Consider the following 56,427-nt stretch of genomic DNA (forward strand, 5'->3'; position numbering starts at 1 on the left):
GGCCAGCGCGGGAGTGCGCGTCGATCGCCTCATCGAACCGATCCACCTTGCGCAGCGCCAGGCCGAGGTTGTTCTGCGCCATCGCTTCGCCATGGGCGTCTCCGGTTTGGTGGAAGGCCCGGCCAGCGCGGGAGTGCGCGTCGATCGCCTCATCGAACCGATCCACCTTGCGCAGCGCCAGGCCGAGGTTGTTCTGCGCCATCGCTTCGCCATGGGTGTCACCGGTTTGGTGGAAGGCCCGGCCAGCGCGGGAGTGCGCGTCGATCGCCTCTTCCAACCGACGTGCCTCTTGTAGCGCTACACCGAGGTTGTTCCACGCCTTCGCTTCGCCCTGGATATCACCGGTCCGCTGATGGAGTTCCCGTGCACAGGTGTGGGCGTCGATCGCCTCACCGAACCGATCCACGTCGCGCAGCGCGAGGCCGAGGTTGTTCCATGCCATTGCTTCGCCGTGGGCGTCTCCGGTTTGGTGGAAGGCCCGGCGGGCGCGGGTGTGGGCGTCGATCGCCTCATCGAACCGACGCACCTGACGCAGTGCGGTGCCGAGGTTGTTCCATGCCATCGCTGCCCCTTGAGTGTCTCCGACCTGATGCGCGCTCTGTCGGGCCAAAGTGTGGGTGTCGATGGCGTCGTCGAAGCGGCGCCGCAGCCGCAGGTAGATACTCAGGTACTGGGGCAAGCGGATGGCGGCCCGCGCGCAGTGGGTGTGGTGTGCGGTGCGCACGCACGCCAGGAGGTTGTCGATCTCGGCGTCCAACCACCCCAACGCCTCCTCACGGCCTGGAAACAGTTCGGATGGGGTGTCGCCTTTCAGGGCCCGCAGGTGGTCATCGGCCGCATTGGTCCTAGCCGTATAGAAATCCAGGATCCGGTCCAAAGCCTGGTCGCGGGCGTCAACCACTTCGCCGGTGCTGCCTTGGCCGCCCTCCCCTGTGGGGCGCTCGGTGTTGGTGGTGGGTGGGATCAGGGCACGAGCGTGTTCGGCCACCAGGTCGTGCATCGCCCACCGGTCCTCCGCGGGTGTGGTGATCAGGTGTGCGGCCGCCAACTCCTCCAGTACCTCCTCCACATCCTCCACTTCCAGACCGACCAGGGCCGCAGCTGCGGTGGTGTGGATGTCGTTTCCGGGATTGGAGCCCAGCAGAGCGAATACCCGTACCTCCTCGGGGGAGCGGTGGGCCAGGGAGGCATCGAAAACCGCTTTGAGATCGTGGCGGCCGTCAGTGAACTTGGCCAACTCCCCCAATCGCACCGCCAACCGGTGCGGGGCCAGACGGATCTTGCGGGCCAGCAGAGCAGCGGCGATCTTGAGCGCCAACGGCAGGTACCCGCACCGCTTCGCCAGTTCCCCCAAACCTTCCTTTTGCTCTCGGCGGGGGTCAGTGGAGGGCAAGCCGGCTGTGAGCACTTCCACCGCCTGGTCAGGGGACAGAGTGTCCAGGGTCAAGGCCTGGCGGGAGCCCAGGGGTAGTGCTTCGCGGCTGGTGACCAGTAAACGGTGCCCGCCCGCCCCCGGGAGCAGAGGTTCGACCTGGTCCACGTGGTGAGCGTTGTCGGCCAGCACCAACACCGGACGGTGTCGCTCATCGGCCCTGGCCAGGTCGGCCAAGGCCGAGCGGTAGAACACCGTACGCTCGGCCACCCCGAGCGGCATCTTCTCCAAGTCCGCACCGGTTTGACGCAGCAATGCATCCAGCGCGGCCTCACCGGTCAGGGCTGGTGTGTGGGGGGTGTAGCCGTGCAGGTCCACGAACAGGTAGCCGCTGAACCATCCCTGCTCCCATGCCCGGTGCGCGGCCCGCGCGGCCAGTGCGGTCTTGCCGACCCCGCCCATGCCGGCCACCGCACAGACCACCACCGCACCCGACCCATCATCACCGCGGTCGGAGCCACCTGTGGGGTCCAGAAAATCCAGCAGCTCCTGCATCTGCTCGTCGCGGCCCACGAACCCACCCACCACCATGGGAAGGCCCTGCAACGCCTTCGGCAGCGTCTGCTCCTGCTGCACGACCGTGTGGTTGGTGATGGTCGTGGTGGTGTTGGTGTTGCCGACGCCGCCCTCGACACGGTTGGCCTGCACTGCAGTGCCCGACACATCATCGGTGATCGTGTTGGCCGTACCGTCAAGCGTCCGCTTCCATCCCATCCACTGATTCTTGCGTCCCTGCAGGCGTTCTGGGCAAGTTTTCGCGGACAAGAAGTCCGGTCGCGACGCCGACTGCCCCGAACTGAAAACGTGCCTGGCCTACCTGCGATCCGACGACACCCTGGTGGCGGCCTGCCCAGACCGGTTCTCCCGCTCCCTGACCGACCTCATCACCCTGGTCGACGGCCTGCTCCGTGCAGGGGTGGGGTTTCGGTCCCTGCACGAAGCGTTGGCCACCACCATCCCGGGCGGGCGGCTGGTGTTCCACGTGTTCGCCGCGCCGGCGGAGTTCATCCGCGAGCTCATCGTGGAGGGCACCCGCGAGGGTTCGGAGGTGGCCCGCGCGTCCGGTGAACACCTGGGCCGCGCGCCTGCTCGGAGTGATCAGGTCGATCCTGTACAAGCACCTACCGGAACTAGGCAGTGTTTTTGGACGGGTCAGGTCGCGGAGCCAGATCCGGATCGAGGCCACCAACACGATCCCGTCAAAGGTCTCGACCCGCTTGTCGTAGCAGGACGCGACCGCCCGGTTCTGCTCGAGCAGATCGCTACACCGCTCCACGGCATTGCAGCCCCGGCAGGCGTCTCGGTCGAAGACCGGGGCCTGCCGCCCGCCGATCCCTTACAGCGGCGGTTCTCACGCCGGTCCTTGGGGTGCGCGATGGTCGCCTTGATCTTGCCCGCCCAGGCGGCCGACCGCCGCCGGGCCGTGCACACCTCCGCTTCCGCACGGCGCGAACACCTGCTCCCACTGCGGCGTTCCGCCCCGCCCGGGTGCGCCCCCGCCCGGAACCCCCGACCGCCCGCTCCAACCCCGCCTGTCAGGCACCCTCCGGCTGGTCGGCCAGGTGGGCGTTGATCCGGCCCAGCAGCGCGAACAGCCGCGCACGCTCCTCACCGTCGAGCGGCGCCATGACGTGCTCGTTCACCCCGTCGAGGACGCGGTCGAGTTCGGCGAGGCGGCGTTCGCCCGCGCCGGTGATGGTGATGACGTTGCGCCGCTTGTCCGCCGGGTCGGGGGCGCGGCGGACCCACCCGCCCTTCACGAGGTCGTTGAGGACCGAGACGAGGTCGCTGGTGTAGATCCGGGTGCGGCCGGAGAGGTCCGCCTGGCTGGCGTCGCCGAACTCCGCGAGTGCGGCCAGCACCATGAAGTGGTTCTTGTGGGCACCCACCGCGGCGAGCGCGTCGCTCGCGACGCGGCCCGTCTGGACGGCGGTCATCCCGAGGAGGCGCGAGAGCTGGCCCCTGAGCCGGGCCGGGGTCTCGTCGCCGTGGTCGAAGCGCAGCTCGTCTCCGGTCTCCATGCCGACAGGCTACCGGCTTGCGTTAGTGCCACTAACGATCTAAATTCATTAGTGCCACTAACGTTAGTTCCACTAACAAACCGGAGGACCTCCCATGACAGGCACCGACACCCTCGTCCGCGAACTCGCCGACCGCGCCGAGCTGGCCGACCTGGTCGCCCGCCACAGCCTGTGGATCGACGAGGGCCGCTACGACGAGAGCGACCGGCTCTTCACCGAGGACGTCGTCGTCACGTCCCTCCGCGGACGGGCCCGCGGCATCAGGGCGCTCGTCGAACTCGTCCGCTCGCGCCACGACGACTACGCCCGCACCCTGCACAACAAGTCCAACCTCGTCATCGAGATCGACGGCGACACCGCCGCCGTCCGCGCCCACGACATCGCCGTGTTCGTCATGGACGACGAGTCCGAGGCCATCGCGGCCGCGGTCCACCGCTACGGGGCGCGCCGCACCGGCGACGGCTGGCGCTTCGACCGCCTGGAGATCACCCCGGTCGCGCTGACCGCGGCCCTCGATCGGGCCCTCTAGGGCACGGGCACCGCGACCGGCGCGGGGGCCGCGAACCCGCCCCTGTTCCGCTCCTCCCCTCCCCCGCCCGCCCCGCTCCCGCCCGACAGGGCCGCGCCCACGACACCAGCACGGGGAAACCCGGTGGCGTCCGGAGCGCGGATCGGCGAAGCTGGGCCGCATGGTCTCGGTAGTGCAGAATGTGGCGATCGACTGTGCGGATGCCTATGAGCTGGCCCGGTTCTGGAGCGGGGTGACCGGCCGCCCGCTGCATCCGGAGGACGAGCCGGGAGAACCGGAGACTCAGGTGATGCTGGCGGAGGGCCCGGTCCTGCACTTCAACCAGGTGCCCGAGCCCAAGACGATCAAGAACCGGATCCACCTGTGCCTGCGGCCCGAGACCTCACGCGACCAGGAGGTGGAACGGCTCCTGGGCCTGGGCGCCGCCTTCGTCGCCGACCACCGGAACCCCGACGGTTCGGGCTGGGTGATTCTCGCCGACCCCGAGGGCAACGAGTTCTGCGTTCTGCGCAGTGAGTCCGACCGGGCCGCCGCGCACCCCTGACGGGCTCCGGCGACGGGGGCACGAAACCGGGACCGGCGCACTCGGTCCCGGAGGCGGGCCGCGCCGGCCCGGCGGGTTCCACGGCGTTCGCGACGCCGCCGTCGGGCCGGACGGGCCCTCGGGGGTCCCGCGTGCGGGACCGGTCTTTAGCTGCGGATGTTGATGTCCACGCAGGCGTAGAAGGCGTTGGCCGTGTCGGCGATGTTCCACCGGGCCAGCAGCTTCTGCCGCCCGCTGTACCCCGACAGGTCCACGGTGTGGCTGAACGACCACGGCGGACGGGCGCCGTTGTCGTTGAACACGGCCACCCGCTGGTTGCCGATGAAGTACTCCCAGGTGGACGTGGAGTGCGCCGCCGTGATGGTCCAGTTGAAGGTCTGGACCCGGCTGACGTCGGTGACCCGCCAGCCGTGGTTGTCGTTGTTCAGTTCGGAGAAGCGGCCGACACCGCCGTCGCACCGCATGAGCCCCTTGGGGCCCTCGACGCTCTGCGGCTCCCACTGGATGCCGCCGCACTGGACGATGCCCGCGGCGCACTGGGCCTGGCGGCTCATCGGGTTGGAGATGTAGCCGTGGGCACTGGCCGTGCCCGTGGGCATGAGGCCGAGGAAGAGGGTGGTCGCGGCGGCCACTGCCGCCGCCGCGCGGAAACGGTGCTTCTTACGGGAGGTGTCGGACGTGAGGGTCGGCATGGTGCGGGTCCTTCGGTCGTGGATCGCGTCCCGGCACCGCGGAGGCCGGGAGGTAGCGGGAATCCATTGGGGGGGGAGTCCCGGGCCGGTACCGGCCCGGGGCGAAGGCGAGCGCTCGGAACTGCGGAGGTGTCGGAGGGGCCACGGGCTCCGAGCCGCGGGGAGCGGGCGCCCGGGATCCCTCTGCCTCAGGGGTTTCCCGCCCGCGGGGGCCGGTAAGCGGCCCGTGACGAAGCGTCGGATCCGCTGGTGGGCGGCGGGACCGGACCGCCCACAGGACCAGTGGGCGCCCTGCGCACGGCGGTACGGGCGGGTCCGCCGGGCACCGGCGAACCGGAACAGGAAGGATTCCGTCCCATTGCGTGGGTGGTTCGCACCGACGGGCAGTGGACCAATCCGGCCCGGGCCGGTCGGCCCCGGTAGACCTCACCGGAAGGCCACATTTTGCTTCCCCGGCCCGGTGTCCGCCCCGGAGCGGCGGCCGGGGCCGGAGGCCGCGCGGGAGCCCGGCCGGAACTCCGGCCGGGGCCGCGCACGGGAGCCCCGCGGAGAACGCACGCGGGCCCCGGCACCGCGTCGAACGCGGTGCCGGGGCCCGGCGGCGTGCGGACCCGTCAGGCCGCGGGCTCGGTCTCCACGACCGCGTCCGGGCAGGACTGCGCGAAGCCGAGCAGAGCCTCCCGCTCGGCGGTGTCGACCGACAGGCCCCACCGCGTCTTCACGGTGGTCCACTCGGTGACGTACCGGCAGTGCGCCTCCGCGGAGGCGGGCATCCACTCGGCCGGGTCCTGGTCGGCCTTGCTGCGGTTCTGGCGGGCGGTGACGGCGACCAGGGCCACCGGTTCGCCCAGGTCGTTGGCGTAGTCGCGGCGCCGGGCGGTCGTCCACTGCGAGGCGCCGGAGTCCCAGGCCTCGGCGAGCGGCACCATGTGGTCGATGTCCAGCGCCCGGGCCTCGGTGACGGTCTCCCCGTCGTAGTAGGAGGACCACTCCCCGCCGGAGATCCGGCACCGGTCCCCGACCTCCGGCGCGACCACGGCCTCCTCCAGCAGGACCTCGGACCGGGTGTTGCACCCGTTGCGGTCGGCGTCCACCCAGTGGGGGAAGAGCGAGCGGTCGTAGCCCTCCCGGGCCTCGTCGGCGACGGGCAGGGCGGCCACCGCCGCGGCCAGGGGCAGGGGGACGGACACGGCGGTCTCGTGGGCGTGGGCGGGGGCGTTGGCCGGGAGTGCCACGACCGCCGCCAGAACGGCCGGGGCGAGGGCGGAGAAGCGTGCGAGCAGGGACACGGAAGAGCCTTTCGAGGTCGATCACTTTCTGTGACGGCAGGGTGATTCTCCGGTAAGGAGTCGGGCGGGGGCGGGCGACGCGCGAGGGGCGGCCGTATCCTCCCGGAATGACCGGGGCCCTCTCCCACCCCGGAAAGGGAGGTTCCGGGCATGGCCCGGGGCCGGGCGGGTAGTCGGCACCCATGGCGGACGGTTCCCGACTCTTCGCCGCCGGAGGCGAGCCGACGGTGGTCTCCGACCTGAGCGGCCTGGCGGACCTCGTCCGCGACCCGCGCCCGCTGTACCTGCGGTACTCCGAGGGCCCTGAGCGGGACGCCTGCATCACCAGCAAGGACTACGAGAGCGGACTGGACCTGCCCGGGCTGTCGGCGACCCCGCTGACGCCGGAGCCGTGGTGGACCCGCCCGCTGGAGGACTGGCTCGCCCGCCAGGTGCGCAAGTACGCCTCGCTGGCCGAGGAGGACTCCGACCGGCACGGGTGGGCCCTGCGCGGGCGGGTGGTCGCCCGCGGCCCGGACCACGAGCCGCTCCTGGACCGGGTCGAACCGGTCGCCCGCCTCGCGGAAACGGTCATGGAGGAGGCGCTGGAGAGGTACCGGCTGCGGTTCTCGGCGGGCCGGGGGCCCAACGACGAATGAGCCGGCGGGGCGCGGCACGTGCGCCCCGCCGGTCCCGCGGGCACTGCTCCCCGGCCCGCCTTCCGCCCCTCCCCCGCGCCGCCCTCCTCCGGTGCGACCCGTACTCCGACGCGTCTCCCCTTCGGTGTGCGCCCGCTCCGGCACGTCTCCGCTCCGGCGCGCGCCCGCCCCGGTGCGGTCCCGCCTCAGCGCGTCCGGTGTGCCCGCGCCCCGCGCTCCCACGCCCGGGGTGTTCCCGCGCCCCGCGCTTCAGCGCGCCTCATGGCTCAGTGCGCCCCGTGCTTCAGCGCTCCCCGTGGCTCAGTGCGCCTCGTGCCAGCGGCGGGGCAGCGACCCGTGGTCGACCCCGATCTCGATCCGGTCCTCCCGCACCGCGATGACGTCCTCCCACTTCACGTAGCGTTCGTGGCGCCGCAGCCAGCCCAGCAGGTGCTTCCACGGCGTGGACGGCTCCAGCGAGTCCCCGTACCCGAAGCGCCCGGCGAGCGCGGAGCGGCCCAGGACCAGCCCCAGGACCGTGTAGACCCCCTCCTCGTGGCGCACGACGATGTCCTGGACCGAGCCGGCCTCACGCCCGTCCCGGTCCACCACCCGCACCCCGAGCAGCTCGCCCGCGCGCAGCCGCCTCACCGCCGGCCCCCGGGTATCCGGCAGATGATGTGCTCCGCCACCCAGGTCTCCATGGGACGCATGCCCGGCGGCGCCGCTATGGACAGGACCGTGGAGGGATCGAACTGCTCCACGTCCTCCAAACGGATGAGCGTGGGCTCCTCGTCGGGCGGCCGCAGCCTCCCCAGGAGCACCTCCCAGGACCGGCCCAGGCGCCCGGCGATCCTCGGGCCGAGGGCCGCGGTATCGCTGACCAGGGCCGTCATCGTGGGCGGCTCCCCCTCACGCCACTCGAACTCCACGTCGTCGACCTTGCCCACGTTGTCGCCTTCGGCGTCGACGATCTGGCGGTCCAGGACGGTGAACCCGATCCGGAAGACGGAACCGCCCCCTCCGTCGGACATCTCATTGACCCGCTTTCGTGTAGACCATCAGGGGGATGGCGGCCAGGGAGACCGCGGACAGGAGCACCAGGTAGACCGACCCGAGGACGTTGGTGAAGCGCGAGTTGACGCGGTCCCCGAGATAGGAGCGGTCGTTGGCGACGACGAAGATCGGCAGGTAGGTGAGGGGCAGGGCGGCGGCCGACAGCACCAGGCTGTACTCGGTGACGGTGATCGGATCGACGCCAGTGAGGACGAAGAGCGTCCCCGCCAGCAGGCCGCCCAGGATCACGAGCTGGAAGTAGGCGGCCCTGCGGGGCGGCAGCTCCTTGCCCCACTGCCACCCGAAGTACTGGGCCACCGCGTACCCGGCGGCCAGGCCCGACTCCAGCGAGGCGCCGAAGGTGGCGGCGAAGAACCCGAGGATCGCGATGACCACCCCGATCTTGCCCAGCGAGGAGACGACCGGGAGGGCCACCTGGCCCAGGTCCGACACCTGGATCCCGGCGGGCAGGAGCGCGACCGCGGCGCAGCCCATGATCGCCAGGGCGAGCAGGCCCCCGAGGGGGAGGCCGAAGAAGATGTTGACGCGCGCCGTGGCCAGGTCCTTGGGGGTCCACTTCTCCTCCACGCCGCTGGAGGAGAAGAAGAGGACGGTGTAGGGGGTCATCGCGGACCCGAACAGGGCGATGGCGTAGTACCACCAGACCGCCGTGCCCTCGTCCGCGGGCGGGGCGAACGCGAGCGCGTCCTCCAGCAGCACCCCCCAGTCCGGCCCCAGCCGCCACAGCGCGACGCCGAACACCACCAGTGCCAGGCCCATGAAGCCGTAGATCTTCTCCATCCGGTCGAACGGCACGCGCCAGAGCACGATCCAGACGAGGGCGGCGGCCACCGGCACCCACAGCAGGTAGTGGATGCCGCTGGCCAGTTCCAGGGCCAGGGCGATGCCGCCGAGCTGGGCGGCGAAGGTGAGGAGGGTGATGAGGTAGGAGGCCAGCAGGTTGGCGAGGCCGACCCGGGGGCCCAGGCGTTCGCGGACCAGGTCGAAGGTGCCCCGGCCGGTGGTGGAGGTGACGCGGGCCGACATCTCGGTGAACAGCATCAGGCCGACCAGCCCGAGGGGGATCACCCAGGCCAGGGTCATGCCGAAGCGGGAGCCGACGATCGAGTTGGCGACGAGGTCGCCGATGTCGAGGAAGCCGCCGACGGCGGTGAGCAGGCCCAGGGTGAAGGCCGTCAGCCACCTCATGAGAGCTCCCCCTCGAGGCGTTCCAGGGCGTCGGCCGTCTCCGTGAGCAGGCGCGCGGCCTCGGCGACCCCCGCGGAGTCGTCCCTGCGCAGGGCGATGCGCAGGTCGGCGAGGGCGTTGACCGCGTCGTCGCACAGGGGGACCAGGCGGGCGCGCAGGAGGTCGGACTCGGCCGAGGGGGGCTGGATGATCCCGTAGGTGTCGGCGATCGAGCGGGCCGCGGACTCGGCGTCCCAGGCGACCGTCTCCAGGTAGGGGGAGAAGGCCTTCCCGTCCCGGTGCGCCGCGGCGACCAGGACGCCGGAGTTGACGGCGGAGAGGAGGTCGGTGACGGTCTGCCCGGCGGAGGCCCGGTGGGCGTCGGTGGTGGGGGTGGGGGCAACGCAGCCGGTGAGCGCGAGCACGAGGAGGGCCAGCGCGGCGAGGAGTCCGCGGACCGCCGGCGTCGGGGGCCACCCGCCTGAGGTGCGCACACGGGGCGCGAGGGTTTCCAGCACCCTTCGACCATAGCTCTGAGTAACGGTTTTATCGCTTATCGCAACCGGGGGTTCGGGGAAGTCGCGGCCGGGCTGTCCGGACCTCATAGGGGGCGGCCCCTGCACCGTCCACAGCGCGGCTCGGATGCGTCCCTTTCCTCCTTTGCGCCTTTGAAGGGGGTTCCCGCCGTGAGGGCGCACCGGCAGGACCTCCCACACGCGGTCCGGTCGCCGTAGCGTGGAGCGCGTGGACGACAGGACCGGGGTACGGGGCGGGCGTTCCCGGTGTGTCGCCGGGCGGAACGCAGGCCCGGGCCGGCGGCGGGTACCGAGGCTGCGGTCCGCACGCCTCCCGGCGAGGAGCACCGGCGCGGGTCGGCCCCGGGCCGGTTCACGGAGCACTCCGCCCTGCCGGAGAACGGCGGCGCCCCCGCGACGGCCGCGGCCCGGCCCGATCACGTCGCCGACGACGACCACACCCGCACCCGCACCCGCACTCACGACACGACCACGGAGGACTGAGCATGCACACCAGAACACTCGGCCGGGGCCTGGAGGTCTCCGCGGTCGGGCTCGGCGCGATGGGCATGTCCCAGAGCTACGGGCCCAACCCCGGCGACCGCGACGAGATGATCGCGGTCCTGCGGTCCGCCGTCGACCACGGGGTCACCTTCTACGACACCGCCGAGGTCTACGGGCCCTACGACAACGAGGAGCTCGTCGGCGAGGCGCTGGAGCCGCTGCGCGACCGGGTGGTGATCGCCACCAAGTTCGGCTGGGACATCCGGGACGGCCGGATGGTCGGGCTGGACAGCCGCCCCGAGCAGATCCGCCGGGTGGCCGAGGCGTCCCTGAAGCGGCTGCGCACCGACGTGATCGACCTGTTCTACCAGCATCGTGTCGACCCCGCCGTGCCGATCGAGGACGTCGCGGGGACCGTCGGCGAGCTGGTCGCCGAGGGCAAGGTGCGCCACTTCGGCCTCTCCGAGGCGTCGGCCGCCACGATCCGGGCCGCGCACGCCGTCCACCCGGTCACCGCGGTGCAGAGCGAGTACTCGCTGTGGACCCGCGACCCGGAGGCGGAGGTGCTGCCGGCCCTGGCGGAACTCGGCATCGGCTTCGTGCCGTTCAGCCCGCTCGGCAGGGGGTTCCTCACCGGTGCCGTCGACACGTCCACCGCCTTCGCCGAGGGCGACATCCGCCGCGGGGTCCCGCGCTTCGAGCCGGAGAACCTCGCGGCGAACCAGGCCCTCGTGGACCAGGTGAAGGCCCTCGCGGCCGCGAAGGAGGTGACACCGGGGCAGATCGCCCTGGCCTGGCTGCTGTCCCGGCAGCCGTGGATCGTGCCGATCCCCGGCACCCGCCGGACCTCCCGCGTCCGGGAGAACGCCGAGGCCACCGGGGTCGCCCTCTCGGCCGACGAGCTGGCGGACCTGGACTCCCTGACCCGGCGGGTCGGCGTCCACGGCGACCGTTACAACGAGCTGCACATGGGCTATGTGAACCGCTGACCCGGGCGGCCCCCGACCCCGGCTCGCGAGAGGGCCCCGCCCTCCGGGGGTACCGGAGAGCGGGGCCCGATGGTGCATCCGGCCGGCCCGCTTCCGCGGGTCCGCCCGGGTGCGCGGTAGGCAGGCCGTCACTCCTCCCCGACACGCCCCCGGTCCCGAGCCCGGTCTCAGGGCAGCTGGTCCAGGAACCAGGTGGCGAGCTCCTCGCTGACCAGGGCGTGCATCTCGTTCCGCGAGGCGAGCTTGACGGCGTCGAAGGGCGTCTTCTCCAGCTCCTCCTCGCTGAGCGGGGTGTACAGGTCCTCGTGGGTGGCCGGCTCGCGCGCGGCGACGGCGCTGACGGCCGGGACGAAGCAGTGCTCGCGGACCGGGACGTCGACCTTGAAGTCCAGCAAGGCCGGGAGCGCGTTCAACGCGTCGGCGAGGATCCCGAAGCCGGGCAGGGTTCCGCCGGGCGCACCGTCGGCGTCGGGCAGTCCGCTGGTGCGGATCTGGCGGGTGGGCAGGGTGACCACCCGGAGCTTGGCGGCCGACTGGTCGTCACCCTCGGCCTGGGTGCGCAGCTCGGTCCCGGTGACGGCCAACCCCTTGCCGACCACGGCCTCGGCATCGGGGCCCACCCCGTTGCCGGCACCGGTGGCCGGGCCGTTCGCCAGGGCGATCAGCCGGGGCTCCTGGGGCCAGTTGCCGACCTCCTCCAGCGCGCGCAGGAACGCCCGGCGCTTCTCACTGGCGGTGGGCTTGTCCTTCCAGCTCGCGATGTGCCTGGTCAGCAGTTCCTGGGAGGCCGGGCTGTTGATCTGGTCCGAGAAGCGGCCGTCGAGCTTCTTGATGTAGTGCGCGAACGCCTGCAGGGGGACCGGGATCCAGGCACCGGTGTGCGGACTGTCCCAGGAGAAGTAGAGCCGTGCCTGGTGGTCGGTGCCCGTCGTCTCCATCTTGGCGAGGGCGTACCGCGTGACCAGGCCGCCCATGCTGAAGCCGCCGACGACCGGCGGGTGGTCGCCCACCCGGCGGTCGTTCGCCTCGGTGACGGCCGCGATCACCGTCTCGGCGTTCTGGAGGATCGGGGCGCTGCGCTCGTGGTAGCCGACCAGGACCACGTCGCGGCCCCGGCGGCGGAGCTCGCTCAGCAGCGGGAACGGTCCGTGCTCCAGGAGCTCCCAGGTGAGGGCGAGGTCGCTGGGGCCGGAGCTGAAGCCGTCCGCGATCAGGACCGGGCGGGTGAGCCCGCTGTTGCCCTCACCGTGGTAGACCCAGGCGGTGCCGTAGGGCAGGTCCCAGATGTCGTCGGGCTCGGGCGGGGTGTGATCGGTGGTGCGGGGGCCGGGCGCCAGGATGATCGGAGGAGCGGCCTGCAAGGCCTCGGCGGCCTGCTCTTCGGTGGTGCTCACGAGCGTCCCTTCCTTTGTTCCGGGCGGGCGCCGACCGCCCGCCGCGTCCCGGTCATCGTCACTCTCCGTTCACGGATTCGCGGGAGGACAGACCGTCGACGTCCGATCAGTAGGTCAAGGCGGGCGCTTGGCAACGGTATGGGCGGCTACAGCAGCCGCATCCGCAGGGGATCCGGCCGACCGTAGGCCCCCCTTGCGGTCCGACCGAGTCCAGGGTGGAGGTCGGCCTCGCCGGCGGCGGCGCATCCTTCGGGGCGCATATGCCGCGCCGCGCCCTCGGTACCGGCCGCGGCGTGGCGGCCGCCATGGTCCCGGTACGGCCTCAGCCGTCCGCCGGGCCCCGGCCGCGAATGGCGGCCTCGATGCGAAGGCCCACCGCCAGCAGGGCGAGCACCGGCACCGCCAGCGTGGTCCAGTGCGTCGGGGCGACGATGTGCAGCACGAACATCACGGCGCACAGGCCCAGGAGGCCGTTCGCCGCCGCCTCGACACCGGTCGCTGGAACGCGGGTATCCCCCGCACGCTTTGTCATGCGGCCATTGTGGCCGTGCCCGGGGCGGTCTCAGCCGGCGGGTTTGCGTTCGGTGCCCGGCTTCTCCCCGTCCTGGTCCGCCTCCGGCTCCGGGGCCGAGGGGCACCCCGACCTGTACGCCCCGGTACGGGCGGAGGTAGTGTCACACCAAACCGACTGTCCGGTATGTTACTGGAGCCCCCCATGGAAACGGCACTTCGGATCTGCCCGCTGTGCGAAGCCACCTGCGGCCTCACCCTCACCATCGACACCGGCCGGGTGACGGCCGCCCGCGGCGACCGCCGGGACGTGTTCAGCGCGGGGTTCGTCTGCCCCAAGGGCGCGACCCTGCCCGCCCTCGACAACGACCCCGACCGCCTGCGCCGCCCCATGGTGCGCGAGGGCGGGCACTGGCGCGAGGTCGACTGGCCCGAGGCGTTCGCCGCCGTCGACGCCGGGCTCTCCGGGGTCCTGCGCCGCCACGGCCGCGACGCGACCGCCGTCTACCTGGGCAACCCCAACGTTCACACCCTGGCCGGACAGCTGTACTCGGGCCTGCTCGCGCGCACCCTGGGCAGCACCAACGTCTACAGCGCCAGCACCGTCGACCAGATGCCCAAGCACGTCTCCTGCGGGCTGATGTTCGGCGACCCGCTGGCCATCCCCGTTCCGGACCTGGACCGCACCGACCACCTGCTCATGCTCGGCGCCAATCCGGTGGAGTCCAACGGCAGCCTGTGCACCGCGCCCGACTTCCCCGGCCGGCTCAAGGCGCTGCGCGCCCGCGGCGGCCGCCTGGTCGTGGTCGACCCCCGGCGCACGCGCACCGCCGACCTGGCCGACGAACACGTCCCCGTCCGGCCCGGGACCGACGCCTACCTGCTCTTCGCCATGGTGCGGACCCTCTTCGCCGAGGGGCTCGCGGACCCGGGGGCGCTGGCCGGACACGTCGAGGGCCTGGCGGAGGTCCGCGCCCTGTCCGAGGAGTTCACCCCCGAGGCCGTCGCATCCGTCTGCGGCGTGGACGCCGACCGCATCCACGCCATGGCCCGCGACCTGGCAGCCGCGCCCACCGCCGCCGTCTACGCCCGCGTGGGCACCACCACCGCCGAGTTCGGCACCCTCACCAGCTGGCTCGTGGACGTGCTCAACCTGATCACCGGCAACCTCGACCGCCCCGGCGGCGCCCTCTTCCCCCGCCCCGCCCACCGCCCGGCCGGAGCCGGCCGCAGCCGCCCCTTCCGGCTCGGGCGCTGGCGCAGCCGCGTGCGCGGCCTGCCCGAGGCCAAGGGCGAACTGCCCGCCGTGACCCTCGCCGACGAGATCGCCACCCCCGGCACCGGGCAGGTGCGGGCCCTGGTCACCGTGGCCGGGAACCCGGTGCTGTCCACCCCCGGCGGCGACCGCCTGGACCGGGAGCTGGCGGGCCTGGAGTTCATGGTGAGCGTGGACCCCTACCTCAACGAGACCACGCGGCACGCGCACGTCATCCTCCCGCCCGCACCGCCGAGCCGCACCCCCCACTTCGACCTCGCCTTCGCCGAACTGGCGGTGCGCAACACCGTCCGCTACTCCCCCGCGCCCCTGCCCCTGGGCGAGGGGGAGGCCGACGAGTCGCTCATCCTGCGCCGGCTCGTGCAGATCGCCGCCGGCCAGGGGCCTGACGCCGACCCCGACGCGGTGGACGAGGCCGAGGCCGCCCGGCTCCTGTCCCGCGCGGTCGCCGACCCCGACTCGTCCGTGTACGGACGCGACCCCGCCGAACTGACCGCCGCGCTGTACCCGGGCACCTGGTCCGAACGCCGGATCGACCTGCTCCTGCGCCTGGGTTCCCACGGCGACGCCTTCGGCGCCCGCCCCGGCGGCCTCACCTTCCAGAGCCTGCTGGACGCGCCGCACGGTGTGGACCTGGGACCGCTGGACCCCCGCGTCCCCGAGATCCTGTCCACCGCCTCCGGCCGCATCGAGGCCTGCCCCGCACCCGTGGCCGCGGACGTGGCCCGCCTCCGCGAGGGCCTGGCCGCGCGCCGCGACTCCCTGGTGCTCGTGGGCCGCCGCCACCTGCGCTCGAACAACAGCTGGTCGCACAACGTCCCCCGGCTCACCGGCGGCAGCAATACCTGCACCCTGCACGTCCACCCGCAGGACGCCGCCCGCCTGGGCCTGGCCGAGGGCGCCGAGGCCACCGTGCGCAGCGCCTACGGGGAGGTGAACGCCCCCGTGGAGCTCACCGACACCGTCTCCCCCGGTGTGGTGAGCCTGCCGCACGGCTGGGGGCACGGCCTGCCCGGCACCCGTATGGCGGTCGCCGCACAGAACCCGGGGGTCAACGTCAACGCCGTCACCGATCCCTCGGTGGTGGATCCGCTCTCGGGCAACGCGGTCCTCAACGGCGTCCCCGTCGCGGTGCTCCCCCTCGGCTGACCGGCACGGCAGGCGGGGCGGGGCGACCGGTCCGGTACGGGCGGCGTGCCCGCGGTGGCGCCGGGACCGCTCCTCGTCGGACGCGGGCCGTCGGAGGGCCGTCCACCGGTCCGCTCCGCCCGGGCGGGCAGCGGCCCGGCAGGACCGCAGCCCCGGGGCCGGGCAAAGGTCCGGCGGGGATCGGTCGCCCGGTGGCGGGGGCGCGGCCCCGGGCCGTCAGCCGGGTGGCCGGTCGGACTCCCCGAGCCGATCGCGCACCAGGTCCAGGACCTCGCGCAGGAGGCGGGAGACGTGCATCTGGGAACAGCCCAGGTGCTCGGCGATCTGGGCCTGGGTGAGATCGTCGAAGAAGCGCAGGCGCAACAGGGCGCGGCCCCGGTCGTCCAGGCCGGCCAGCACCGGCTTGAGGGACTCGCGTTCCAGGACCAGCTCGTAGCCCGTCTCCTCATCGCCCAGGCGGTCCTCCAGACGGGTCCCGGCCTCCTCGCCCTCATCGTCGGGCTCGGTCCGGTCCAGGGACAGGCACTGGTAGGCCTCGGACGCCTGCAGCAGCCGCCGCACCTCCTCATCGGACAACCCCAGCAGCCCGGCCAGTTCGGCCGTGGTGGGCCGGCGCCCGTGTTCCTGCTCGAAGTCCTCCGACACCCGGCGCAGCCTGATCCGGTTCTCCTGGTGGCAGCGGGCGACCCGCACTGCCCAGGTGTGGTCGCGGAAGTGCCGCTTGATCTCGCCGGTCACGGTGGGCCGCAGGTAGGCCAGGAAGGGCGTGCCGCGACCGGGATCGAACCCGCGCACGGCCTTGACCAGCCCCACCATGGCGGCCTGGGTGACGTCTTCCAGGGGCTCGCCCCTGCCCCGGTAGTCGCGGGCGATCCGGGAGACCAGGGGCACGAACTCCTCCAGGAGCCGCTCCCACAGCTCCCGGGCCTGGGGCGCGTCGGGCGCCAGGGCGTGCAGCCGGGCCAGGATGTCCTCGGCCGAGCCCTCCTCGAAGCCGTGGGAGTCGACGGGGCGGCGTGGCCGCGGTACCTGGACCGGTGCCGTCGCGGTCGGAGTCGGAGTCGGAGTCGGGGTGGCGTGTGCTGCGGGCGGGACCAAGAAAACCCCCGGTGCTGTGTCCTGCGTGGAACTCGTCCCTGCGGGTGGACAGGGCCGGCCGGTATCTCCCCGGCCGCACCCACCACCCGTGTGACACATGAGGCCCAAGGGGGGATCCGGTGAGCCTGACCCTGCCCGGAAAAATCCCCCCGAAGCGCCATAGAGACGGTTTTCTCCCCTGAGCACCTCAGGCCCGTCACGTGTCGCGGCCGGCGCCCCGGGCCCGGAACCGCCCCTTGGATCCGGGGCCGGGGCGCTCACCGTGCGGGTCATCCCCGGAACACGCGCGGGCCGCACGGCCGTCCCGCCCGGACCGGGCACGCATCCGTTCAACGGCGCCCGGACCGGTCGAGGCCCGCCCACGGTAAGCACTCGGCGGCGCCGGGTCCCGGACCGCGGGCGGCGTGTTCGAAATCGGCCGTCCGAGCAGGACGGCGGGCCGACGTGACCGCCCTGCGCGACACCCGCCCGCGGCGCCCCGCGCAAGGGGCCGGCGGCGGAAGCAGCAGAGCCGGAAAGCCTTCGGTCGGCTGGGGTCGTGCGGGGCCTTGCCCGGATCGGCCGGCGGACTCGCGTCGGCGCCGGGGCTCTCCTTCCCGCTCCGGTTCCGGGGCGGATCGGAACGGCCCCGGCCACCGCCGGATGGGCCGTATCCCCGTCGGTGCCCGGTCGACCCGTCCCGGGGCCGGCGCCGCCGTGGTCACGGTGGGGCCGTGGGGGTGTCCGCGCCGCCGAACACGGCCCTGTCCGGCGGCGACCGGCACATCCGGGTTCAGGCGGGTGCGACGACCTCTGCCTGGCAGGCGAAGCACATCAGCGTGTACTCCACCACGCGCCCCTGATCGAACCGCTGGCCCGCATGGACGGTGTACTCGTCGCACTCGGGGCACGACCAGGGGCCGGACTCGTCCTGCTTCGCCGAAAGGATGATGCGGTTCCACTCGTCATCGTTCATCCCGGGAGCCTACTGCTCTCCCAGGACATCGGCCGGGGCCGGGACACCGGCTCCCCCGAGCTCCGGATCCGCGACGATTGCGTGCACGTCGGCCCGGAGTGCGGCCCCGAAGAGGGCACGCGTGGAACGCGCGAAAGCGCGGAACCGGGTCAGCCCGGCTTGCGCTCGGTGCCGGGCCTGTCCGCCTCCGGCTCCGACTCGGGCTCGGGGACCGGGTCGATCGGGTTCCAGGGCACCCGACCGCCGACACTCGGTCCGCCACCCTTGGATCTGCGCATGAGAGGCCTCCTTCCCGGGGGTCCGGTCCGCCCGCTCGGGAACGGCCTACCCCGCGCCGACGGCGGTCAGGCCCACCTGGCCGGGACAGGCCATGGCCCCTTCCCGGTTCACCTCGGCAGCCTCCCCGCAGGGCCCTCTCCCCCGCGGCGCACGTTCAATCACCGCCCCCTCCGTCTCCGCCGTCACCGCTGACGCCGCCGTAGCCGTCGTAGCCGGACGCATCTCCGGAGCCGCCGCCGTAGCCGGAGCCGGAGTCACCGCGGCCCCGGTACCGCTCGCGGTACCGCCGCAGCATCCGCTGCTGCCGGTTCCACACCTGCCTGCTCATCCCCGGAGGGCGCCGGGGGGTGTCCGGTTCGTCCCAGCTCAGGAGGATCATGAACCCGAGCACCACGATGAACGTCACGACGATGACCACCAGGGTCAGCAGGCCCTCGAAGACCGCGCCGACCGTGTCGACCACGTCGCCGAGCGCCTCCCGGGCGCCGGGATGGGAGACGACCCCGACCGAGGCCAGGAACACGGACCCGACGGCGGCCCCCAGCGCGACCGTCAGGAGTTCACGGATGCGGCCCCGGTGGCGGGCCCGGTCCAGGCCGTCGGTCGCCCAGATGCACCCCGCGCTGACGAGCGCCTCCGCGACCAGTAGCACCAGGAGGACCTTCGCGCCGGTGCTCTCCGGCCGCGCGAGCACGAGCACGAACAGGCTCGCGCACACGTTGCCGCCGGCGGCGACGGCCGCCACCTGGGTGAGCACGTCGTTGCGTTTCTCGAGGCGCTCCTCCTCGTGGGAACCGGTCTTCTTCTTGTGGAAGCCGACCACGTCCCACAGCGCCCAGGCGCACGCGAGGGCGCATCCGGCCGCGACCAGCAGCATCGGCGACGTGGACATGGCGGACCTCCCCGGCGTGGCGGTGGTCGGTTCCTACCCGGCCCCGCCCCGCCGACGGCCGGCGGCGGTGGCCGGATCAGGACGGGAGGGCGGGCGCCGGGTGCCTCCGGGGCCCGGGCCCTGGCACGGGAGGAGACCCACGCCCCTCGGTGCCGGCGACGGCCCGGCCTTCACACCTCCGCCTGCCGGGCGCGGCGGGCGCGGAGCTTGTGCCGGTTCCCGCAGCGCTCCATCGCGCACCAGCGGCGCGCGCCGGGGCGGGAGGAGTCCACGAACACCAGCGGGCAGTTGTCGCCCGCGCACTCGCGGATGCGGTGGGCGAGCGGCCCGGACAGCAGGTCGATCATCTCCCGGGCCATGCTCGACAGCGCCTGGCCCGCCCGCACCGGCCGGGCCCAGCCCACGGTGGTGCCGTCGGCGGCGAGTTCGGGGGTCAGCGGCGCCTGCGCGGCCGCCGCGTTGATCGCGGCCACCGCGGCGGCGTCGGGCGCGCGGTCCGCCGCCCGGTCGTGCGCAGCAATCCAGATCGCCTGGCGCAGGGTCTTGGCGGCGGCCAGCTCCTCGTCCGTGACGGGCTGCGTCACCACCACGCCCAGCGCCGGATGGGCCAGCCATTCGGCCAGGTCGGAAGGGTCGTGCAGGGTCTCGAAAACCGCGTAGCGGCCCTCGCCGCCCGTGTGGGCGAAGTCCAGGCACAGGGCGCCGGCGTCGAAGCGGAACGACCCGCCCTTGGGGTCGTTCAGGACGCGTCCGGTTGTGCTCGCTCGCATGAAACCAGTATAACTGGTGTCACTTGGACACCGGTTATAGCGGTGTCCCGATCGGAAGGGGCGACACATGCCCGTACGTCACATCAACCCCGAGGGCCTCCACCGCAGCCCCGCGTTCAGCCAGGCCGTGGTCGTCGAGCAGCCCGCGAAGACCATCTACATCGGCGGACAGAACGGCGTCGACGCCGACGGCAAGGTCGTCGGCCCCACCGTCGGGGAGCAGGCCCACCAGGTGTTCCGCAACCTCGCCGCCATCCTCGAGAGCGAGGGGGCGGGCCTGGGGAACATCGTGCACTGGACCATCGCCGTGGTCCAGGGCCACTCCTTCGACGAAGGGGTGGCCGCGTTCCAGCAGGTGTGGAACCAGGCCGACCCGCCGCCGGCCATCACGGTCCACGTGGTGGCCGGCCTGAACCCCGGGTGCCTCGTCGAGATCGACGCCGTCGCCGTCGTGTGACACCGGCACCCCGCCCTTGACCGCGCCCGGCGTCCCCTCCGGCGTTCCCCTCCACCGACGAAGAACCAGGAACATGACGAACAACGTCGAGGGGCCGCCCGCCGGGCGCGTCCCCGTGCACCCGCCCGGCGCCGTATGGCCGGTCATCGCGCTGGTCTGCCTGGCGCAGTTCATGATGGTCCTCGACGCGGCGATCGTGAACGTCGCCCTGCCGGCCATGGAATCCGACCTCGGCCTGGGCACCGCGGGGTTGCAGTGGGCGGTCAACGCCTACCTCCTCACCTTCGCCGGGTTCCTCCTGGTCGGCGGCCGGATGGCGGACCTCTGGGGACGCAGGCGCACCTTCATCGCCGGACTGGTCGTGTTCACGATCGCGAGCCTGGTCGGCGGGTTCGCCACCACGCCGGGAACGCTGATCGCCGCGCGCGCCGCCCAGGGGCTCGGCGCCGCCGCGGTCTCCCCGGCCACGCTGACGATCCTGACCACCGCGATCCCCGCCGGTCCGGCGCGGGCCCGGGCCATCGCCACCTGGGGAGCGGTCGGCGCCATCGGCGGAACCGCGGGGTCACTCGCGGGCGGGCTGCTCACCGACTACCTGTCGTGGCGCTGGACCCTGCTGATCAACGTGCCGATCGGGGCGGTCGCGATCCTCGCCGCGTTGTGGCTGCTCACCGAGAGGCGGGCTCCGGGGTCCCGCGGCCTCGACCTGGCCGGCGCGGTCGCGGTGACGCTGGGACTGTCGGCACTGGAACTCGGGCTGCTCCAGACCCCCCAGCACGGCTGGGGATCGGCCCGCGCCCTGGTCCCGCTGGTGCTGGGCATGGCGGCCCTGGCCGTGTTCGTGCTGGTGCAGGCCCGGTTCGCGCGGGCCCCGCTGCTGCCGCTGCGGATCCTGCGGTCGCGCTCCGTCTCCGGCGCGCTCCTGGTGCAGTTCTTCCTGGGGGCCGCGGGTTTCGCGGTCTGGTACTTCCTCTCGCTCCACATGCAGCAGGTACTGGGCTACAGCGCGCTACAGGCCGGCCTGGCGTTCCTGCCCCACACCGTGGCCGTCATCATCGCCTCCAAGGCCACACCGCGGCTGGTCGAGAGGTTCGGCCTGCGTCCGCTGCTGGTCGCCGGGGCGCTGATCTCGGCGGCCGGTTTCGCCTGGCAGGCGACGATCACGCCGGACAGCGGCCTGCTCGCTGGCATCGTGCTGCCCGGCGTGCTCATCACCGGAGGTCTGGGGCTCACCTCGGCGCCGATCGCCATGGCCGCCACGGCCGGGGCCCGTCGCGGCGAGGAGGGAGCGGTCTCCGGCGTCCTCAACTCCTCCCGCCAGGTCGGCGGATCGCTCGGGCTGGCGGCGCTGACCACTCTCGCCGCCTCCCAGGCGGGCGCGCCCGCCTCGGGATACGCGCCGGCGTTCGCGGCCTGCGCCGGCCTGGTGGCGGCCGGTGCGCTGTCCGTGCTCGCGCTGCCCGGACCGTCGGCGGGAGGAGGCGAGCGGGCCGAACCCGCCCGGTGACCGATAGAGTGTGCGGGAGGCCTCCGTCCGGATCGATCCGGGTGGAGGTTTTTTCGTATGAGCGAACTGAGCATTCGACCGGTGGGCCCCGGGGACCGTTCCGCCCTGGAACGGCTGTGGCCCCTCTTCCAGCACGACCTGTCCGAATTCACCGGTGCGCTGCCCGACGCGCGGGGCCGCTTCCGCCGGGAGCGGCTGGACCTGGCGCTGGACGACCCCGGCTGGTGCGCCTACCTGTTCCGGCTGGGAGAGGTCCCCGCCGGGTTCGCCCTGGTGCGGGCGCTCGACGAGGAGGAGCGGGTGCTGTCCTCGTTCTTCCTGCTCCGGCCGGTGCGCGGGCGCGGGCACGGACTCGCCGCGGCGGCCCGGGTGCTGCGGGCGCACCCCGGCCGGTGGGCGGTGTACTACCAGGAGGCGAACCGGGCGGCCGCCGCGTTCTGGCCGCGGGTGGCCGCCGAGGTGGGCGCCCCCGGGTGGGAGGCCGACGAGCGGCCGGTCCCCGGCCGCCCCGACCTTCCACCGGACCGCGTCGTCCGCCTCCGGGTCGGCGGATGACCCCGGCCCGCGGCCCGTCCCCGCGCGGGGTTCACTGCGTCTACCTGGAGACCAGCGGCAACGCCGTCGGTCCATCCCCGCCTGCGCGGAGCTGACGCGCCGTCGAAGTACGCCAGACGCGCCGGTAGGGCCCATCCCCACGGGCGTGGAGCTGGCAGATAATGGCCTGGGGCGACGCGAGGCGTCGGCTCCGCGTTATGGGGTCGGCGGGTGCCGACGGCCGCCCTGAACACCGTCGCACATGGGGCTTCAGCAGCCCAAGAGGCGGGGCGCCGACGACCCGGAACACGACTACACGCCCAAGGTCGGGTGGTCGAAGTAGCCGCGGCCGTCCGGGTCACCGGGGGACACCGCAATGGAAGCCGCCGTACCCAGGTCGGCCACGTCCACCTCATCACCCCGACCTCCGGGATACACCGCATGGAACGTGCCCGCTACCGCCAGGTGTACGGGCAGCGGCCGGCCGACACAGGCGTGTAGCGGATCACCGCCGATCTGCGATCCCTCGCGAAGGATCGCCAGGAGCCGCTGGTGCTGCTGTGCTTCGACCGCCTGGCGAAAAGGGAGGGCCGGTGCCATCGCACCGTGTTCTCCCGTTGGTGGCACAGAGCCACCGGCCAGGAGGTACCCGAGCTGGGCGCGGTCGCTCCGCCCCTCCGTTGATGCTGTTCTGACCTGTCGGAAGACCGGCAGGGCAGGGAGCGTCCCCTGCCCCGTTTTGCTCACACTCTGGATATCCGTTCCCCTCGACAGGTCGCCGGGCGTGGGCGGACAGCGAACTGATCGGTCTTCCCAGGCTCTTCTGACCACCGACCGATCCGGTCTGTCCCTGTCCATGGCAATCTCCAGGGCCGATACCCACGATGGCCAGGCCCTCCCACCCCTGGCCCAAGGGATTCCTCCCCTCTATTCTCGACGTGGGCCAGACGATGTCGCATGGCCAAGCTGCACGGCGACAAGGGCTACGGCCACGACCGCCGGCTCCGGCAACAAGGGATCGTCCATCGTTCGGCTCGCACGGGTGTGGAGTCCTCGAAACGGTCGGAGCTCCACCGGTGGCGCGTCGTACGCACCCTGGCGCAGCCGGACGGATGCCGCCGTCTGCACCGCCGCCACCGGCCGACCACTTCCCCTCCTTCACCGGCATCGCCAGCACCCTCATGTGGTACCGCGGACTCACCAAATGAGATGAGATTTTAGGGCGACCCACCAATCCGAACACGTGCCGCCTGGAAATTCATCCCCTAGTGACCCTGCGCAAGACCCCAGCCGCTTCGTGTCTGCTTTGTGACCTATGAGCCACAGGCAAACGCAGCCCACCGAGAAATAGAGGCTGGTTTTCCAGCGCACACCCTTCTCGTGAATAGAATTTTTATTCCGGGCGAACTGGACTTCTCACATGGAGTATCGGCTCCAATCAGGCCCGCTTGGTCCCGTGTTCTCCTTCATTGTGCTTCTGCACCATTCGACTTCCCACTCCGAATCACGCTACCGTCACAAGGGCTCGAGTTCCCGCGGCGCGGGAGCGACATGCCCACCCGTTCAAGCCCTCGGAATCGGTGAATCGGGACACCGGTCGCGATCTGATCTTCTGCCACGAAAGGGACGCCATCCACGAAGTCGGCGACCCCGGACCGTAGTTCGAGTGGAAGGCGGGCGACAGAAAATGAACATCGACGCTGGGAACACGGATGAATCCTTCACAGGCCACCAGTATTGTGGAAGACGACCCGATCCGAGCCGACCTGGAACGGCTTTCACGGACAAGCCCACAGTGCTCCTTCATCGACTTCCGACCCAAGGCGCCTGAGGCGACGAGCACCCTCTACATCCGGCGGTTCTCCACCCAGAGCGTGAAGGACGGCCCTAAGGACCACACTGTCACGGGCGTGCACATCGTGCTCGCCAAGGGTCACGAGAACAAGCTCTGGGAGGCGTTCCACGTCGACCGGAGCACGCAGACGATCGACCCCAAGAACCCCAAGGTCGCCGTCGGCTCCCTGCGCATCTACTGCGACACCCTCGAAGTGCACGGGGCCTTCTCATTGCCGGAGGCGGATGTGGACATCTTCGCCCGCCGCCTCATCTGGGCCGACCAGGACGCCAGCATCGACACCTCCCCACTCCCCTGGACATTGAAGCCCAGGGACGCCGTCCGAGGCATCAAGAATGAAACAGAAGACATCCCGGCCGAGGACGGCGCCCACGGGAGGACCGCCGGATCGATCCGGATCTTCGCTCAGAACGTGGAACCATCCGACCCCACGAAGATCCGCTTGATCGCCCGCGGGGGAGACGGCCAGGACGGGGGCCGCGGCGAGCACATGCACCTGGTCGAAAAAATAGAAATCTGGCACGGGGAACTGCCGAACGGAAAGGGAATAGTTGATTTTTTCGACAGTGCACAAAAAAAGCCCCGAGCCTCCCACTACCAAACGTTTTCCACAAGGAAAGGTGGAGGATTTGACACCTACCCTGAGTGGATCTGGGGAAATAAACACCACCTCCCCCCGGGAAAACCCGGAGACGGAGGAAACGGTGGATCCCTGACTACAAACTTCCGCGGCAACCTTGAAAATCTGACCAACCGCGGCGGGAGCGCCGGAATACAGCATGACCCCACCGGCCAAACAAAAGGTCCCCATTGGTCCGTGGCTTACGGGCATTACAGGATCGACCTGCGCATTTACATGACCCCCCAATATCCCAATCAAAGGTACGCCGAGCCTTACCTCCTCACTCAACTGACAGACTCCGCTGTCATTCACTCTTCACCGGGGAAGGATGGCAGCAGCCCGGACCCGGTGTTCCGTGACATCCCCAACGCCTGGGTGCACCCACACGGAATGCAGACGGTGCTGGAGTACGTCCGTGACATGTTCTTGGCGGGAGCCCAAGGCCAGTTGCGGAACATGTTGTCGATCTACAGGCAGGCTCTCTCCCAGTCCCGCCCGGACACCGGCGCCTGGGACGGGGTCGAATCGGAATGGGAGGCCGCACGTACGGAGATCGCCACCCTGCTACTGCGGGATCAGGCCCATCTCGACTACTTCGGCAACCCGGCCGGGTACAGTCCCCTGCTCTCGCTGGCCGGTTCGATCCAGCTGTACAAGGACGAAGCCGGGCGGGCACTGCGGATGATGCTGATCAGTAAGCGGATCAGGGCCGCGGACCGCAGCGCGCGCGAAGCGTCGGACATCCTGGAAGACACGATCGGCGCCGTGAATGCCGACACCGAAGCGGCGGCGGCCCAGGTCAACACCGGTCGGCAGAAGATCGAACAGACCACCCGCTCGCTCAAGGAGCTGGAAAGCGAACTGGAAGGTTTGGCAGCCGAGCTGATCGGGGTGCGCAACAAACTGCTGGCCCAGGCCCAGGCAGACCTGAAGAGGAAGGCCCGGATCAAGTCCTTCTTCAAGCTAGCGGGCGCACTGTGCCAGGTCATCCCCGTGGGCCAGCCGGTCCTGGGCTCCCTGGGGTCACTCGCCGCAGTCGCGTCGGACTTCGCCGGGGACGACTGGGAGACCGCCCCCGCCACGATCGGAAAGATCGGCCCTGTCCTCAAAAAGGGCGGCAATGCCCTGGCCGAGGCGCAAAAGGTGGCCGATAAAGCGGGTGAGGAAACATCGAAAACGCCGCGGAACTGGAGCAGGATCGGTGAGTCCTTGGAATCTGCCTTCTCCTTGGGCTCGGAGAGTCTCAAGGCGCTTCAGGTGCCCAAGACCGAGGTAGAGGCGGCGCTGGCCAAACTCCAGGCCGAGAGCCCGGAGTGGAAGAACTTGTGCGAGAAGATCGAGGTGGCAAACAAGAAGAAGGTGGCCCTGTTCGCCGACCTCCAAGAGGTGATGCACTTGGTGGGTGAGGGCTACAGCCGTTTGGCGGCCAACGCGGGTACGGTCGTGCGTCTTGAGAAGCAGCGGAACCAGAAGATGGCCTCGCTCGACGCGGAGGCGGTGGCAGCCGTGCAGCACATGGAACAGCGCTCCCGGCGCTCCCTCCAGGAATACCTGTATCTCGTGGTCAAGTCCTATGAGGCGTCCCGACTCACACAGCCCACCGTCGATTGGCGGCTACCGGCCGTGACGAACAAGATCGACGACCTGGTGAGCCCGGCCGAGGAATGGGACGCGGCCAAGCTGAACGCCAACGCCGAAGCACTCGATACCGTCTTCCAAAACACCCTGGCAGACATCCGCAAGCAGTTGTTGAAGGGCTACCAAGCTACGGCTGTGAGCAAGAGGCCGTTCACACTTCTGGCGGACCAGACCCCCCGGGAGATCGAGGCACTGAACTCGAAGACGCGCCGAGTCGTAATCGACCCTCTGGAGGCCGGTCTGATCGACCCCGACCAACAGTTCGCTCGGCTGCGCAGCGTCACATTGGACGGTATCGTCCTGGATCGAAAGTGGTCGGAGGCACCCAAGGGCTTCCAAATGCGACTCGAGCTCGTTCCCGCCCGGAAGGGCATCATGCGCCGGGGCAGCGAACTGTACGCCATCAGCTCCGAGTCCCCCAGCCGCTGGGGATGGACCTGCTCCAGGCAGGCCGGAGAAGACCCCCGGATCGAAGCGGACACCAGGAGCCCGGCTAACGACGACATCCTCGACATCATCGTCGGCCCGGGGGGCGAAAAGATCAGGGAGAAGCTCTCGCTCGTGCCGGCGTGGTCGGACCTGACCCTGTCGGTGAAGTTCCCACCGAACCTGCGGGCCTCGCAGCGCCCGAAGATCACCGAGCTGCTTTTCACCATCGAGATCGACAGCGGACCCGCCCCGACCAACCAGAAGGTCCTGACCGTTCGCCCGGAGGGCGGTGTGGGCGACGAGGTGATCACCTGCTCTCCCGAAGACGGGGCTGGTCGAGTGGACGGGCACGGCCCGATGGTGCGGATCTACACCGAGGGTGCGAAGGTCAAGCTCCAGGCTCAGACCGGGTCCGGGAAGGCGGAGTTCGACAGGTGGGAAACCACCGAGGAAGAGATGGACCCCGGAGCGTCTTCCCTTCAGATCGAGCTGGAGAACCATGTGATGGCATGGCCTCGCTGGACCACGCCCGCCCCGGAGAAGCCGGCCCGGGTGCCGGCACAGGCCCGCCCCGGCCAGGCCGGGGCGCCGCAGGCGATCCGGGTGGAGCCGGACACCGCAAGCGCTGTCATCGGGCTGGTCCCCCGCTGGGGAGAGGCCACCGTACTCGAACACGGCACGGGTTGGGACCTGGTGAACTACCGGGGCGTCACCGGGTGGATCGCCACCACCTGAGGACGGCAGCGTGATCGTGTCGGGCGGGGACGCCGTACCTACGGGTTCCCGCCCGGCGCGTATCGCCGCCCGCGGCTGCTCCGAGCCGTCCCGTTTCCGCCGCCGCCTCGCGGCAGGTGCGACCCTGGGCGTCGGCGCCAAGGGGGTCCACAGGCGCACACCTCGGTTCGGTATTCGCCCTATCGGCCGGTTGTCGGGAAGCCGTCCCCACAGGGCGGACGGTGTGTCCGGGGCGATCCGGGCCACCGCGACGGTTCATCCCCGCGTGCGCGGGGCGGACGCCGGCGCGGCCGGTCCGTTCGTCATCATGGACGGTTCATCCCCGCGTGGGCGGGGCTGACAGTTGATGACCTGGGGCGACGCGGGGCGTCGGCTCCGCGTCGCGGGGGTCCGGCGGGTGCCGACCGCCCCCTGACACCATCGCACGTGGGGCTTCGGGGGCTCAAGGGGTGGGGGCGCCAGTGGCCCAGGACCTACGCCCCCAAGGGCGGGTAGTCGAGGTAGCCGCGGTCGTCGCCGCCGTAGAAGGTGGCGCGGTCGGGCCGGTTGTACGGTCCCCCGGCGGCGAGGCGGGCCGGGAGGTCCGGGTTGGCCAGGAAGGCCGAGGCGAAGGAGACCAGGTCGGCGCCCGCGTCCGCCAGGGCGTCGGCCCCCGCCTCGTGCGGCGGCAGCGGCTCCTTGTCCCGGTGGGGGTTGAGGACCAGGGTGTGCGGCCACGCCGCGCGCAGCGCGCGGGTCAGGTCGCGGCGGCCCGGGGCCTCGACCACGTGCAGGTAGGCCAGCGGGACCTCGCGCAGCTCCTCCAGCAGGGCCGTGTACAGGGCGAGGGGGTCGCCCTCCTCGATCCCCTGGGAGGTGCTCGCCGGGGACACGCGCAGCGCCGCCCGGCCGGGTCCGAGGGCGTCGGCCAGGGCGCGCACGAGTTCGACGGCGAACCTGATGCGCCCGCGCACCGACCCGCCCCACTCGTCCGTGCGCAGGTTGGCGCTGGTCGAGAGGAACTGCTGGGTCAGGTAGCCGTTCGCGCCGTGCACCTCGACGCCGTCGAAGCCCGCCGCGAGGGCGTTGCGGGCCGCGTCGACGTGCTCCCGGATCACCCCGCGGATCTCCCCGGCGGTGAGCTCGCGCGGCACCACGGGGTCCTTGCGGCCGGTGGGGGTGTAGATCTGTCCCGGCGCCGCCACGGCGGACGGGCCGACCGGCCGCAGGCCGCGGACGTCCGGGTGGCCGACGCGGCCGGCGTGCATGAGCTGCGCGAAGAACAGCGCGCCGTCGGCCCGGGCCGCCTTGACGACCGGCTTCCAGCTCTCGGCCTGCTCGGCGGTGTGCAGGCCGGGCGTGTCCGGGTAGCCCTGGCCGGTGAGGCTGGGCTGGACACCTTCGGTGACGATCAGGCCCGCCGTCGACCGCTGGCCGTAGTACCGGGCCATGGAGTCGGTCGCGTGCCCCTCGGGGGTGGCCCGGCTGCGGGTCATGGGCGCCATGGCGATCCGGTTCGTCGTCCGGGCCGACCCGATGGTCGACGCCTCGAAGAGTGTCGGCATGTTCTCTCTGTCTCCTGGGGGGCTGTACGTCTCGGCCGGGGCCGTTCCCGTCGGCCGGTCCGGAGCGCCCCGGACCGGCCGTTCGGAGGGTACGGGGAGCGTCCGGACGCGTCACCGCCGGGGTGGCGGTCCGGCCCTCCCCGGCCCTCCCCGGCCCGGGCCGGTGACGTCCCGGCGGTGGGGTGGTGGACACGGGCGGGCCGGTGGACGAGGGTGGCGGTACCGCGAGCGCGCTCGCGGACGCTCACCGTTCGGAAGGGGACGATCTCCGTGTCGCAACGAGTCCGGGGCGTGGTGGCCCGCGCCGTGGGGCAGCCCGTCGAGCTGACGACCATCGTGGTACCCGATCCGGGTCCCGGGGAGGCCGTGGTCGCCGTCCGCACCTGCGGGGTCTGCCATACCGACCTGCACTACCGGGAGGGCGGCATCAACGACGACTTCCCGTTCCTGCTCGGGCACGAGGCCGCCGGGGTGGTGGAGGCGGTCGGAGAGGGCGTGACCGACCTGCGGGCCGGGGACTTCGTGGTCCTCAACTGGCGGGCGGTGTGCGGCCGGTGCCGTGCCTGTCTGCGCGGCCGCCCCCAGTACTGCTTCGACACCCACAACGCAAAGCAGAGAATGACCCTGGAGGACGGCACCGAGCTGTCCCCCGCCCTGGGCATCGGGGCGTTCGCCGACAAGACCCTGGTGGCGGCCGGGCAGTGCACCAAGGTGGACCCGCAGGCCTCCCCCGCGGCGGTGGGGCTGCTGGGCTGCGGTGTCATGGCCGGGATCGGCGCGGCCGTCAACACCGGGGGCGTCACCCGCGGCGACTCGGTGGCGGTGATCGGCTGCGGCGGCGTGGGCAACGCCGCGATCGCCGGGGCGAGCCTGGTCGGGGCGCACCGGATCATCGCCGTGGACGTGGAGGAGCGCAAGCTGCGGTGGGCGCGGGGCTTCGGCGCGCACCACACGGTGAACGCCGCCGAGACCGATCCGGTGCAGGCGATCCGCGACCTCACCGGCGGGTTCGGGGCGGACGTGGTGATCGACGCCGTGGGCACGCCGCGGACCTACGAGCAGGCGTTCCACGCCCGCGACCTGGCCGGGACGGTGGTGCTGGTGGGGGTGCCCACCCCCGACATGCGGCTGGACCTGCCGCTGCTGGACGTGTTCGGCCGGGGCGGCGCCCTGAAGTCGTCGTGGTACGGCGACTGCCTGCCCTCGCGGGACTTCCCGGTGCTGGTGGACTTGTACCTGCAGGGGAGACTGGACCTGGACGGGTTCGTGAGCGAGCGGATCGCGCTGGACGAGGTGGAGGAGGCGTTCGCCCGGATGGAACGCGGTGAGGTGCTGAGGTCGGTGGTGGTGCTGTGAGCGGCGCGCGGGTGGAGCACCTGGTCACCTCCGGGGTGTTCGCCCTGGACGGCGGCGAGTGGCAGGTGGACAACAACGTCTGGCTGGTCGGAGACGACTCCGAGGTGCTGGTGGTGGACGCCCCGCACGACGCCGACGCGATCGCGGCGGCGGTGAGCGGGCGCCGGGTGGTGGCGATCGTGTGCACGCACGCCCACAACGACCACGTGGACGCGGCGCCCGCGCTGGCGGACGCGGTGGGGGCGCCGGTGCTGCTGCACCCGGACGACCGGGTGCTGTGGGACATGGTCCACCCCGACCGGGAGCCCGACGGGGCGCTGGCCGACGGGCGGGAGATCACGGTGGCGGGGACCGTGCTGCGGGTGCTGCACACCCCGGGGCACACGCCGGGCGCGGTGTGCCTGTACGCGCCCGGGCTGGGCACGGTGTTCAGCGGGGACACGCTGTTCCGGGGCGGTCCCGGGGCCACCGGACGGTCGTTCTCGGACTTCCCGACGATCATCGAATCGATCCGGGACCGGCTGCTGGGGCTGCCGCCGCACACGGTGGTGCGCACCGGGCACGGCGACCCCACGACGATCGGCGAGGAGGCCCCGCACCTGAAGGAGTGGATCGAGCGCGGGCACTGACCGGGCGCGGGCGCCGACAGGCGGTGGGCGCCCGCGGCCGCTCTTCGCCCGGGGCGGGGCCGGGTCCGGCCCCGCCTCAGCCTGAGGCGGTGTCCACCATGGCCCAGGCGCCCGGGTCGGCCGGGTCGGAGGTGAAGGCGTAGCGGACCGTGTCCCGGTCCATCGCCAGCAGGGTCACCGACCCGGTCGCCCACACCTTCCCGCCGCCCAGGTCGGCGTGGGCGATGAGGCCGCCGGGGTCGCCGCTGTCGTCCAGGCCCGCCGAACGCGGCGCGGCCTTGGCCGCCTCGGTGATCAGCCGCGGCCACTCCCCCCAGACCTCCTCAAGCGTGCGGGCCGCCGCCAGGCGCGGGTCCGGGCGGGTGCGCGCGAACTCGGGCGTGTGCCGGGCCGCCCGCGGGTCGGCCGGGTCCAGGCCGGTGTTGACGATGACGCTCACCCCGGCCGGGATCCGCCGGGTGTCCAGGCAGCGCCCGTCCCAGCTGTACAGGTCGGCGTGGTGGGCGTCCGCGTCCAGCAGGTGGAACGGCGCGTACAGGGTCGGGTCCTCGCCCTGGAGCGGGTCGCGGACGGGATGGGTCAGGGCGCGCAGCGGCAGTTCGCCGCGGCTGGCCGGGTAGGTGCCCTCCCAGGGCATCTTCCCGTCCCAGGGCCACCCGTTGAGCAGCGCGGCGGTGCGGGGCCGGCCCGGGTCCACCGCCAGCCAGGTGCCGCCGGCCAGGCGGTCGCGTCCGCCGACGAACCCCGGCCGCTCCGGCCAGTGGCGCCCGGGCCCGTCCCAGGGGCGGTCGCGCATCTCGTCCCGGATGGCGGCGATGACCAGGGGTGTGTCGGCGTCGGGGTCGAAACCGACGATGACGGTGCACATGTGGACCTCTACCTACCCGTCTCTCCGGGTCCCCGCGGTGGGACCTCGAAGGCTGGGAACACGGTACCCGGACTCACCCGGGCCGTACACCGCGGCTCCCGGACCGGACCCGTACCCCGCTCCCCGGGCGCCCACACCCGGCCGCCCGCACCCGGGCGTCCGCCCGGGCATCCGCGCTCCCCGGCAGCCGCACCCCGCACCCCCGGCATCCCGCGCCCCACCTCCGGCCCCCGGTGCCTCCGCTCCCGGCGTCCTCCCCCGGCCTCTCCGCCGCCCGCGCCGCGGGCCCGGCCGTCCCACCCTCCCCGCCCGCCTCCCGCGCGCCCCGCGGGCGTTCCCCGCGCACCGGCGTCCGGGCACCCGCTCCGGGCGTGGTGCCGCCCCCACCCGCGTCCGGGAGCGGGCACGACTGCGTCCTGCGTCACCGATCTTCTAGTCTTGTGTCCCTCCCCCACTCCCGAGGTCCCTCCTCGGGGCGTCCCGGGACCGCCGACCGGCCCGGGCGCGCACCGTCCATGTCATCCGCAGGAGCACGTGTGCCCGACAACCACGACCGCCCCGGCGGCGCGGAGGCCGCCCCGGAGCGGCCGTCCCCGCTCTCGACCGGCCCCTCCCGGCCGCCGGAGGAACCCGGACTGTCCCTGTCCCAGGTCTCCGAGCGGGTCGCCGCGGGCCGGACCAACGACGTCCCCGTCCGGGCCAGCCGCACCGTCGCCCAGATCATCCGCGGCAACGTGTTCACCCGCATCAACGCGATGATCGCGGTGCTCTTCGCGATCATCGCCGTGATCGGCCCCGTCCAGGACGGGCTGTTCGCGATGGTCATCCTCATCAACACGCTGATCGGCATCGTCCAGGAGCTGCGCGCCAAGCGGACCCTGGACAAGCTCGCCATCGTCAACGCGGCCCGCCCCCGGGTGGTGCGCGAGGGCGCGGTGGTGCGGGTGTCCGCCCAGGAGATCGTCCTGGACGAGGTCCTGGAGGTGGGCGTCGGCGACCAGATCGTGGTCGACGGCGCCGTCACCTGGTCGGGCGGCCTGGAGGTCGACGAGTCGCTGCTGACCGGCGAGGCCGACCCCGTGGTCAAGAAGCCGGGCGACACGGTGATGTCGGGCAGCTTCGTGGTGGCGGGCACCGGTCGGTTCCGCGCCACCAAGGTGGGCCGGCACGCGTACGCGGCGCGGCTGGCCGAGGAGGCGAGCCGGTTCTCCCTGGTGCACTCGGAGCTGCGTTCGGGCATCAACCGGATCCTCACCTGGATCACCTACGCCCTGTTCCCCATCGGCGGCCTGCTGATCTACAGCCAGCTGTTCATGGGCGGCCACGTCACCCTGGACGAGGGCACCGCGGGCGGGCAGATCTCCGGCCCGCTGGCCGACGCGCTGCGCGGCATGGTGGCGGCCCTGGTGTCGATGATCCCCGAGGGGCTGATCCTGCTCACCAGCATCGCGTTCGCGGTGGGGGTGATCCGGCTGGGCCGCTACCAGTGCCTGGTGCAGGAGCTGCCCGCGATCGAGGGCCTGGCCCGGGTCGACGTGGTGTGCACGGACAAGACCGGGACGCTGACCGAGGTCGGCATGAAGATGGCGGAGATCCGCGACCTGGGCGGCGGCACGGCGGGCGGGCCCGCGCCCACCGAGGTGCTGGCGGCGCTGGCCGCCCACGACCACGACCCCAACGCGAGCATGGCGGCGATCGCCCAGGGGGTGCGGGCCGGCGGGCACCGGGCCCCGGACTGGGAGCCCACGGCGCAGGCGGCGTTCTCGTCGGCGCGCAAGTGGAGCGGCATGGGGTTCCGCACCCCCGAGGGCGACGTGAACTGGGTGCTGGGCGCGGCGGACGTGCTCGCCCCGGGGCACGCGGCCTCCTCCGAGGCGGCCCGGCTGGGCGCCCAGGGGCTGCGGGTGCTGCTGCTGGGCCGCACCCCGCTGCGGGTGGACGACCCGGCGGCACCCGGCGAGGTGGAGCCGGTGGCGCTGGTGGTGCTGGACCAGAAGGTGCGCGCGGACGCCGGGCCCACCCTGGACTACTTCGCCGAGCAGGGGGTGGACGTCAAGATCGTGTCCGGCGACCACGCCGCCTCGGTGGGCGCCGTGGGCCGGGAGCTGGGGCTGCCCGGCGCGGACCGGCCGGTGGACGCCCGGGAGCTGCCCGAGGACCCGGCGGAGCTGGGGCTGCGGGTGGACGACCACTCGGCGTTCGGCCGGGTCACCCCCGAGCGCAAGCGCGACATGGTCAAGGGGCTGCGCGACCGGGGGCACACGGTCGCGATGACCGGTGACGGGGTCAACGACGTGCTGGCGCTGAAGGAGGCCGACATCGGCGTGGCGATGGGCTCGGGCAGCCCGGCGTCGCGGTCGGTGGCGCAGCTGGTGCTGCTGGACGACCGGTTCGCGGTGCTGCCGCGGGTGGTGGCCGAGGGGCGCCGGGTGATCGGCAACATCGAGCGGGTGGCGAGCCTGTTCCTCACCAAGACCGTGTACACGATGGTGATGGCGACGATCGTGGGGCTGCTGGCGGTGGCGTACCCGTTCTTCCCGCGGCACGCGACGCTGATCAACGCGGTGACGTTCGGCATCCCGTCGTTCTTCCTGGCGCTGGCGCCCAACACCGACATCGCCCGGCCGGGGTTCGTGGCGCGGACGCTGCGGCTGGCGGTGCCCTCGGGCATGGTGGCGGGGCTGGCGGCGGTGACCACCTACCTGCTGGTGCTGGGCGGGCGGACGGTGCCCGACCCGGCGGACCGGACGGCGGTGGTGATCACGCTGTGCACGACGACGCTGTGGGTGCTGCTGCTGGTGGCCAAGCCGTACGTGTGGTGGAAGGTGGTGCTGGTGGGGTCCATGGTGGGGCTGCTGACCCTGGCGATGGCGACCCCGCTGGGCCGGTGGTTCTTCGACCTGGACGTGAGCCAGCCCGGCAAGCTGCTGACCGGCCTGGCGGTGGCGGGCGTGGCGATCGCGGTGATCACGGTGATCCGGGTGGTGGACGACCGGGCGATGGCCCGCTCCGAGGCCCGGGCCGCCGAGGAGGCCGAACGCGAGCCGACCCCGGTCTGACGGACGCGGACGGCCGTGTCGCCCCGGGGGGCGGCACGGCCGTCGCCGTGTGTACGGTCGGGGGGAACAGGAGGAGGAACCCATGGACGAGACCGACCTGCGGCACCTGCGCCGGGCGGTGGAGCTGGCCGGGGAGGCCCTGGACGCCGGAGACGAGCCGTTCGGCTCGGTGCTGGTGGCGGCCGACGGGACGGTGCTGTTCGAGGGCCACAACGAGGTCTCCGGCGGCGACGGCACCCGCCACCCGGAGCTGGCCATCGCGCAGTGGGCGGCGTCCCGGATGCCGGTGGAGGAGCGGGCGGCGGCGACGGTGTACACCTCGGGCGAGCACTGCCCCATGTGCGCAGCGGCGCACGCCTGGGCGGGGCTGGGCCGGATCGTGTACGCGAGCTCGTCGGAGCAGCTGACCGCGTGGCGGGAGTCCTGGGGGCTGCCGCCCGGCCCGGTGCGGCCGCTGCCGGTCACCGAGGTCGCCCCGGACGTGCCCGTGGAGGGCCCGGTCCCCGAGCTGGCCGAGGCCGTCCGCGCCCTCCACGCCCGCTTCGCGGACCGCTCCTGACGGGTCAGACGACGGGTGGGCGGTCGGCGGCGAGGATGTCGACGCCCTCGGCCTCCAGGAGCTCCTCGAAGGCCTCCGGGCCCTCGGCGAGGACCAGCTCGGCCTCGGCGGCGTGGACGGGCAGCAGCCACAGGTACCGGACGCCGCCGGGGGCCTGCTCCAGCAGCGGCCCGTAGGGGTAGGGCGGGCTGACCAGCAGGTGCTCCATGCGGGAGCCTCCCGTCCAGGGGCGGCCGAGGTGCAGGACCGAGCCGGCGTCGACCCGGTACTCCTCGAACGAGTTGAAGTGGGCGACCGCGGCGAGCGTCTCGGCGTGGTCGTCGGTCCCGGAGGGAGCCATGAGCACGAATTCCAGGCCGCCCAGGGCGGAGGCGCCGACCGTGGCGTAGTTCCACCCGCTCCCCTGGGCCACGCGGTAGGCGGCGAAGTCCGGGAGCCGTTCCAGGACCGGGCCGTCCTCCCGGGCGACCGGCTCCAGCTCCCGCCCCGGCCAGAACCCGCGCAGGTGCTCCTCCAGCTCCGCCGTCCCCGCCCCTGCGCCCACCGCTGCTCCCGCCGTCGTGCTCCACCGGACCGGTGCCGTTCTACCGTGCCCGCCGCCCGGTTGTCACACCGGCCGCCCCGCACGGCGGCGCGGGACGGCCGGTGCGCTCACCCCTCGCGGATGGTCATGCGGGTGATGGTGTCGCCGTCGACGGCGAAGGTGAACTCGCTCGGCCCGTTGGCGTGGTTGGACCGCCAGTCCCCCACGACCCGGACCCCGTCCGGGGTGTCCTCGACCGATTCCACGGCCAGGACCCCCTTGGAGCCGATGAACTCCTTGGCGCTCCAGGCCGCGATCTCCTCCCGGCCCAGGAACTCGCGCCCCCAGTCGTCCACCACGGCGTCGTCGGCGAAGGCGTCCAGGGCGGCCTCGTCGTGGGCGTTCACCCGGTCGAAGAACGTCGCCACCGGCTCGGGGATCTGCGTGCTCACATCGTCTCCTTCGTGTTCGGGCCCGGATGCGGCTCCGGGCACGGCCTCGTTCCCCCGCGACCGCGTTCAGGCCGGGGCCATGACCGCCTCGACCGTGATGGGCAGGTCGCGGAACCTGCGCCCGGTGGCGTGGAAGACCGCGTTGGCGATGGCCGCGGCCATCCCCACCTGGCCGATCTCCCCGACCCCCTTGACGCCGAGCGGGTTGACCGCGCGGTCCTCGACCTCGATCATCTCCACCCGCACGTCCGGGGCGTCGGCGTTGACCGGGACCAGGTAGCCGTCCAGGCCCGCGTTGAGCCAGCGCCCCCGGTTCGGCTCCATGTGCGTGGCCTCCAGCAGCGCCTGGCCCAGCCCCCAGAGCATGCCGCCCATCAGCTGGCTGCGGGCGGTCCTGTAGTTGAGGACCCGGCCCGGGGCGAACACCCCGAGCATCCGGCGCACCCGGACCAGCCCCAGGTCGGGGTCGACGGCGACCTCGGCGAACTGGGCGCCGAAGGTGGCCGTCCCGTACTCCCCCTGTTCCGGCGGCGCCCATTCGCCCAGGGCCTCGGCGTCGAAGGTCATGTGGCGGCCGAGCATCTCCCCGTAGGTCTCCCCCGCCCCGGTGTCGGGCCGGACCATGCGGCCTCCGGACACCCGGACGGCGGCCGGGTCGGCGCCGTGCAGGGGCGAGCCGGGGTCGGCGACGGCCTGGGCGACGAGCCGCTCGCGCAGGGCGGTGGCGGCGGTGTGGGCGGCGGCGCTGATCGCCCCGGCCCCCGCGGAGCCGACGGCGGCGACGGTGGTGGGCAGGTCGGTGTCGCCGTAGTGGGCGGTCACGGCCTCGGCCTCCAGGCCCAGGGCGTCGGCGGCGACCTGCCGCAGCACGGTGCCGGCGCCGGTGCCGAAGTCGGAGCAGCCGGTCTCGATGACGGCGCGCCCGTCGGCGTACACGCGGGCGCGGGCCCTCTGCGGGTTGAAGACCCCGACCACCGGGTAGATGGCGCCGGCCATGCCGGTGCCCAGCACCCAGTGGCCGTCGCGGGCGGCGCCGGTGACCGGTGCCGGGTCGCGGTCGGCCCAGCCGAAGAGCTCGGCGCCCAGCGTGTAACACTCCCGCAGACCCTTGCTGGACCAGGGCCTCCCGCTCTCGGGGTCGAGGTCGGCGTGGTTGCGCAGCCGCAGCTCGATGGGGTCCATGCCCAGTTCGTGGGCGAGCTCGTCCATCGCGGTCTCGATGACGAACGCGCCGGTGGCCTCGCCGGGCGCCCGCATGAACGTCGGCGTCATGGTGGCGGCCTCGAACAGGTGGTGCGCGCCCTCGAAGGCGGGGCACGCGTACATGCGGTTCACCGCCCCCATGGACGGTTCGGCCCAGTCGTCGAAGGGCGAGGTGGGCGACGTCTTGGAGTACCGGATGGCGGTGAGCCGCCCGTCGCGGGTCGCCCCCAGGGTGATCGTCTGCTCCTGCTCCTCGCGGTGCCCGGTGTTGGTGAACGTCTGGGCGCGGTTCAGCGCCAGGGTGACCGGCGCCCGCACGTGCCGGGCGGCCATCGCCGCCAGGGTGGGGTGCGCCCAGACCATGGCCTTGGAGCCGAAGCTGCCACCGACGAACCCACTGATCACCCGCACGTCCGAGGGCGGGATGCCGAGCAGCTGCGCGACGGTGAGCCGGGTGGCGGTGGGCCCCTGGGTGGAGTCGTACAGCGTGAGCCCGGAGCCCTCCCACACGGCGGTGGTCGCGGACGGCTCGATCGGGTTGTGGTGGTTGGCCGCGAAGTGGTGGGTGTTCTCGATCCGCACGTCGGCGCGGGCCAGGCCCGCCTCGACGTCGCCGCGCTCGATCCGGCCGGGGGCGAACCCGCCGAAGATCCGTTCGGGCTCGTAGGCGTCCCCGCGCCCCTGGGCGAGGGTGGCGACCCAGGGCTCCTCCTCGTAGGAGACGTCGACCAGCCCGGCGGCGTACTCGGCGCGCTCCAGGGTGTCGGCGACCACGAGGGCGACGGGCTGGCCCGCGTAGTGGACCCGGTCGTCCTGCATCGGGAAGAAGCTCTGCCCGTGCGCGGTGGTGCCCGCCAGCGACGGGATGAGGTGCGGGGCCTCGGCCACCCGGGGCAGGTCCAGGTGGCTCAGGACGGCGGCGACCCCTTCGGCGGCCCGGGCGGCGGACGTGTCGATCGCGGTGATCCGGCCCCGGGGGATCCGCGCGCCCACCAGGACCGCGCGCAGGGTGCCGGGCGGCCCGTGCTCGGCGGAGTAGCGGGCGGCGCCGGTGACCTTGGCGCGGGCGTCGACCCGGTCCATGCCCCGGCCGATCTGCGGTGGAATGGTCATGCCGCCCCTCCTGCGATACGGGACGCGACGGTGGTCAGCGCCCGGACCATGGTCCTCTCGGCCAGTGCGATCTTGAAGCCGTTCATGGAGCGCGGGACCGCGTCGGCCATCTCGGCCGCTGCGGCGCGGGCGAACGCCTCGGCGGTGGCCGGGGCGCCGATCAGGATGTCCTCGGCGCGGCGGGCCCGCCAGGGCTTGGTGGCGACCCCGCCCAGGCCGATGCGGGCCTCGGCGACGGCGTCGCCGTCCATGCGCAGGGCCGCGGCGCAGGAGGTGAGCGCGAACTCGTAGGACTCCCGGTCGCGCACCTTGAGGTAGTGGGAGGCGCGGGCCATCGGCAGGTCGGGCAGGTCGATGCCGGTGATGAGCTCGCCGTGTCCGATGGGGTGCTCGCGGTCCGGGGTGTCCCCCGGGAGCAGGAAGAAGTCGTCGAACGCGACGGAGCGCTCCCCGGCCGGCCCGCGCAGCCGCACCACCGCGTCCAGGGCGGTGAGGGCCACGGCCGCGTCGGAGGGGTGGGTGGCGATGCAGTGATCGCTGGTCCCCAGCACGGCGTGGTCGCGGTTGACGCCCGGGATCGCGGCGCAGCCGCTGCCGGGCGCGCGCTTGTTGCAGGCGCGGTCGCCGTCGCGGAAGTAGGCGCAGCGGACCCGCTGCATGAGGTTGCCGCCCATGGTGGCCATGTTGCGCAGCTGGGGCGAGGCGCCCTTCTCCAGGGCCTCCGCCACCATGGGGTAGCGCTCGCGGACCGCCGGGTGGGCGGCCACGTCGCTCATCCGGGCCAGTCCGCCCAGGCGCAGCCCGCCGCCGGGCGGCTCCTCGACGGCGGCGATGGGCAGGTCGTTGATGTCGACGACGCGGCGCGGCCGGGCCACCCCGATGCGGAGCATGTCGACCTGGGTGGTGCCGCCGGCCAGGTACTCGCTGCCGGGGTCCCGGGCGACCTCGGCGATGGCGGCGTCGACGTCGGTCGCGCGGGTGTAGGCGAAGGGCCGCATCACCGGTCCCCTTCCGCTCCGGCGCCGTCGCGGACGCTGCGCACGGCCCGCCGGATGTTGGGATAGGCGGCGCAGCGGCAGAGGTTGCCGCTCATCCACTCGGCGATCTCGGCGTCGTCGCCGGTGTGGCCCTCCTCCAGCAGGGCGACCGCGGACATCAGCTGCCCGGGGGTGCAGTACCCGCACTGGAAGGCGTCCTCCTCGACGAAGGCGCGCTGCACGGGGTGCAGTTCGTCGCCGTCGGCCAGGCCCTCGGCCGTGGTGATCTCCCGGCCCGCGCAGGCCACGGCCAGGGTCAGGCAGGAGAGCACGCGGCGGCCGTCGACGTGGACGGTGCAGGCGCCGCAGGCCCCCTGGTCGCAGCCCTTCTTGGGGCTGGTCACGCCCAGGCGCTCGCGCAGGGCGTCCAGCAGGCTGACCCGGGGTTCGACGGCGACCCCGCGACGGGTGCCGTTGACGGTGAGCAGGACGTCGACCGGTCCGGGTCCCAGGTCGCCGCGTTCCTCGGCGCGGGCGGCCTGGCGGGGGACGGTGGGGACGGCGGTGCCCGTGCGGCCGGGCTCGCGGGGCGTCATGACGCCCTCCCGGCGGCGGATCGGGCGGATCGGACGGCGGACATGGGGCTCCCCCTCGGGCGCGGACGTGCACGCGGCGGCCGCCGCCCGTCACGGGCGGGTGACGGCCGCCGTGTTCTCGATCTCTGTGGATGCTCGCACCGTTCGGTCCGCCGCCGCGTCCACGGGGCGCCAAGGTCGGGTAAAACACCGGCCCCCGGGCCCCGGGGGCCGGTCGCGGTCAGGCCGGCCGTTCGCTGTCCAGGAACGCCATCTGGGCGGCCATGTAGCGGTCGCCCGCCGCCGCCCCGGCCGGGACGGCGGCCTCGATGGCGGCCAGGTCCGAGGCGGAGAGCTTCACGTCCTGCGCGCCCAGGGCCTCGGACAGGCGGTCGCGGCGCCGGGCGCCCACCAGCGGGACGATGTCCTCGCCGCGGGAGGCGACCCAGGCGATGGCGACCTGGGCCACGGTGGCGCCGAGCCCGTCGGCGACGGCGCGCAGCCCCTCGACCAGGCGCAGGTTGGCGGCGAGCTCCTCCCCCTGGAACCGGGGGCTGTGGCCGCGGAAGTCACCGGCGGCCAGGGCCCGCTCGGGGCTCCAGTGGCCGGAGAGCAGGCCGCGGGAGAGCACCCCGTAGGCGGTGACGCCGATCCCGAGCTCGCGGGCGGTGGGCAGGATGTCGGCCTCGATGCCCCGGGAGAACAGGGAGTACTCGATCTGGAGGTCGGCGATGGGGTGGACGGCGGCGGCCCGGCGCAGGGTCTGCGCCCCCACCTCGGACAGGCCGATGTGGCGCACGTACCCGGCCCGCACCATCTCGGCGATGGCGCCGACGGTGTCCTCGATGGGGACACCCGGGTCCAGGCGGGCGGGCCGGTAGATGTCGACGTGGTCGGTGCCCAGGCGGCGCAGCGTGTAGGCGAGCCGGTCCTTCACCCCGGCCGGGGTGGTGTCGTAGGGCGCGTGCTGGAACGCCCCGCCGGGCTGCTTGCGGGCGCCGAACTTGACGCTGATGACGGCGTCGTCGCGGGAGCGGGTGCGCAGGGCGTCGCGGATGAGGAGTTCGTTGTGGCCCTCGCCGTAGAAGTCGCCGGTGTCGATCAGGGTGATCCCGGCGTCCAGGGCGGCGTGGACGGTGGCGATGCCCTCGGCCTCGTCGGCCGGGCCGTACAGGTCGGACATGCCCATGGTGCCCAGGCCCAGGGCGGAGACGGTGGGGCCGGTGGTGCCGAGCGTGCGCTGGTTCATGCGCTTCCCTTCGCCGACGGGTCGCGGACGGACCCGTTGGTATCGCTGATAACAAGTGAACGATATCAGAGATACAAACCAAGGGAAACAGTTTTCTGTTATCAGCGATACCAAGCGGGGGTCCGGACACGGGACGGGGCCCGCCGAGGGACGGACGCTCGGCGGGCCCCGTCGCTCCCGGCGGACCGGGAGGGAGGGTGGTCTGGTCAGTCCTTCGTGTCGTCCTCCGGCTCGAAGCGGCCCTGGATGACCCGGCCGCGCGAGGTCGCGGGGCGCTCCTCCCCTCGGGCGGCACCGGCCCCGGCGCCGCCGGAGGGGCTCTGCCCGAAGGGACTCTGCCCGAAGGGGCCCTGGCCCGGCACCCGCACGCCCTGGGCCAGCAGCTCCTCCTCCATGCGGTCCTGCATGCGGCGCATCCGCCGCTGGGCCCAGCCGGCGAACGCCCAGCGCAACAGGGGGCGGGTGAACGGCAGCACCAGCAGCAGGCCCACCGCCGCGGTGAGGAAGCCCGGGATCACCAGCAGGACGCCGCCGGCCATGAGCATGAGCGGGTCGAGCAGCCCGCCGCGCGGCTGCCGCCCCGAGCGCAGCGCCTCGTCGGCGTCGCGGAAGGCCCGGGTCCCGGCCCGGCGCAGCACCGCCACGCCCAGCACCATGAGGGCGACCAGCGCGGCCAGCGTCCATGGGACGCCGATCCAACCGCCGACGACGATCATGAGCCACACCTCGACGAAGGGCAGCGCCATGAGTGCGAGCACTGTCAGGATCGGCATACGGAACCATCCTCGGGGTCGTACGGGCCGGTGAGGTCCTCCCTCACCGGGAAGAACGCCCCGCCGGCCCGCATGGTTCCCCGGCCGCCGCCGTCCGCCTCCGGGCGCGGGTCACTCCGGGCGGGCCCCGCGGGCCCTGCGGGAGGCGACCACCGCGACGGCGACGGCCGCCAGGCCCACGGCGGCCAGCAGCGCCTCGGGGGCCGCGCCCAGCCGGGTGGCGAGGGTGGGGCCGTCGGCGGCGGTGAGCTCGGCGATGTGGATGTCGGCCTCGGCCTCGGGCGATCGGTAGGCGACCGTGCCGTCGGGGTTCACGACCGCGCTGATGCCGCTGGTGGACACCACCACGGCGGGGCGGCCGTGCTCGACCGCGCGCAGCCGGGTGATGGCGAGCTGCTGGTCGGACTGGCCGGTGAAGTTGTAGTTGGCGTTGTTGGTGGGGATGACGATGATCCCGCCGCCCGCGGCCACGGACTCGCGCACCGGCGCGTCGAAGGCCACGTCGAAGCAGATGCCCACGGCCAGGGTGGTGCCGCCGATCTCCACGGCGCCGGGCTCGGTGCCGGGGATCGCGTCGGAGCTGACCTGCTCCAGGCGCTGCACGAACCGGGTGAAGAAGTCGCGGTAGGGGATGTACTCGCCGAAGGGCACCAGGAAGCGCTTGTCGTAGATCTCCCCCGGCCCGGTCTCGGGGTCCCACACCACGCTGGACACGTACCGGGTGCCGTCGTCGTTGAAGCGGCTCATCCCCCACAGCAGGGGCACCCCGGCGTCGGCCGCGGCGGCGTCGATGATCTCGCGGGCGGCCGGGTCGCGGAAGGGGTCGATGTCGCTGGCGTTCTCCGGCAGCAGGACGAGGTCCAGTCCGGTGCCCTCGGCGCGGGCGGCCCCGGCCAGCTCGTGCACGCCGTCGGCGTGGTTGCGCAGGACCTGCATGCGCTCGCCCGCGATGGACATCTCCCCGACGTTGGGCACGTTGCCCTGCACCATGCCCACGGTGACGGTCTCCCCCGCCGGGGGGCGGCCGACGGCCGGGGCGACGGTGCCGCAGAGCACGACCGCTGCGGCGGCGGCCAGGGCGAGGGCCGCGGCGGGCAGGCCGGCCCGCGGGCCGCGCGCGACGACCCGCAGCAGGGCCCACAGCAGCAGGCCGCCGGTGAGGGCGACGGCGAAGGTCACCAGCGCGGAGGAGCCCAGGGCGGCGTATCCGGAGAAGGGCGTGTCGGGCTGGGCGAAGGCGAGCTTGCCCCAGGGGAAGCCGCCCAGCGGCCAGCGGGCGCGCACGGCCTCCTGGGCGACCCACAGGGCGGCGGTCCACACCGGCCAGCCCGGCAGCCGGGCGGCCAGGGCGATGCCCATGGCCATGGGCAGGTAGTAGACGGTCTCGGCGGCGGCGATGAGCAGCCACACGTCGGTGCCGAACACGTCCTGCCACCGCACCAGCGGGACCATGAGGGCGGCCCCGGACAGGACTCCCAGCCAGGCTGCGCGGCGCATCCGGGCCCCGGCGACGGCGAAGAGGAGCAGTGCGGCGCTCAGCGGCCCCAGCCACCACAGACCGTAGGGGGGCAGGGCGAGCAGTTGGGCCAGGCCCGAGCCCGCGGCGGCGAGGACGCGCCACAGGAGGTCGTACCGTCCCCAGCGGTGACCGAGGGGGAGGACGCCGGCCACTGGGCCTCTCACCGGCGCCGTGGGCGCCTGGGGGCCGGCGGCGGGGGCCCCGCCCCGCTCCGTGTGTTCGGTGACCACGTGGGGTCTCGCTTTCCGCAGGTGTGGTGAGGGTGTGCGGTCAGCATATTGGGGGGACGCGGAAAAGGCCCGAGCCACCCTTCGGACCGGCTCCGTCCCGTCGGCGGCGAGCTCGGAAGACCGTTGTCTACTGGATGTTCGGGCCTTTTCCGGGTCCAACCCCCCGCCCGGTCGCGCTACTTCCGCCCCTCACCCGATCCCGGCTGCACCTGGCGCGTGATGCAGCGTCCGATCGGACGAGTGGGGGCCGCACAACCGGTCCGTCCAGTGCTGGACTGGTCGTTAGGTTACCCAGACTCCCCAACCGGATGCCTCAACCCGGCCGCCGTGTCGTGGCGGCCCCGCAGAGTGTCCGTCGGGGAGGAAGTGGTGAACCGTCGGACAGGCTAACGCACCTGGGGCCGCCATGCCAGTTGAGCACTCCGGGTTTCAGTCTGACCGCAATCAGATCGACTCCGATCCGACTATGGACTTTTCGATCAGAATCCTGTCTGATGTGATCAGCAAAGCAGTCCGGTTCGATCAACCCGAACACGAACCGGTCCGGGTGACCCGGGTCGACGGCCACGAGACCCCTGTCACCCCCGACCCGATGCAGCGGAGCACAGACATGGCGGAGATCGTCCTCGAGGGCGTCGACAAGATCTACGGCGGCGGCGTCAAAGCCGTCGACGACCTGAACCTGCGGATCGAGGACGGCGAGTTCATGGTGCTCGTCGGCCCGTCCGGCTGCGGCAAGTCCACCGCGCTGCGCATGATCGCGGGCCTGGAGGAGATCTCCGCCGGCACCCTGGTCATCGGCGACGAGATCGTCAACGACCGCCCGCCCAAGGACCGCGACATCGCGATGGTCTTCCAGAACTACGCGCTCTACCCGCACATGACCGTCGAGCAGAACCTCGCCTTCGGCCTGAAGCTGCGCAAGGTCCCCAAGCCCGAGATCGCCCGCCGCGTGCAGGAGGCGGCCGAGATGCTGGGCCTGGAGCCCTACCTCAAGCGCAAGCCCGGCGCCCTCTCCGGCGGCCAGCGCCAGCGTGTGGCCATGGGCCGCGCCATCGTCCGCGAGCCGCAGGCCTTCCTCATGGACGAGCCGCTGTCCAACCTGGACGCCAAGCTCCGCGTCCAGATGCGCGCCTCCCTCAACCAGCTGCACGAGCGCCTGGGCGTCACCACCGTCTACGTCACCCACGACCAGATCGAGGCCATGACCCTGGGCGACCGGGTCGCGGTGCTGCGCGACGGCCGCCTCCAGCAGGTGGACACCCCCAAGCGCCTGTTCGACGCCCCGGTCAACCTGTTCGTCGCCGGGTTCATCGGCTCCCCCGCCATGAACTTCGTGGACGCCTCGCTGACCTCCGAGGGCGGCGGCGCGGTGCTGAAGTTCGCCGAGCACACCCTGCCGGTCCCCGCCTCCGTCCTGGACTCCCGCCCGAACCTGCGCGAGTACCTGGGCCGCGACATCATCCTGGGCATCCGCCCGTCGGACTTCAGCGACGCCGAGCTCGACGGCAACGGCGACCCGCGCATCCAGGTCACCGCGGACGTCACCGAGGAGCTGGGCACCGAGATCAACGTGATCTTCACGGTGGACGCCCCGCCGGTCCGCCACGAGGACGCCGCCGCCCTGGCCAAGGACGCCGCGGGCGACGACTCCGACGGCGACGCCGCGCTGCCGCTGGGCGCGAACCGCTCGTTCTTCACCGCCCGCGTGAGCCCGCGCAGCCAGGTGCGCCCGGGCAGCACGATCACGCTCGCGGTCGACGTCAGCCAGCTGCACTTCTTCGACCAGGAGACCGGCCTGGCCATCGGCCACCCGGACAACGTCTGACGCGGACTCGGACGGGGTGTCGACTCCCGAGGTGGCCGGGCGGTCCTCTCGCCACTGACGCCCGGCACCTGACACCCCTGCCCTGCGGCGCCCCGCTCCGAGCGGGGCGCCGCCCTTTCACGTGCGCCGCCCTCCTCCCGCTTCCGTCCGCACCGGTACCCCGTTCCGCGCGGATAGGGTCGGTCCGAATCCCGGGGGGCGCGGTCCGCCACCGTCCCGGCCTGCGGACCTCACCTTCTGGCAAGGCCCGTGTCACCTCCGGGTGAGCCGGTTCTTTCTTGACCGTCCGACACGGCGAGCCGAACGATGTGAGGGTGCGCAACCGAGCCCCCGGAGTCGCCCTCGTCCGCGAACCCTCGTCCGTCGTGGACACCCTGCACGGCCGCCCCGTGCCGGACCCCTACCGATGGCTGGAGTCCGCCGACGACCCGCGGACGCTGCGGTGGCTGGAGGAGCGGGCCCGCGACCACGCCCGCGAGGCCGCCGGGTGGCCGCTGCGCGACCGGCTCGCCGAGCGCATCCGCTTCCACCTGGACGCCGACCTGTGGTCGGCGCCGGTGCACCGCCCCGGGCTCGTCATGGCCACCGTGCGCCCGTCCGGGGCCGAGCACCCGCGCCTGGTCGCCTTCGACGTCCCCGCCGGCCTCCCCGCCGGGACCGCCGCGGCCGCCGCCGCGGTGCGCGCCGACCGGGCCCGGGTGGTCTACGACCCGGCGGCGGCCGACCCCAGCGGACGCACCACCCTGGACGCCTGGGAGCCGGACCCCACCGGGCGCCTGGTCGCGGTGCAGACCTCCACCGGCGGGGTCGAGCGCGGCGTCCTCCAGGTGCTGCGCACCGCCGACGGCATCCCGATCGGCCCGCCGGTGCGCGGGGTCCGCTACTCGCACGTGGCCTGGACGCCGCAGGGCCCGCCCGCGTTCTACTACGTGCGGCGCGACGACGAGGGCGGCACCCGCGGGGTGTGGCTGCGCCGGGCCGCCGACGGCACCGAGGCGTTCGTGCGGGCCTGCTCGGGGCCGGGGACCGTGCCCGGCGTGCGGGTCCTGGGCGGGCGGCTGCTGCTGTTCACCGAGAGCCACGGCACCGGGCACCGCACCGACCTGTGGCTGGCCGACCTGGAGGCCGGGCCGCCGCAGGCGCCGGACTTCCGGCCGGTCCAGGTGGGGGTGGAGGCCGAGACCGAGGCCGACCTGGGCCCGGACGGGCTGCTGTACCTGCGCACCACCCTGGACGCCCCCTGGCGGCGGATCTGCGCCGCGCACCCGGACCGGCCCGGGCCGGAGCACTGGCGCGAGGTGGTCCCCCAGCAGGAGGGCGGCACGTTGGACGCGTTCGCCCCCTGCGGCACCGCCGACGCCCCCGAGCTGCTGGTGGTGCGCACCCGGCTGGGCATCGACTCCGCCACCGTGCACGACGCCAGGACCGGGGCCCCGGCGCGCACCGTCGACCTGCCCGGCGAGGGCATGGTGAGCGGTCCGGCCGCCGCTCCCGACGGGGCCGTGTACCTGGGCTACGCCGACGTCACCGCCCAGCAGCGCGTGCTGCGCCTGGCCCCGGGCTCGGCCCGCCCGCTGCCCTGGCCCGCCGGGGCCGCCGCACCGCCGCCCGCGCCGGAGGTGGAGCGCACCGTGCTGTGGTGCCGCTCGGCCGACGGCACCCGGGTGCCCGTCACCGTCCTGACCGCGCGCGGCGCCGCCGCGAAGGCCCCGCCCCCCGGTTCCGGGGCGGGGCGGCCGGCGGAGCCGCTGCCGACGCTGCTGCACGCCTACGGCGGGTTCGGCCGTCCGCGCCGGTTCGGGTTCAGCGCGACGGTGCTGGCCTGGCTGGCCTCGGGCGGGCGCTACGCGGTGGCGCACGTGCGCGGCGGCGGCGACATCGGCCGCGAGTGGCACCTGGCCGGGGCCGGGCGCGGCAAGCCGCGCGCGGTGCAGGACCTGGTGGCGGCCGCCGACGCCCTGGTAGCCCGGGGCCTGTGCGTCCGCTCGGGGCTGTGCCTGTCCGGCGGCTCCGCCGGCGGGCTGCTGGTGCTGGCCGCCGCCGCGGCCCGGCCCGACCTGTGCTCGGCGGTGATCGCCTCGGCGCCGCTGGCCGACATGGCCCGGTTCGAGCACCTGGGCCTGGGGCGGATGTGGACCCGCGAGTTCGGGACCGTCGCCGACCCCGACGACTTCGCCGCCCTGATGTCCTACTCGCCCTACCACCGGGTCTTGGAGGGCGCGGTGCGCACGCCGGGACTGCGGTACCCGAGCGTGCTGCTCACCGGGTTCGCCGGGGACACCCGGACCGACGCCGCCCACCCGCGCAAGATGTGCGCGGCGCTGCTGGCGGCGGCCCGGCCCGAGGACGGGCGGCCACCGGCCCTGCTGCGGTACGAGCGCGACGTCGGGCACGGCCCGCGCGCGGTCGGCCGCGCGGTGGGGCTCGCCGCGGACGCGCACGCGTTCGCGGCCCACCGAACGGGGCTGTCGCCGCGCCGCCCGGCGCGGGGCCGGCCCTGGTCCTAGAGGAAACCCACACGGAAAGCGAGGTGCGGCACATGGACCCCATCGAGGTCGAGGTCGAGGAGCTGGCCGAGGTGACCTCCCGCGACATCACCGCGGGCGGCGACAGCGACGGTACCGACTCCAGTTCCGACTTCATCTGATCCCATCCGCACCCGCCCGGTCCGGCCGTGTCCGGGCCGGGCGGGCCCCTTCGCCGTTGAAAGGCGGGAACCCAGTGACCGATCCCGGCCACCTGTTCAGTGAAGGGCTGTGCGGCGCCGTGGGCCGGAAGGCCCTGACCGCGCGGCTGTCGGAGGAGTTCGTGTTCGCCGACCTGGGCGCGGACGCGGTGCGCTCCCTGGTGACGTTCGACGACCTCAACGCCCTGTTGGCGGCGTGCGCCCCCGAGCCGCCGCGGCTGCGGCTGCACAGGGACGGCTCCCCGGTCCCGGTGGACCGGTACACCGAGGTGGGGACGGCCTCCCGGGTGACGCGCCGGGTGGTGCGGCCCGAGGCGCTGTACCGGGAGCTGCGCGCCGGGGCGAGCCTGGTGCTGGACGGGCTGGACCGGATGCACCCGCCGGTGGCGGCCGCCTCCGACGACCTGATGCGGCTCGTGCGCGAGCGCGTGCAGGCCAACATGTACCTGATCTGGGGCGAGTCGCGCGGGTTCGACACCCATTGGGACGACCACGACACGGTGATCGTGCAGGTGGAGGGGACCAAGCACTGGCAGGTGCACGGCCCCGGGTCGCGCCCCCACCCGATGAAGAACGACGTGGACCACGCGCACACCCCGCCGCGGGACGCCGACGGCGAACTCCAGGTGGTGTGGGAAGGGGTGCTGCGGCCCGGGCAGGTGCTGCACGTGCCCCGGGGCTGGTGGCACACGGTGACCGGGACCGGCGACGTGAGCCTGCACCTGACGTTCGGGTTCACGCGGGCGACCGGTGTGGACTGGGCCGAGGCCCTGGTGCGGCGGCTGTTCGAGGAGGAGGCGTTCCGGCGGGACCTGCCCCGGTTCGCCGACCCGGACGTGCGGCGCAAGCACCGGCGGGAGCTGGCGGCGCGGCTGGCGGAGCTGGCCGAGGAGGCCGACCTGGACGCGTTCCTGGCCGAGCGGGACGCGCGGTTCCCGCGGCGCACGTCGTTCTCGCTGCCCTGGCCGGTGGAGGAGGGCGTGCCGGGGCCGGACGCCCGGGTGGAGTTCGTGCCGATCCTGCCGCCGCCGGCGGCCCGCGAGGGCGACCGGGTCGCCCTGTCGGTGGGCGGCCGCCGGTACACGTTCCCGGCGGAGGTCGAGGACGTGCTGGGGGTGCTGGCCGAGCGGCGGTCGCTGACGGTGGCGGAGCTGGCCGGGGCCGCGGGCACGGCGCCGGAGCGGGCCGCGCAGGTGGTGTCGGTGCTGGCCCGCCACCACCTGGTCCTCATCCGCTGAACCGCCTGACGGGGGCGGTGCCGCGCCGGGCGCGGCACCGCCCCCGTCACGTCCCGCCCGCCCGCTTGGCCCGCACGTACACCTCGATCCCGTCCAGGATGCGGCGGATGCCGAAGTCGAGTTCCTCCGCCGGGCCGCCGGAGCGCTCGTCGGCCTCCCCGGCCTCCTCTTCGAGGATGTGCTCCTCGAGCATGCGGGCGATGGTGGGGAACTGCTCGGCGGTCACCACCCTGCGCAGCCCGAGGCTGTAGTCGCGCTCGCTGTCCACCATGGTGCCCCCCGCGGCGCGGGCGGCGCGCGACATGTCCGCCTCCAGGCGCGCGGTCTCCCGGGTGACGGCCGAGAGCAGCACCAGCATCTGGAGCGCCTCACCGATGTCCAGGCCCGAGGCGACCAGCTCCCGCAGGCCCGACTCCATCCAGCGCAGGCCGTTGGGCCCGCTGGGAGGCCCGGAGATGCCGACGTACACCGACCAGGGGTGGGCGCGCGACATGTCGATGGCGCGGTGGCACCACTCCTCCAGGCCGGCGCGCCAGTCGCCGTCCTCGCGGGGGCCGGGGGGCTCGCCGTCCATGGCGGCGTCGAGCATGAGGACGAGCATGTCCTCCTTGCTGTCCACGTGCCGGTACAGGGACATCGTGGTGTAGCCGAGCTCCTTGGCCACCCGCTGCATCGAGACCGCCTCGATGCCCTCGGTGTCGGCGACGGCGACCGCCGCGCGGACCACCGCCTCCCGGCTGAGGCGGGGCTTGGGACCGCGCCGGGCGGGCGCCGTGTCCAGCCCCCAGAGCAGTTCCACATCCCGCGCCATCCGGCTCTTGCGCTCGTCCTCGGTCGTCATGGGCCACCAGTCGTCGGGGTCGTCGTTGACACCATCCTAGAACTGTGTATTACTTACACCAATAAGTGTGTCACATAAACAGTTTAGGAGGTACACCAATGTCGGCCGAACCCCCCGCCGTCCGGGCCGAGGGACTGCGCAAGGACTACGGGGAGACCCGCGCCCTGGACGGGCTCGACCTGGAGGTCCCCGCCGGCACCGTCTTCGGCCTGCTGGGCCCCAACGGGGCGGGCAAGACCACCGCCGTCCGGGTGCTCGCCACCCTGCTGCGCCCCGACGCCGGGCGCGCCGAGGTCGCCGGGCACGACGTCGTCCGCCGGGCCGACCGGGTGCGCGCCGCCATCGGCCTGACCGGCCAGTACGCCTCCGTCGACGAACTGCTCACCGGCCGGGAGAACCTCGTGATGTTCGCCCGCCTGTACGGCCTGGACCCGCGCGCCGCCCGCGAACGCGCCGAGGAGCTGCTGGAGCACTTCGACCTCACCCACGCCGCCGACCGGCGGTCGGACGGCTACTCCGGCGGCATGCGCCGCCGCCTGGACCTGGCCGTCAGCCTCATCCAGCGCCCGCGGGTGCTCTTCCTGGACGAGCCCACCACCGGCCTGGACCCGCGCAGCCGCCTGGGCGTGTGGGAGTCGGTGCGGTCCCTGGTCTCGACCGGGACCACCGTCGTGCTCACCACGCAGTACCTGGAGGAGGCCGACCGGCTCGCCGACACCGTCGCCGTCATCGACCACGGGCGCGCCATCGCCGGGGGCACGCCCGACGCCCTGCGCTCCCGCGTGGGCGGCGACCGCCTCGACGTGGTCGTGCGCGACCCCGCCGACCTGTCCGCCGTCGCGGGCCTGCTGGGGACCGCGCTGGACGCCCCGGCGACCGTGCACCGCGAGGAACAGCGCGTCAGCCTGCCCGCCCCCGACCGCCTGGCCGTCCTGACCGGGGCCGTGCGCGCCCTGGAGGGCTCGACCGCGGCCATCGCCGACATCGGGGTGCGCAGGCCGAGCCTCGACGAGGTGTTCCTGGCCCTGACCGGCCACGACGCCGACGCCGGTACCGGCCCCGACACCGCCCGCCCCCTTCCGGCCTGAGACCCCTCTGGAGTGATCCGCGATGACCGCCGTCCTCGACACCCCGCCCGGCGCCGCCCCGGCCCGGCCCGCCGCCGCCCGCCGCGGCAAGGTCCTGTCCGACACCCTGGTCCTGACCCGGCGCAACCTCCTGCACATGGTGCGCAGCCCCTTCGAGCCGGGCATCGCCGTCGTCATGCCCGTCGTGATGGTCCTGCTGTTCGGCTTCCTCTTCGACGAGGTCATGTCCGGGCACGGGGCCGGGAGCTACCGCGAGTTCCTCGTCCCGGCGATGCTGGCGATGGTGATGGTCTACGGCGTGGCCGGGAGCGCCACCGGCACCGCCCGCGACGTCTCCCGCGAGGTGATGGGCCGCTTCCGGTCCATGCCCATGTCCCCGGTCTCGCTGCTGACCGCCCGCACCGCCGCCGACATGGTGCGCGCCTGCCTGGAGGTGGCCCTGCTGCTCCCGGTGGGCCTGCTGCTGGGCTGGCGGGCCGAGAACGGCCCGGCCGACGCCGTGCTGGCGATCGGGCTGCTGCTGTTCTTCCGCCTGTCCCTGGTCTGGCTGGGAGTCCTCATGGGCCTGGTGATGCCCGACCCCGACGCGTCGAGCATGATCGTCTACCCGCTGGCGTTCCCGCTCACCATGCTCTCGACCGCGTTCCTGCCCGCCGACGCCATGCCCTCCTGGATGGCGCCGATCGCCGAGTGGAACCCCCTGTCGGCGGTCGTCTCCGCCCTGCGCGGGCTGTTCGGCAACGCGGGCGTGCCCTCCGACTCCTGGCCCGCCGACCACGCCGGGCTCCTGGCCGTGGCGATCCCCGCGGCCCTGCTCGTCCTGTGCGTCCCGCTGTCCCTGCGCCGCTTCCGGGCGCTGAGCCGCTGAGGGTGGTGCGCGCACCACTCCTCCGCCGGGTGGGCGGCTCCCGCGCGGCGGCGGCCGCCCACCACCCGCGGCCGGGTGGGCGCACCCTCGTGCCCTCCCCCGCCCCGGACCAGACTCGTGAACACCGCATCCGCGAAGGAGAACCGACCATGGCACCCCCCGCCCCGACCGACACCGCCGCCCCGCCGGCCCGCCCGGCCCCGGCCCCCGTCCGCTGGTGGCAGCGGCCGTGGATCCTGCCGCTGGCCCTGTTCAGCCTCACGTTCCTGCTCTACTCGGTGCCGCCCTACTTCTCCCTGGACCCGGCCGACGCCCGCCTGCCCATCCCGGAGACGCCCTCCTGGTACTTCCCGATGCTGGTGACCCACATCTTCGGCGGCACCCTGCTGACCCTGCTGGTGATCCTCCAGGTGTGGCCGTGGCTGCGCGCGAAGTACCCGGCGGTGCACCGCTGGAGCGGGCGGGTCTACGTCCTGGCGGGGATCCCGCTGGTGGGGATCCCGGCACTGCTCATCTCGCCGTTCAGCGGCAGCGGCGCCAGCACCCAGATCAGCAACACGATCTGGGCGGTGCTGTGGCTGGGCTTCACCGTCCTGGGCTACGCGATGGCCCGCCGCCGCAGGTTCGCCGACCACCGCGAGTGGATGCTGCGCAGCTTCGCCCTCATCTACGGCATCGCCTTCAACCGGGTGATCATCTTCCTGCTGATGCCGATCGCCGTCCTCCAGGCGAGCCCGGAGGCCCTGGCCGGCGACCCGCGCGAGCTCGGGATGGCCATCGCCCCCGCGTCCAGCTTCCTGTCCTGGCTCGTGCCGCTGCTCTTCGTCGAGTGGTGGATCAAGTACCGCAGGCCGCGCCGGCGCCGCCGCCCGGCCGCCGCCTGACCCGCGGGGGTGCGCCCGCGGCCCCGGCGCACCCCGTTCCCGACGCCGCACGACGAACCCGAACGGAACCTTGGAACGGCGGCGACCTGCCCCTTCCCCCGTACGGGAAGGATTCCGGTCACCCCGGCGATCATTGCGGAGACCCCGATCGTTAGGGTAGCCTCACTTAACGAGGCGCAGACGTTCTATCCGTCCCCCGGTGGCCTGCGACCGCGACCCCCGGACACGACGGCTCCGCTGCGACGAAGGGCAGGTTCCCCACGGTGACTCCGGTGACCTCCGATCCGATCGAGGCCCTCCGCGACGCCTGCGCGCCCCTGCGCTTCTCGCCGCTCCCCGAGCTGCTCTCCTTCGGAGAACTGCACGGGCGCCCGGCCGGCACCGTGCAGTGGTACTCGGCCCGCGCCCTGGCGGCCGAGGGCTGGGTGCCGGTCCTGTTCGACAAGCTGCGCACCGAGCACGGGCCCGGGCACCGGCTCCCCGCCGCCACCAACTTCCTGCGGGTCACCCTGCGCGAGCCGATCTTCATGGTGTCGGCGTCGCTGTACCTGACCGGCCGCGCCCCCCTGCTCGACCCCGACGGCCTGTACCTGCCCTGGGACACCGCCGACGCCCGGTTCGGCACCCCGGTCTCGGTGGACACGCGCTTCGCGGTCCTGCCCGGCGACCCGGCCGCCGGGGCGTCCGGCACCGTGACGGCCCGCGACGCCGACGAGCAGGTCCGCCTGGCAGCCGAGGCCCTGTTCGCGACCTTCGAGCCGCTCATCGACGCCCTGCACGGGCACTCGCGGGCGGGCAAGCGCACCCTGTGGGGCTGGGTGCTCGACACCCTGCACTTCTACATGCTCAACCCGGCCCGCTACCTGGCCCGGGACGCCGAGCAGGCCTGGGACCTGGCCGAGCGCCTGGCCGACGCCGTGGTGGCGGCCGGCGCGGTCACCCGCAAGCGCCCGCGCCTGTTCCCCTTCGCCCCCGGGCACCCGCAGGGCACCTGGGCGGTGCGCGGCACCTGCTGCTTCGACTACAAGGGCGATCCCGATCACGGGTACTGCACCACCTGCCCGCTCAAGTGCGACAGGGAGCGGCAGGACTCCCTGGCGGAGTGGCTGCGCGACCCCGCGCTGGCCCCCTGACACCGTCCCCGGACGGACGGGGCGGCGCGGCGCCGCGCCGCCGGTCGGCACGGCGCCGCGGCACGACCCCCTACCCGGCCTGCGGCCGCGGCTCCCCCGCGGCCGGGGAGCGGCCGACGACCACGGCGCCGACGGCCAGCCCGGCGACCGCGAGGGCCGCCGCGACCAGGAACGGGTCCTGGGCGTGCGCGGCGGGGGCGAACCCGACGCCCACGTAGACGGCCACGCCGCCGGCCCCGCCGAGCTGGTCGGCCGCCCGCTGGACGCCGGAGGCGATCCCGGCGTCCTCCTCGGTGGTCCCGCCGACCGCGATGTACTGCAGCCCCACGAGCCCGAATCCCATCCCCGCGGCGATCAGCAGCATCGCCGGCAGCAGCCAGGCCGCCCCGGCGCCCAGGACCGCCACGAGGGCGATCACCGCCATGGCGGCCGCCGCGGCCCCGAGGCCCGCCAGCACGCACACGCGCGCCCCCCAGCGGCCCAGCAGCCGGGGCACGAGGACCGAGGCCGCGATCAGCGCCACGGCCAACGGCAGCATCGTGAGCCCGGCTCCCAGCGGGCCGATCCCCAGCCGGTCCTGCAGGTAGAACGTGAACAGCAGGAACGAGGTCGACAGCGCGCCGCTGAGCAGCATCGTCGTCAGGTTCGCCCGCACGCGGGGACCGTGGGCGAGGAGGGCCGGGGGCACCAGCGGGTCCGGCGACCGCGATTCGACCAGTACGAACCCGGCGGCGGCCAGCACCGCGCCGGCCAGTGCCGCGGCGCTCGCCCACGGGTTCGCACCGGGTTCGCCGGCCCCGACCACCGCGTAGGCGAACAGCAGCGGGCACGCGGTCAGCAGGAGCGCGCCGGGCAGGTCCGGCCGGGCCCGCTCCCGGGAGGCGGGGCGGTCGGCCGGGACGAACACGAGCGCGGCCGCGAGCACGGCCAGGATCAGGGGCACCGAGAGCAGGAAGATCCAGCGCCAGCCCAGGTGGGCGGTGATGATCCCGGAGAGGGCGAACCCGAGCACCAGCCCGCAGCTGGCGACCGCGGCCCACACGCCCAGGGCCCGCGAGCGGCGCGGCCCCTCGGAGAACATCAGCACGATGGTGGCCATCGCGGCCGGCAGCGCAACGGCCTCGCCGGCCCCCTGGGCGAGGCGCGCGGCCACCAGGACCGGGAACGAGGGGGCCAGTCCGGCCAGGAGGGACGCCGCGCCGAACAGGGCCACGCCGGCCAGCAGCGTGCGGCGGCGGCCCAGCAGGTCGCCGAGGCGGCCGCCGAGCATCAGCAGCCCGCCGCCGGTGACCGTGTAGCCGACCACCACCCATGTCAGCGAGTGGCCCCCGACGCCGAGGTCCGCGCCGATCGAGGGCAGGGCGATGTTGACCACGGTCACGTCGACCGCGATGAGGAACTGCAGCATGGCCATCGCGCACAGCACGAGCCGGGCGCGCAGGGGGGACGGGCTCCGCCCGTGGGAAGAGGGAATGCCTGAAAGCATCGAGTGCTCCGTCGCTCTGAAGCGTTTCGAGCAGCACAAAGCGCCGCTCCGGACCGGTCACGAAGCGGCTGGACGTTCCAGGTGGTGGTGTGTCGTCGTACGTCGAACGTCCCGCCGCTAGCGGGACGTCCTCGTCACTGCCGCACAAGCGGCCGAACTCGATGCGCCTGCCATGCCGGCCAGCCTAGCAGCGGCGCGCCGGGGGACCCGGCCGCGCGCCCGCGGGCCGGGGAGAGCCGGAGGCGGGCCGCCCGGGGCGGGGCGCCCTGT

General features: G+C 73.3%; 49 protein-coding genes and 1 pseudogene. 22 read left to right on the forward strand and 28 right to left on the reverse strand.

Annotated elements, in window-relative coordinates; translation table 11 throughout:
* A partial coding sequence (locus ABZ249_RS00075; RefSeq protein ID WP_355254968.1) for a tetratricopeptide repeat protein occupies window positions 1–2,146 on the reverse strand: 2,146 nt, incomplete at its 3' end.
* Between the two features lie 10 nt (window positions 2,147–2,156).
* Between ABZ249_RS00075 and ABZ249_RS00080 the strand changes: the two genes are divergently transcribed.
* Window positions 2,157–3,005, forward strand: coding sequence for a recombinase family protein (locus tag ABZ249_RS00080; RefSeq protein WP_355254971.1), 849 nt, complete (start codon window positions 2,157–2,159; stop codon window positions 3,003–3,005).
* Here the strand turns inward: ABZ249_RS00080 and ABZ249_RS00085 are convergent.
* Window positions 2,968–3,453 carry a MarR family winged helix-turn-helix transcriptional regulator gene (locus ABZ249_RS00085; protein WP_355254974.1) on the reverse strand — a complete coding sequence of 162 codons (486 nt, stop codon included), beginning with the start codon at window positions 3,451–3,453 and terminating at the stop codon, window positions 2,968–2,970. The two genes, ABZ249_RS00080 and ABZ249_RS00085, sit on opposite strands and share 38 nt — an antisense overlap.
* Window positions 3,454–3,547: 94 nt before the next feature.
* Between ABZ249_RS00085 and ABZ249_RS00090 the strand changes: the two genes are divergently transcribed.
* Together ABZ249_RS00090 and ABZ249_RS00095 are read left to right on the forward strand one after the other, a co-directional pair.
* A complete protein-coding gene (locus ABZ249_RS00090) occupies window positions 3,548–3,982 on the forward strand; it encodes a nuclear transport factor 2 family protein (RefSeq protein ID WP_355254977.1) in 435 nt (144 codons plus the stop codon).
* A 160-nt stretch (window positions 3,983–4,142) separates the two neighbouring features.
* Window positions 4,143–4,526 (forward strand): VOC family protein, encoded by a 384-nt coding sequence (locus tag ABZ249_RS00095; protein WP_355254980.1) that lies wholly within the window; start codon window positions 4,143–4,145, stop codon window positions 4,524–4,526.
* Window positions 4,527–4,672: 146 nt separating this feature from the next.
* Here the strand turns inward: ABZ249_RS00095 and ABZ249_RS00100 are convergent, their stop codons facing one another.
* Both ABZ249_RS00100 and ABZ249_RS00105 read right to left on the reverse strand, forming a co-directional pair.
* A complete protein-coding gene (locus ABZ249_RS00100) occupies window positions 4,673–5,218 on the reverse strand; it encodes a lytic polysaccharide monooxygenase auxiliary activity family 9 protein (protein ID WP_355254983.1) in 546 nt (181 codons plus the stop codon).
* 614 nt (window positions 5,219–5,832) lie between these two features.
* A complete protein-coding gene (locus tag ABZ249_RS00105; protein ID WP_355255986.1) occupies window positions 5,833–6,501 on the reverse strand; it encodes an HNH endonuclease family protein in 669 nt (222 codons plus the stop codon).
* Between the two features lie 188 nt (window positions 6,502–6,689).
* On the opposite strand from ABZ249_RS00105, the gene ABZ249_RS00110 reads away from it, so the two are divergent.
* Entirely contained in the window at window positions 6,690–7,145 is a 456-nt protein-coding gene (locus ABZ249_RS00110) for a DUF6098 family protein (protein WP_355254986.1), read from the forward strand.
* Window positions 7,146–7,445: 300 nt separating this feature from the next.
* Here ABZ249_RS00110 and ABZ249_RS00115 read toward each other — a convergent pair whose 3' ends face one another.
* The 4 genes from ABZ249_RS00115 to ABZ249_RS00130 are packed head-to-tail and all read right to left on the reverse strand — an operon-like array spanning window position 7,446 to window position 9,886.
* Complete coding sequence (locus ABZ249_RS00115) at window positions 7,446–7,775, reverse strand: PRC-barrel domain-containing protein (protein WP_355254989.1); 330 nt, start codon at window positions 7,773–7,775, stop codon at window positions 7,446–7,448.
* Window positions 7,772–8,158, reverse strand: coding sequence for a hypothetical protein (locus ABZ249_RS00120; protein WP_355254992.1), 387 nt, complete (start codon window positions 8,156–8,158; stop codon window positions 7,772–7,774). Before ABZ249_RS00120 ends, ABZ249_RS00115 begins: the two co-directional genes overlap by 4 nt.
* Before the next feature lies 1 nt (window position 8,159).
* On the reverse strand, window positions 8,160–9,389 hold the full coding sequence (locus ABZ249_RS00125; RefSeq protein WP_355254995.1) for a divalent metal cation transporter: 1,230 nt from the start codon (window positions 9,387–9,389) through the stop codon (window positions 8,160–8,162).
* A complete protein-coding gene (locus ABZ249_RS00130) occupies window positions 9,386–9,886 on the reverse strand; it encodes a hypothetical protein (RefSeq protein WP_355254998.1) in 501 nt (166 codons plus the stop codon). The genes ABZ249_RS00125 and ABZ249_RS00130 overlap by 4 nt, the downstream gene beginning before the upstream one ends.
* Window positions 9,887–10,389: 503 nt before the next feature.
* Here ABZ249_RS00130 and ABZ249_RS00135 point away from each other — a divergent pair.
* Window positions 10,390–11,376: an aldo/keto reductase gene (locus tag ABZ249_RS00135; protein WP_355255001.1), complete on the forward strand. Its 987-nt coding sequence runs from the start codon at window positions 10,390–10,392 to the stop codon at window positions 11,374–11,376.
* 167 nt (window positions 11,377–11,543) lie between these two features.
* On the opposite strand, the gene ABZ249_RS00140 is transcribed toward ABZ249_RS00135, so the two are convergent.
* Both ABZ249_RS00140 and ABZ249_RS00145 read right to left on the reverse strand, forming a co-directional pair.
* Complete coding sequence (locus tag ABZ249_RS00140) at window positions 11,544–12,770, reverse strand: hypothetical protein (RefSeq protein ID WP_355255004.1); 1,227 nt, start codon at window positions 12,768–12,770, stop codon at window positions 11,544–11,546.
* Between the two features lie 322 nt (window positions 12,771–13,092).
* A complete protein-coding gene (locus ABZ249_RS00145) occupies window positions 13,093–13,302 on the reverse strand; it encodes a hypothetical protein (protein ID WP_355255007.1) in 210 nt (69 codons plus the stop codon).
* 183 nt (window positions 13,303–13,485) lie between these two features.
* Here ABZ249_RS00145 and ABZ249_RS00150 point away from each other — a divergent pair, with 183 nt between their 5' ends.
* Window positions 13,486–15,705, forward strand: a complete 2,220-nt coding sequence (locus tag ABZ249_RS00150) for a molybdopterin-dependent oxidoreductase (RefSeq protein WP_355255010.1) — start codon at window positions 13,486–13,488, stop codon at window positions 15,703–15,705.
* Window positions 15,706–15,921: 216 nt separating this feature from the next.
* Here ABZ249_RS00150 and ABZ249_RS00155 read toward each other — a convergent pair whose 3' ends face one another.
* From ABZ249_RS00155 to ABZ249_RS00175, 5 genes are all read right to left on the reverse strand, one after another.
* The gene (locus ABZ249_RS00155) at window positions 15,922–16,803 is read right to left on the reverse strand and encodes a SigB/SigF/SigG family RNA polymerase sigma factor (protein WP_355255013.1); all 882 of its coding nucleotides are present in this window, start codon (window positions 16,801–16,803) and stop codon (window positions 15,922–15,924) included.
* Window positions 16,804–17,575: 772 nt separating this feature from the next.
* Window positions 17,576–17,758 (reverse strand): hypothetical protein, encoded by a 183-nt coding sequence (locus tag ABZ249_RS00160; RefSeq protein ID WP_355255016.1) that lies wholly within the window; start codon window positions 17,756–17,758, stop codon window positions 17,576–17,578.
* Between the two features lie 149 nt (window positions 17,759–17,907).
* Complete coding sequence (locus ABZ249_RS00165; RefSeq protein WP_355255019.1) at window positions 17,908–18,036, reverse strand: hypothetical protein; 129 nt, start codon at window positions 18,034–18,036, stop codon at window positions 17,908–17,910.
* Between the two features lie 155 nt (window positions 18,037–18,191).
* Complete coding sequence (locus ABZ249_RS00170; protein ID WP_355255022.1) at window positions 18,192–18,929, reverse strand: hypothetical protein; 738 nt, start codon at window positions 18,927–18,929, stop codon at window positions 18,192–18,194.
* Window positions 18,930–19,099: 170 nt separating this feature from the next.
* Complete coding sequence (locus ABZ249_RS00175) at window positions 19,100–19,699, reverse strand: CGNR zinc finger domain-containing protein (protein ID WP_355255025.1); 600 nt, start codon at window positions 19,697–19,699, stop codon at window positions 19,100–19,102.
* 67 nt (window positions 19,700–19,766) lie between these two features.
* On the opposite strand from ABZ249_RS00175, the gene ABZ249_RS00180 reads away from it, so the two are divergent.
* The 3 genes from ABZ249_RS00180 (at window position 19,767) to ABZ249_RS00190 (ending at window position 22,218) form a co-directional block, all read left to right on the forward strand.
* A complete protein-coding gene (locus tag ABZ249_RS00180; RefSeq protein WP_355255028.1) occupies window positions 19,767–20,156 on the forward strand; it encodes a RidA family protein in 390 nt (129 codons plus the stop codon).
* 73 nt (window positions 20,157–20,229) lie between these two features.
* A complete protein-coding gene (locus ABZ249_RS00185; protein ID WP_355255031.1) occupies window positions 20,230–21,663 on the forward strand; it encodes an MFS transporter in 1,434 nt (477 codons plus the stop codon).
* Between the two features lie 57 nt (window positions 21,664–21,720).
* On the forward strand, window positions 21,721–22,218 hold the full coding sequence (locus ABZ249_RS00190) for a GNAT family N-acetyltransferase (protein ID WP_355255034.1): 498 nt from the start codon (window positions 21,721–21,723) through the stop codon (window positions 22,216–22,218).
* A 291-nt stretch (window positions 22,219–22,509) separates the two neighbouring features.
* On the opposite strand, the gene ABZ249_RS00195 is transcribed toward ABZ249_RS00190, so the two are convergent.
* Window positions 22,510–22,797: a hypothetical protein gene (locus ABZ249_RS00195; protein WP_355255037.1), complete on the reverse strand. Its 288-nt coding sequence runs from the start codon at window positions 22,795–22,797 to the stop codon at window positions 22,510–22,512.
* A 205-nt stretch (window positions 22,798–23,002) separates the two neighbouring features.
* Here ABZ249_RS00195 and ABZ249_RS00200 point away from each other — a divergent pair.
* A pseudogene (locus ABZ249_RS00200) lies at window positions 23,003–23,405 on the forward strand (IS5/IS1182 family transposase); the annotation flags it as partial.
* Between the two features lie 504 nt (window positions 23,406–23,909).
* Window positions 23,910–27,476 carry an SH3 domain-containing protein gene (locus tag ABZ249_RS00205; RefSeq protein ID WP_355255040.1) on the forward strand — a complete coding sequence of 1,189 codons (3,567 nt, stop codon included), beginning with the start codon at window positions 23,910–23,912 and terminating at the stop codon, window positions 27,474–27,476.
* A gap of 473 nt (window positions 27,477–27,949) precedes the next feature.
* Here ABZ249_RS00205 and ABZ249_RS00210 read toward each other — a convergent pair whose 3' ends face one another.
* The gene (locus tag ABZ249_RS00210; RefSeq protein WP_355255043.1) at window positions 27,950–29,020 is read right to left on the reverse strand and encodes an alkene reductase; all 1,071 of its coding nucleotides are present in this window, start codon (window positions 29,018–29,020) and stop codon (window positions 27,950–27,952) included.
* A gap of 270 nt (window positions 29,021–29,290) precedes the next feature.
* Between ABZ249_RS00210 and ABZ249_RS00215 the strand changes: the two genes are divergently transcribed.
* A complete protein-coding gene (locus ABZ249_RS00215; RefSeq protein WP_355255046.1) occupies window positions 29,291–30,376 on the forward strand; it encodes an S-(hydroxymethyl)mycothiol dehydrogenase in 1,086 nt (361 codons plus the stop codon).
* Entirely contained in the window at window positions 30,373–31,005 is a 633-nt protein-coding gene (locus tag ABZ249_RS00220) for an MBL fold metallo-hydrolase (protein WP_355255049.1), read from the forward strand. Before ABZ249_RS00215 ends, ABZ249_RS00220 begins: the two co-directional genes overlap by 4 nt.
* Window positions 31,006–31,081: 76 nt before the next feature.
* Here ABZ249_RS00220 and ABZ249_RS00225 read toward each other — a convergent pair whose 3' ends face one another.
* Complete coding sequence (locus ABZ249_RS00225; protein ID WP_355255052.1) at window positions 31,082–31,873, reverse strand: NRDE family protein; 792 nt, start codon at window positions 31,871–31,873, stop codon at window positions 31,082–31,084.
* Between the two features lie 635 nt (window positions 31,874–32,508).
* Between ABZ249_RS00225 and ABZ249_RS00230 the strand changes: the two genes are divergently transcribed.
* Window positions 32,509–34,932 carry an HAD-IC family P-type ATPase gene (locus ABZ249_RS00230; protein WP_355255989.1) on the forward strand — a complete coding sequence of 808 codons (2,424 nt, stop codon included), beginning with the start codon at window positions 32,509–32,511 and terminating at the stop codon, window positions 34,930–34,932.
* 82 nt (window positions 34,933–35,014) lie between these two features.
* On the forward strand, window positions 35,015–35,491 hold the full coding sequence (locus tag ABZ249_RS00235) for a nucleoside deaminase (RefSeq protein ID WP_355255055.1): 477 nt from the start codon (window positions 35,015–35,017) through the stop codon (window positions 35,489–35,491).
* Window positions 35,492–35,495: 4 nt separating this feature from the next.
* Here ABZ249_RS00235 and ABZ249_RS00240 read toward each other — a convergent pair whose 3' ends face one another.
* The 8 genes from ABZ249_RS00240 to lnt all read right to left on the reverse strand — a co-directional run bounded on the left by ABZ249_RS00240 (window position 35,496) and on the right by lnt (window position 44,027).
* Complete coding sequence (locus ABZ249_RS00240) at window positions 35,496–36,035, reverse strand: suppressor of fused domain protein (protein ID WP_355255058.1); 540 nt, start codon at window positions 36,033–36,035, stop codon at window positions 35,496–35,498.
* 107 nt (window positions 36,036–36,142) lie between these two features.
* The gene (locus ABZ249_RS00245; RefSeq protein WP_355255061.1) at window positions 36,143–36,466 is read right to left on the reverse strand and encodes a nuclear transport factor 2 family protein; all 324 of its coding nucleotides are present in this window, start codon (window positions 36,464–36,466) and stop codon (window positions 36,143–36,145) included.
* A gap of 66 nt (window positions 36,467–36,532) precedes the next feature.
* Window positions 36,533–38,782 carry a xanthine dehydrogenase family protein molybdopterin-binding subunit gene (locus ABZ249_RS00250; protein WP_355255063.1) on the reverse strand — a complete coding sequence of 750 codons (2,250 nt, stop codon included), beginning with the start codon at window positions 38,780–38,782 and terminating at the stop codon, window positions 36,533–36,535.
* Window positions 38,779–39,780, reverse strand: coding sequence for a xanthine dehydrogenase family protein subunit M (locus tag ABZ249_RS00255; protein ID WP_355255066.1), 1,002 nt, complete (start codon window positions 39,778–39,780; stop codon window positions 38,779–38,781). Before ABZ249_RS00255 ends, ABZ249_RS00250 begins: the two co-directional genes overlap by 4 nt.
* Window positions 39,780–40,355, reverse strand: a complete 576-nt coding sequence (locus tag ABZ249_RS00260; RefSeq protein WP_355255069.1) for a (2Fe-2S)-binding protein — start codon at window positions 40,353–40,355, stop codon at window positions 39,780–39,782. Before ABZ249_RS00260 ends, ABZ249_RS00255 begins: the two co-directional genes overlap by 1 nt.
* A 220-nt stretch (window positions 40,356–40,575) precedes the next feature.
* Entirely contained in the window at window positions 40,576–41,583 is a 1,008-nt protein-coding gene (locus tag ABZ249_RS00265) for an aldo/keto reductase (protein WP_355255072.1), read from the reverse strand.
* Window positions 41,584–41,789: 206 nt separating this feature from the next.
* Window positions 41,790–42,356 (reverse strand): FxsA family protein, encoded by a 567-nt coding sequence (locus tag ABZ249_RS00270; RefSeq protein ID WP_355255075.1) that lies wholly within the window; start codon window positions 42,354–42,356, stop codon window positions 41,790–41,792.
* A gap of 111 nt (window positions 42,357–42,467) precedes the next feature.
* A complete protein-coding gene (lnt, locus tag ABZ249_RS00275) occupies window positions 42,468–44,027 on the reverse strand; it encodes an apolipoprotein N-acyltransferase (protein WP_355255078.1) in 1,560 nt (519 codons plus the stop codon).
* A gap of 688 nt (window positions 44,028–44,715) precedes the next feature.
* On the opposite strand from lnt, the gene ugpC reads away from it, so the two are divergent.
* The 3 genes from ugpC to ABZ249_RS00290 all read left to right on the forward strand — a co-directional run bounded on the left by ugpC (window position 44,716) and on the right by ABZ249_RS00290 (window position 49,857).
* Window positions 44,716–45,933 carry a sn-glycerol-3-phosphate ABC transporter ATP-binding protein UgpC gene (gene ugpC / locus ABZ249_RS00280; RefSeq protein WP_355255992.1) on the forward strand — a complete coding sequence of 406 codons (1,218 nt, stop codon included), beginning with the start codon at window positions 44,716–44,718 and terminating at the stop codon, window positions 45,931–45,933.
* Window positions 45,934–46,247: 314 nt separating this feature from the next.
* Window positions 46,248–48,440 carry a prolyl oligopeptidase family serine peptidase gene (locus ABZ249_RS00285; RefSeq protein ID WP_355255081.1) on the forward strand — a complete coding sequence of 731 codons (2,193 nt, stop codon included), beginning with the start codon at window positions 46,248–46,250 and terminating at the stop codon, window positions 48,438–48,440.
* A 214-nt stretch (window positions 48,441–48,654) separates the two neighbouring features.
* Window positions 48,655–49,857, forward strand: coding sequence for a cupin domain-containing protein (locus ABZ249_RS00290; protein ID WP_355255084.1), 1,203 nt, complete (start codon window positions 48,655–48,657; stop codon window positions 49,855–49,857).
* 46 nt (window positions 49,858–49,903) lie between these two features.
* On the opposite strand, the gene ABZ249_RS00295 is transcribed toward ABZ249_RS00290, so the two are convergent.
* Window positions 49,904–50,698, reverse strand: a complete 795-nt coding sequence (locus ABZ249_RS00295) for a TetR/AcrR family transcriptional regulator (RefSeq protein WP_355255087.1) — start codon at window positions 50,696–50,698, stop codon at window positions 49,904–49,906.
* A gap of 98 nt (window positions 50,699–50,796) precedes the next feature.
* On the opposite strand from ABZ249_RS00295, the gene ABZ249_RS00300 reads away from it, so the two are divergent.
* The 4 genes from ABZ249_RS00300 (at window position 50,797) to ABZ249_RS00315 (ending at window position 54,671) form a co-directional block, all read left to right on the forward strand.
* On the forward strand, window positions 50,797–51,786 hold the full coding sequence (locus tag ABZ249_RS00300) for an ATP-binding cassette domain-containing protein (protein ID WP_355255090.1): 990 nt from the start codon (window positions 50,797–50,799) through the stop codon (window positions 51,784–51,786).
* A 22-nt stretch (window positions 51,787–51,808) separates the two neighbouring features.
* Window positions 51,809–52,654 carry an ABC transporter permease gene (locus ABZ249_RS00305; RefSeq protein WP_355255093.1) on the forward strand — a complete coding sequence of 282 codons (846 nt, stop codon included), beginning with the start codon at window positions 51,809–51,811 and terminating at the stop codon, window positions 52,652–52,654.
* 149 nt (window positions 52,655–52,803) lie between these two features.
* Window positions 52,804–53,538 (forward strand): DUF2306 domain-containing protein, encoded by a 735-nt coding sequence (locus ABZ249_RS00310; protein WP_355255096.1) that lies wholly within the window; start codon window positions 52,804–52,806, stop codon window positions 53,536–53,538.
* 272 nt (window positions 53,539–53,810) lie between these two features.
* Window positions 53,811–54,671: a (2Fe-2S)-binding protein gene (locus ABZ249_RS00315; protein ID WP_355255099.1), complete on the forward strand. Its 861-nt coding sequence runs from the start codon at window positions 53,811–53,813 to the stop codon at window positions 54,669–54,671.
* 70 nt (window positions 54,672–54,741) lie between these two features.
* On the opposite strand, the gene ABZ249_RS00320 is transcribed toward ABZ249_RS00315, so the two are convergent.
* Complete coding sequence (locus ABZ249_RS00320; RefSeq protein WP_355255102.1) at window positions 54,742–56,157, reverse strand: MFS transporter; 1,416 nt, start codon at window positions 56,155–56,157, stop codon at window positions 54,742–54,744.
* Window positions 56,158–56,427: the final 270 nt, after the last annotated feature.

It is taken from the genome of Nocardiopsis sp. NPDC006139 (assembly GCF_040614155.1).
In the GTDB taxonomy this organism is placed as follows: Bacteria; Actinomycetota; Actinomycetes; order Streptosporangiales; family Streptosporangiaceae; genus Nocardiopsis; species Nocardiopsis changdeensis.

What these genes read in the sequence shown, in the direction of transcription:
- ABZ249_RS00320 (WP_355255102.1), bottom strand. Translation starts at nt 56,157, where the DNA reads ATGCTTTCAGGCATTCCCTCTTCCCACGGGCGGAGCCCGTCCCCCCTG.
- ABZ249_RS00150 (WP_355255010.1), top strand. Translation starts at nt 13,486, where the DNA reads ATGGAAACGGCACTTCGGATCTGCCCGCTGTGCGAAGCCACCTGCGGC.
- ABZ249_RS00110 (WP_355254986.1), top strand. Translation starts at nt 6,690, where the DNA reads ATGGCGGACGGTTCCCGACTCTTCGCCGCCGGAGGCGAGCCGACGGTG.
- ABZ249_RS00125 (WP_355254995.1), bottom strand. Translation starts at nt 9,389, where the DNA reads ATGAGGTGGCTGACGGCCTTCACCCTGGGCCTGCTCACCGCCGTCGGC.
- ABZ249_RS00170 (WP_355255022.1), bottom strand. Translation starts at nt 18,929, where the DNA reads ATGTCCACGTCGCCGATGCTGCTGGTCGCGGCCGGATGCGCCCTCGCG.
- ABZ249_RS00160 (WP_355255016.1), bottom strand. Translation starts at nt 17,758, where the DNA reads ATGAACGATGACGAGTGGAACCGCATCATCCTTTCGGCGAAGCAGGAC.
- ABZ249_RS00095 (WP_355254980.1), top strand. Translation starts at nt 4,143, where the DNA reads ATGGTCTCGGTAGTGCAGAATGTGGCGATCGACTGTGCGGATGCCTAT.
- ABZ249_RS00180 (WP_355255028.1), top strand. Translation starts at nt 19,767, where the DNA reads ATGCCCGTACGTCACATCAACCCCGAGGGCCTCCACCGCAGCCCCGCG.
- ABZ249_RS00235 (WP_355255055.1), top strand. Translation starts at nt 35,015, where the DNA reads ATGGACGAGACCGACCTGCGGCACCTGCGCCGGGCGGTGGAGCTGGCC.
- ABZ249_RS00135 (WP_355255001.1), top strand. Translation starts at nt 10,390, where the DNA reads ATGCACACCAGAACACTCGGCCGGGGCCTGGAGGTCTCCGCGGTCGGG.
- ABZ249_RS00300 (WP_355255090.1), top strand. Translation starts at nt 50,797, where the DNA reads ATGTCGGCCGAACCCCCCGCCGTCCGGGCCGAGGGACTGCGCAAGGAC.
- ABZ249_RS00145 (WP_355255007.1), bottom strand. Translation starts at nt 13,302, where the DNA reads ATGACAAAGCGTGCGGGGGATACCCGCGTTCCAGCGACCGGTGTCGAG.
- ABZ249_RS00250 (WP_355255063.1), bottom strand. Translation starts at nt 38,782, where the DNA reads ATGACCATTCCACCGCAGATCGGCCGGGGCATGGACCGGGTCGACGCC.
- ABZ249_RS00255 (WP_355255066.1), bottom strand. Translation starts at nt 39,780, where the DNA reads ATGCGGCCCTTCGCCTACACCCGCGCGACCGACGTCGACGCCGCCATC.
- ABZ249_RS00205 (WP_355255040.1), top strand. Translation starts at nt 23,910, where the DNA reads ATGAATCCTTCACAGGCCACCAGTATTGTGGAAGACGACCCGATCCGA.
- ABZ249_RS00120 (WP_355254992.1), bottom strand. Translation starts at nt 8,158, where the DNA reads ATGTCCGACGGAGGGGGCGGTTCCGTCTTCCGGATCGGGTTCACCGTC.
- ABZ249_RS00165 (WP_355255019.1), bottom strand. Translation starts at nt 18,036, where the DNA reads ATGCGCAGATCCAAGGGTGGCGGACCGAGTGTCGGCGGTCGGGTGCCC.
- ABZ249_RS00195 (WP_355255037.1), bottom strand. Translation starts at nt 22,797, where the DNA reads ATGGCACCGGCCCTCCCTTTTCGCCAGGCGGTCGAAGCACAGCAGCAC.
- ABZ249_RS00265 (WP_355255072.1), bottom strand. Translation starts at nt 41,583, where the DNA reads ATGAACCAGCGCACGCTCGGCACCACCGGCCCCACCGTCTCCGCCCTG.
- ABZ249_RS00225 (WP_355255052.1), bottom strand. Translation starts at nt 31,873, where the DNA reads ATGTGCACCGTCATCGTCGGTTTCGACCCCGACGCCGACACACCCCTG.
- ABZ249_RS00090 (WP_355254977.1), top strand. Translation starts at nt 3,548, where the DNA reads ATGACAGGCACCGACACCCTCGTCCGCGAACTCGCCGACCGCGCCGAG.
- ABZ249_RS00270 (WP_355255075.1), bottom strand. Translation starts at nt 42,356, where the DNA reads ATGCCGATCCTGACAGTGCTCGCACTCATGGCGCTGCCCTTCGTCGAG.
- ABZ249_RS00175 (WP_355255025.1), bottom strand. Translation starts at nt 19,699, where the DNA reads ATGCGAGCGAGCACAACCGGACGCGTCCTGAACGACCCCAAGGGCGGG.
- ABZ249_RS00260 (WP_355255069.1), bottom strand. Translation starts at nt 40,355, where the DNA reads ATGACGCCCCGCGAGCCCGGCCGCACGGGCACCGCCGTCCCCACCGTC.
- ugpC (WP_355255992.1), top strand. Translation starts at nt 44,716, where the DNA reads ATGGCGGAGATCGTCCTCGAGGGCGTCGACAAGATCTACGGCGGCGGC.
- ABZ249_RS00190 (WP_355255034.1), top strand. Translation starts at nt 21,721, where the DNA reads ATGAGCGAACTGAGCATTCGACCGGTGGGCCCCGGGGACCGTTCCGCC.
- ABZ249_RS00305 (WP_355255093.1), top strand. Translation starts at nt 51,809, where the DNA reads ATGACCGCCGTCCTCGACACCCCGCCCGGCGCCGCCCCGGCCCGGCCC.
- ABZ249_RS00210 (WP_355255043.1), bottom strand. Translation starts at nt 29,020, where the DNA reads ATGCCGACACTCTTCGAGGCGTCGACCATCGGGTCGGCCCGGACGACG.
- ABZ249_RS00185 (WP_355255031.1), top strand. Translation starts at nt 20,230, where the DNA reads ATGACGAACAACGTCGAGGGGCCGCCCGCCGGGCGCGTCCCCGTGCAC.
- ABZ249_RS00310 (WP_355255096.1), top strand. Translation starts at nt 52,804, where the DNA reads ATGGCACCCCCCGCCCCGACCGACACCGCCGCCCCGCCGGCCCGCCCG.
- ABZ249_RS00100 (WP_355254983.1), bottom strand. Translation starts at nt 5,218, where the DNA reads ATGCCGACCCTCACGTCCGACACCTCCCGTAAGAAGCACCGTTTCCGC.
- ABZ249_RS00085 (WP_355254974.1), bottom strand. Translation starts at nt 3,453, where the DNA reads ATGGAGACCGGAGACGAGCTGCGCTTCGACCACGGCGACGAGACCCCG.
- ABZ249_RS00295 (WP_355255087.1), bottom strand. Translation starts at nt 50,698, where the DNA reads ATGACGACCGAGGACGAGCGCAAGAGCCGGATGGCGCGGGATGTGGAA.